Source organism: Imperialibacter sp. (assembly GCF_048007035.1).
Classification (GTDB): domain Bacteria; phylum Bacteroidota; class Bacteroidia; order Cytophagales; family Cyclobacteriaceae; genus Imperialibacter.
This window is the reverse complement of sequence record NZ_CP180355.1, coordinates 4172230-4229900: the sequence shown is the minus strand read 5'-3', so window position 1 is coordinate 4229900 and position 57671 is coordinate 4172230. Positions and strand designations below refer to the sequence as shown.

Genomic DNA, 57671 nt, shown 5'->3' with positions numbered 1-57671 from the left:
TGCGTGTGGGAAGTGCTATTTTTGGTCAAAGGAATTATTCAGCATAAATCGTAGTTTGTCACAACACCACCCAGCAGCAGATCAATCATGTCAGATTCAGTGAACAAGGATGCCAAAAGAACCCTTATCGTAGCTTCGGTCTTCGGCGCACTTGCTGTAGGCATCGGAGCCTTCGGCGCTCATTCGCTCAAAGCTCATTTGTTGGAAATTGGCCGGTTCGACACCTTTGAAACTGCCGTGCGGTATCATTTTTATCACACTTTCGCCCTGCTGGTGGTTGGCTTGCTCCAGTTGCGCTTCAACAACAAGTACCTCAGTTGGTCTGCCACCTGTTTTCTTGCTGGCATCCTTCTCTTCAGTGGCTCTCTTTATACGTTGTGCCTGGCCCCCAGCCTTGCGTATCTGGGCATTATTACTCCCTTTGGAGGCCTATTCTTTATTGCTGGCTGGCTGATCACGGCTTTTGGCGTCAGCCGCCAATAAACCTCTAAATAGCTTTTCGCCCTTTTGTAACAGCTAAGCCTCCGCTTGTCCGACAAAAGAAAATATTTATTCTTAAATATGAATAATTTAATTTTTTTTTATACTTTTCGTATAACATAAATGGATTAACTCCGTTAAAGCCATGTAGGTTGTTACTGAAATTGGAAATAGGTAGGCAATCAAAAAGAGACTAACTGTTAAACAGCATATATGAATCCATTTGTTCACTCATGTGAACGTCCCAGCTATGGAGTATAAAAGTTAAGGTTAGGTTGATTAGTATTAGTTGTCATAAAAAGTCTTCCCCATTGGGGAGGACTTTTTTTTTGATTCAGTCCCGATGGCAAATGGAATTGTAAGGGCAATTTTTGCACTTCTTCAGATCATCGGTCTGGTCGAAGGGTGTTTCCTCGTCAAAAATTTCATCAAGTAATGTTTTCAGTCCGTCCGCAAATTCGGGCATAAAAGGCCTGATGTCCTGCACCAGGGTGCCCCTCCCTCTCGACCCTTCCGCCTTTAGCTCAAGCTCTACCTGAAAATTGTCGTTGAAAAGCTCCCGGCTATTGTACAGACCGGCCAGCACCTTGATGTCTTCGGCAACGGCGTTTCTATTGAGATAAAGCATGCCGTAGTAGAAGGTCTGCATGGCTGCCTTGTTTCGCTTCGGGTGCTCCCGGTCAAAAAGAGTGTCAATGCCGTAAAAAACCTTGTTGTCTGCGCCGCTTTTGTAATCCATTACCCGCACCAGGCCTTCTTTGCAGTCGACCCTGTCGATGATCCCTTTAAGTTTTACTTTTCGCTCGCCCGTTAGCTGAAAATCAAGCGGAAGCTCGTCCAGTTCCAAACCAAGTATTTCAAACGGCGCATAACTTTCGTCGTTCTTCAATATCTCCATTGTCAGCTTTCTGGCGATGGATTGTGCAATGAGGTTTCGCCCTTCTGCTTTGAACTGTTTGCCTGTGCCCAGACTATAGTGCATTTCAAAAGCCTTTTGCAAGGCTTCTGGAACACCTTTTCTTATACCATCGAAGTCGCTCTTTTCAATTTCTGAAGACCCTTTCTTTTCTATAAAGTCGGCATACAAAAACTCTAACGCATGGTGAAGGATGTTCCCAAATACGGCCGGATCTATCTCTGCCTGCACCTCTTCTGGTTCATACAACCTGGCCACGTGACGGAAGTAAAAACGCAAACGACAGTCAAGGTAAGTGTTGAGTGCAGATGGTGACAGTCGTTGGTGAGCCGACGACTCATCATCGGTGACCAAAAACTCACCAAGCCTTGCCAGTACCTCATTCGTCTTTCGTATCAGAATCGGTTGGGGCACGCTGATGGCCACATCACTGCTCAGCGATTTGTATTTGATATGCTCACCGTGCACTGTCTCATACCTGAGCTGGTATAGCAGGCGGCTCTGCTCTCCTTTCAGGTTGGTTTCGTTACTGGTATTGTGCAGGAAGGTAACCTTTTCGGCCCTTTGCAGCAGGCGATAAAACAGGTAGCTGTAGAAAGCGTCCTGCTGATCGAAAGTGGGTAGACCAAAGCCCTTCCTGAGATTGTAGGGCACAAAAGACTGCGTAGCAGCCTCCGCTGGCCAGTAGCCCTCGTTCATGCCCAGCACGAAGACCTGCCTGAAGTCGAGGTTACGGGTTTCGAGCACGCCCATTACCTGCAGGCCTTTGAGTGGTTCGCCGCTGAACGGAATCCGCACCGCCTGCGCCACCTTTCGGAACAGCTTTTGAAAAAGGGTCACGTCAGGAGCCTCGTTACCGACAAGCAGCGTTTTCAACCGCATTAGCTGTTCATGAAACTTGATGATATATTCTACCTCGAGGTCAGCCTGTTCCGGCTGGTTCTCCTGAAGCGAATCGTATAAGAGATTCAGCAGTGCAAGCAAATGGTCAAGCGGCGACGCTTCCGAATAGAACAACGTCTTGATAAAACTTCCGGCATTAGCAAAATCGGCCTTATCCAGTGAGATGATATTGTCTTTTTCGATGGTATAAATAAGGCTGCTTGCTTCTTTCGTAACCGTGGAGAAAACATAAGGGTGTCTCAAAATCGCCAGGACATCCCTGTAGGAATAGGCTTCGAAGGCTTTGTCGCCATCTCTCTTTGTCCTCGTGTTCTTGCGTAGGTCGAGCACCGCATCCAGCAACCCAAAAAGTGGTGTATCCTTCAACGGATAGCCCATGGTGATGTTCACTTGCTTCACGCCTTCCGGCAGAGAATTGAGCACCGGAAACAGGAAATGCTCCATAGGCATGACAACGACCGTTTCTTCAGGTACCCAGGACGGATCTTTTGCCAGCTCTTCTAATCGTTCGCCCACGTATTTGGCTTGCCCTATCTCCAGCGACACGCCAACAGCATCGATGTCCTTCGGCTTTTCGAAGTTGGCGGGGATTTCTGCCGGGAAGGTTTTGCCCAGCAACGTATCTTCTTTGTACTGCCTGAAAAACTGACCCGACTCCTGCTGCCCCGACCGAACGTAATAGTCGTCCATGTCCCAGAAAATGCGGGCGTTGGTTTCTCTCACAAAGTACTTCAGCACAGCCTCCTCGGCAGAAGTCAGCGCATTGAAGCCAGCGAACCAAAACTGTGAATCGCCCTGGACGGGATCGAAAGTATCAGCATTGCAGGCCTCGGCAATGCTGCGATACACCATACCCTTGTAGGCAAGCTTCCTGTCGGTAAGTCGCATGCGGTAATCCTGATAGATAGGCACCAGCAGCCTCCATGTCTTCAAAAAGTGAAGCTGGTCTCCTTTGGCCTGAGGCATAAAGCTTTTCCAGAACGACTGAATCACCAGCCGCTCTTCGTCGCCCAGGTAAGCAAAAGCGTCATCGAGTTCCTTCTGGGTCTGTATGCTTTGAAAGAGGTGATCCGGCTCCACAAGGTATTGGTCAATATCCTCAAAGTCGCCCACCAGCACTTCGCCCCAGAAAAAGAACTTTTCCAGCGATTCCGCCTCAGGGTTGACCTTTCGGTAAGCGCTGTACATCTCGTACACCAGTGTAAGCTTATCGGCAATTTGGACGTCTGTATATTGAAACAAGAAGTCCTCAAGGCTGTATATTTCCGGCGCCCACACTGGGTTCTTGATCTTTCGTGCCAATGCCCGGCGCAGGAACAGGCCCGCCCGGCGGTTGGGGAAAATCAGCTTTACCTTGCCCAGGTCTTCGCCCCCTTCGGCGATGAGTGCATCGGCAATCTCTTCCAGAAATGTTCGCTGCTGGCTCATGCTACCTGATTGATTTTTAGTTCGTCGATATACACCAGGAAGCCAGTCACCTTGGCATAGCCCATACCAGAGAGCAAACTCACATATTCCGTTGCCTGCCGGACATGGTTATTGGAAGGCATCCCGGTCTTGAATTCTATCAGCACCGCCTCGTCCGCTTTCAGCAACACCCTGTCGAAGCGCCTGATGTTGCCGCTCATAGGCAGTACAGGACTTTCAGTTCGCACTTCCCAATCTCCACCGTACCAACCTTTCATTTCAGGCAGGTTGAACAATCTTTCAAGCTGCTGCTGAATGGAATGCTGTTCTTCCTTGTCCATTGGCTCCAATGGCAAGAGGTCGGTCAATACTTTTTGGAGATCGTCCTGATGTCTGATATGAGAAAGCAGCCGGTGATAGACCGTCCCTCGTTGGGTGGAAACGAGGCTTTTCTCCCTGACACCTTCGTCAAGTGTGCCGCCTTGCAAGCGGATGCTGAGCCTGTTTCGCCAGTTGGTGGAAAGGTAGTTTTTGAGGCCGACCGTGGGCTGTCTGTCCCCGATCTGCTCGTCGTCGTACAACGGCAGGCCCCCAATTTGTACTGAGTAGCTGGCTACATCTATTTCCGGCGCAGGTGTGATAGCGAAGTCCTCGGTGCTCTCATCAAGGAAGAGCTTGTAGAGTAAATCCGATACTTTATTGATGCTGAAGCCTCCTGACTTATTGAACTTGGGCAAAGGCGCATAAATGTAAAGCGCTTCCTCTGGCCGGGTGAGGGCCACGTAGAGCAGGTTAATATTGTCGAGGTAGATCTGCATTTTCTCCTGATAGTAAGCCTCGGCAAAGTAAGTGGCGGTCAGTTTACTGGAGTACCGCACAGGGTAGTACGGCAGTCTGTCGAAGGGCGAAATAGCCGGAGCTTCACACCACAGCACCTCTTCGAGCTTGTGGTCAAAGTCCCAGCTACAGAATGGCACCAGCACAGCCTTGAACTCCAGGCCTTTGGCTTTATGGATGGTCATGATACGTATGGCGTCCTGCTCTTCCGGCACCTGCACGCTGCGACGGGCACCAGTATCAGTCCACCACTGCAGGAAGGAACCCACATCACCCCGGTTGTTTTTACTGTACTCCAGCAGGGCATCCTGAAAGCCCTGGAGATAGGGAAACTCTCTTGGGTATTCCGTCAGGCCGAATAAACCAATCAAGCGCTCGGTCAGCTCTAGCAACGGCACCTTCAGCAAGGCAGGCAGTTCTTCAATAAAATCCGCTGGCAGCAACTGCTCAAAATCTGCCTGCTTTTCTTGGTTGCCTGCCCAAATAAATAGTTCCGACAGTCCGGGCACAGACTTTTTGGTAAGAAAATGATGGTATTCGTACACTAGCTGTGCCAGGGCCAGGTTGTTCTTTGGGTTGTACAAATGGCTGAGGGCAGACAAGAGCAACCGCACGACCGGCGACGCACCCAGGTAAAGCGACTCTGGTGAAATGACGTCATAGCGCTTCTTGCCTGTTGCTGTTTCCTTTTTCTCCAGCAGGGCTTTGGCCATCTTGCGACCTTCCTCTGCCCGCCTCACCAAGATGCAGATGTCTCGCAGTGCATAGTTCTTCTGCTGGAGATGTTCTATGGTGGTGATGGCCTCCTGTATGGCTTTGTCATCCCAGCTACCTGCCGCCTCTGAGTCGTCCTCTTCTTCAAGAACTTCACTTTCAAACCATTGTAGCTTAACTAGTCCACCAATATTGCTTTCCTTTCCCTGCCCTTGTGCTGCTTCATGGTACGACAAGCGGAATCGTTCCAGCTCTTTCTCTACCCTTGCCTGCATGGCTGGCTCAGGAATAGAAGAAGCGCCCTCCAACAGCAGATCGGCAAGGAAGTTCGGAGCCAGGTCAAAGAGTTCGTTATTGAAGTTGATGATATTGGTTTTACTCCGCCAGTTGTTTTGCAGCTGCTCGGCCTGGGTATACACCTCGCCAATGTCGGTGGCCACCTGATCAAGCAGTAGCTGGGAGTCGCCACCCCGCCAGCGGTAAATAGACTGCTTTACGTCACCTACCACCAGGTTTTTGTAGCCTTGCGCCAGGCTGTTTTCCACCAAAGGGCGGAAGTTGCGCCACTGGAAGCCGGAGGTGTCCTGAAACTCGTCGATGAGGTAGTGACGGTAAAAGGTACCCGCCTTTTCGTAGATATAGGGCGTTTCGTTATCGCCAATGATGCGGTTGAGAAAGTCGGGCGCATCGGAGATAAGCATCACCTCCTCCTCATCCCGGTAGTCCCCCAGGTTGCGGCTGAGGTCGGAAATGATGCCCAGCGTGTACAGGTAGCGCATGACCTGGATGGCGCTGTTGTAGGCCAGGATATTACGGTCGTTGTAGTCGATCATGCCATTGTAAGCGGCCAGAATACCTCCTTCCAGCGCCTGCTCCAGCTGGGGCCTGATTTTGCTGGTTTTGGTGATCCATGCATCAAGGTTGTCGGTGGCGCCCCGGCGGGTATCGGAGATTTCGTATTCGTTTTTAGCAAACTTGGCAAACAGGCCAGCCGGGCCACTACCTCCACGGCTGAAATCTGCGACGGTAAGCCTGTGCTGTTCCAGCACCTTGTCAAATTTGACAATAAAGCCTTTCACCGTGTTTTCAAAAACGGCCTGCAGCTCCTGCATGCCTTTCATGAAGAGCTGTACCCGGTTGTCGTCTTTGGCGACTTCGGCCAGCATGGGAGCCACTACTTTAAAGCGTTCCTTAAAGAGCTCCCTACCCAGGCTGCGGATGTCTTTGCGAATGTCCCACGACTTGCCCTGCTGCAGTTTGTCCTCGGCAAACTGCGTGAGCCAGCGGGTGAGCTGGGGGTTGTCGCCCACCTCCAGCAGCATCCGGTCGATGATTTCGTCCAGCACCTTTTCCTGGTCCAGCTCCAGCGTCACGCCGCCCTGGATACCCACCTCCCTAGCAAAGGCCCGCAGCACCCGCTGGAAGAACTTGTCGATGGTGCTGACATTGAAATGGCTGTAGTCGTGCAGAATGGCTGTGAGGCTGTCGTCGGCCTTTGTTGAAAGTAGTTTATCAGAAATTCCCAGAATATTCCGAATTTCTACACGTAGCCCCTGGCCTCCACCTTCCTCAAGTTCATGCAATTTTTCCACCACACGCCTTTTCATTTCGGCGGTTGCTTTGTTGGTGAAGGTTACGGCAAGAATATGTCGAAAATAAGTTGGGTACTGGAGTGCCAAAAGAATGTACTCCCTAGCCAGCGTGTAGGTCTTTCCTGAGCCAGCAGAGGAGCGGTAGATGATGAAGGACTTGGTGGCTTCCGGTTTAGGAGTCATTGGGGTAAATATAGGCGTATGAAGGCGAGAAGAAAAAGATTAATTCTAGTCGATTTTTGGCTTGTAGAAGCCAACTGATTTTGATCTTACCAAAATACGTTATATTTAATACTCACACACCAGCACGTCGGTAATGGAAGGTTCTTTAGGAAAAGAATTTGAAGAAATCATCAATAATAGCAATGGTCCGCTGACTTTCACGGTAGAATCGGTACGTCCTGAGAAATCACATTTCGCTCTGCAAATCAAAATCAAGAACATCACCAAAGCTATAAAACAACCCTTGATTAAAAAGGCCTACTTTGTTACAAAAAACAGAAACCAATTCGATGGAAAAGCGGTAGGTCTTTTTGAAAATAAATCTGAATTTCATTCAATGGGAGAGATACTTCCTGGCCTGAGCAAAATGCAAGAATTCCATTTCGAACCAAACTGCGACCATTTTAACCGTTCTGATGTTGTAATTATCCAGTTTGTCGATGAAGGTGAACTCATCGTAGTAGGCAATTGTATTGGTCGACATTTTAAAATAGAAAAAAGTCTAAATCACAAAATATCACAAACCGAAGATGGCAAGTCAGGCTTTTTAAGTGGGTGCTTTAAGTTCTTCATTATGTTTATTGTTATGGTAATTCTTATGATACTGTTATTTTCGTTTTAACTCTCTCTTCCGCAAGCCTGTCTGTAAAATGTGTAATTCATATGTCTTTTAAACCTGAAAAGGTTACATTTTGAAAATTATGATAGCGGAGAGACGCCGAAATTAAGAACCCACAAGCCTGCCCGGCCGGGGAAGACCCTTGCGGGATGGGAGGGTTACGCTCTCGCTAAACTTGCGGTAGGGTACGCCAATCACACTTGCCTGCACCTATTCGGATGCCCCAGCCTTCGGCAAATACACCCTAAACGTAGTCCCCACTCCCTCCTCGCTTTCCACTTCAATGCGGCCTTTGTTCATGTCCACAAACTCCTTGACAAGGTTGAGGCCAAGGCCCACTCCTTTTTCGCCGCCAGTTCCCCAATGGCTGCGGCCTGCGTCAAAGCCAAAAAGCGTCTCCATTTTCTCAGCCGGGATGCCAATGCCGGAGTCCGAAACAGCAATAACACTCTCCTTTCCTTCTAAGCCCAGTGATAGCCCCACCGTGCCTCCTTTTTTGGTAAATTTCAGTGCATTGTTGAGCAGGTTTCGGATGATGGTGGACACGCTGTTTTTGTCGGCAAACACATTGACGGTGCCAGGTAAATCGCTGGTGAGGGTGATTTGCTTGGAGACAGCCATGTTTTCGATCATGCTCAAATTCTCCTGACATAGTCGGGTAAGATCAAGCTCTTCCGGTTTATTGGGGAATTTCCCCTGCTGGCTCATGGCCCAGTGCAGCAGGTTATCGAGCAGGGCGGATAACTCAATGGCAGACTTATCAAGCATTTGGCTGATCTCAACAAGGTCGCTGGTGTCGCCACTTTCGAGGCTGAGCTCAATGAGTCGTACAAAGCCATGAAAATTACCAACGGGCCCCCGGATGTCGTGCGAAATAATCGAGAAGAATTTGTCTTTCGTATTATTCAACTCTTCAAGGCGGTCCCGCTGAGAGGCAATAATTCTCCTTCTTTCCCTTGATATTTTAATGGCCCGGTTCCGAAGCCTGTACAACCTGAACAGTACGTACACCAAAATAACAACCAGCACCAGCACGATGGCAATAGCTATCAGAATGATCCGTTGGTTTCGGGCCTGAGCTTGCAATAGGTCCACCTCAATTTGCTTCTGCCCTACCTCGAACTCGGTCCGAAGATCGGCCATTTCCTGAATCACATCTTCGTTTTTTATACTATCCCGGTAGGTGATGTATTGATGCAAATAAGTATAGGCCTTTTCGTGGTCACTCATCTCACGGTAGAGCTCCGAAAGCCTGAGGCTGGCATCACGAACTCTTTCCTGAAGACCGTCAGCTTCAGCATACTGCAGGGCTTCTTGCAACAATTTCTCTGCACTTTTGAAGTCCTTCTTTTGAAGATAAATGTCAGCCATTTCAGTCTGAAACTCCGTAATGGCATACGAATCACTCAGCTCTATCAGTATTTGAATGGCTTCAGCCAGGTATTGCTCAGCCTTTTCAGCAGCACCTGTCCTTGCATAAACGAGCCCGGAATTGCCCAGATTGTAAGCCTTCCCTACCAGAAAATTCTTTCGTTCATAAATCTGACCAGACTCGTCGAAGAAGAACAGCGCACTGTCGTAGTTGGCTACCCGGTAGTATTCATAGCCGGTATTGAGCAAGGCAGCCGCCAGGGTAAGCGAGTCGCCGGAATCTCTAAGTATGCCAACAGCTTTCCTTTTGTATTTGATCCCTTTTACATGGTCGCCCATATCACCATAAACACCCGCAATAGACAAAAAAGCCCCTCCTATTCCAGTCTGATAATTACCCTTCTGGGCCATTTCGACACTTTTGAAATACTCGGCAATAGCCAGATCAAAGTCGCCCTGAAACTTCAGCGCATTACCCTTTTGTAAATGCCCTCTATGCAACCAAACGTAGCTGGAGTGCTTTGTGGCAAGCTCAATCAGCTGCTCCGCATACTCAAGCATCTCGCCTGGCCTGGTCGATTGGAAGGCAATGCGTCGCAAAATTTCAAATTTGGCCGAGTCGGGCACAGTTGTGGTTTCCAACACCTGTATAAGACTATCGGCTTCGTGTTGATCCTGGGCAGAAGTGTCAGCATAAAAAAAGAGGTGGAGGCCCGCAGCACACAAGCAGGCCCTCCAAATTGCAAACTGTTTCCACATTTTTCAGGAATTCACCTTAATATCCGGATCCAGGGTATAGGTATTTCCATTCGCCTTAAAGCCGATGGTGTAGCTTTCTGATTTTCCTGGCTTATCTCCAACTGTACCTGCCCAATTTGGGCTTGAAGGAAGCGACTCGAATACACCAACAGCGCCCCCCAGGTAGGCAAATGAGCTGATCGCTACTGCTGAAGTGTTGTTTTTCGAAGAAATATGAAATATGACGGTGTCGCCTGGATTTGCATGCACGGTAAAATCGGTACTCGACCCGGTGTCGGCATCAAGGCATGAGTCGTAAAGCAGGCAGGCAGCCGCTGGTGATTGAGATGGATCTGACGGCAGAGCGTCAGTGTCGATCACCAACGTAACATGAATAGTTGACATAAGATTAGCTGTATTGAAATGGTTAGAAATAAAATAACGCTCTTAAATCTCTCAATAAAAAAATAGAAATCAATATTAATTTCCCGGTAATACCCAACTGACCCGATTTACTTTCTGTTTCCAAAAATAAAACCATTGAAGTCCAATTTATTATCTTTCGTTTGTCGTTGACAAAACCAACGCCTATGGCACCACCTAAAGCACAAAGCATTGACGAGTACATTTCAAACGCCCCAGAAGCGCTTCGGGAACGGCTTTTCCAACTGCACGATTGCATTGTTGCCCTAGCTCCTGCCGCCGAGCAAGGCATCAAATGGCGTATGCCAGCATATACCGCCAAGAGGATTCTGGTGACCTGGGCCGCCTTCAAAAATCATATTGGGTTCTACCCCACGCCGTCTGTGGTCGCTGCTTTCACCAACGAACTGAAGCCTTACAAAACAGCTGAAGGGTCGGTACAATTCCCACACAACAAAGAGCTACCCTTTGCTCTTATCGGCGAGATGACCAAGCTAAGACTAAAAGAATGTGAAGAGGACGATGCTAAGTGGAAGGTGTAGCCGTCAGGCTAAAAACGTCATCCCACGCCCAAGTGCTAAAATGACGTGGCAATAGCAGAGTGGAGCTTCAAATCAAAATGCAAAGAAGGGGGCTACAATTTTTTTATGTATGGATGTCCATACATACCGATATTTAATATATTAGAGTGAAAAACTACATGCTATGAAAAAATTTACTCTACTTGCCGGAGCTCTCCTGCTGTTCGCTGCGTCAGGAATGGCTCAGGAAAAAGAACCTACAAAAATCCTGCTGGTGCCCGAAGCCGACGCTGGCAAAACAGTGGCATTCACTCTTGAAGCCATGTCGGTGATTGAAGCAAAATGCCTGGGCTGCCACTCTCCCTCGGGAAAAAGCGACAAAGCCAAAGAGAAACTACAATGGGAGAAGCTGCAAACCCTGAGCGGTGCCGATGCCATGGCTAAGCTTGACGAGCTTTTGGAAGTGCTCGACAAAGGAGAAATGCCTCCTGCGAAAATGGTGGAGAAGTACCCCAATATGAAACTGACCGAGGAAGAGTCAGCCAAGTTGCACAAATGGGCCGAAGCTGCGCTCGCTAAATTAGAATAAACGTTGATCAAGAAAATAGTCTTAGGCATTGGAGTCCTCGTTGTAGGACTCCAGTTTTTCAGAGGTACTCCACCTGAGGTAGCATCCGACAATCCAGATGACCTGATTGCGACTTCTCAGATTTCGTCGGAAGTGAGCGGTTTGTTAAGAGCGGCCTGCTACGATTGTCATTCCAATGAGACCCGGTACCCGTGGTATTCGTATATCACGCCAGTTTCCTGGTTCGTTTTCGACCATATTAATCATGGTAGAGAAGAAGTTAATTTTTCGGAATGGGCGAGCCTCAGAAAGAGTAAAAAAGTGAGAATACTCAAAGACCTTACTGAAGAGGTGGGCGAGGGAAAAATGCCACTGGAATCGTACACGATCATGCATGGCGATGCACAATTGTCCAAAGAGCAAAGGGACTTGCTCGTTAACTGGGCAGAGAGCTTTTCGGCAGAGGTGATGAAAGAATAAATGGTGTCTACCACCTCACCTTCTTAAATTCCCAGTCAGGATTCACCTTTCTCATCTCCACCAGGTCGTCACGTTTGGTTAGACCACATTTCAAATAGTTTTGGTGAAGCTTTTTCAGCGCCTTCTGGTCTATTTCCACGCCAAGACCAGGTCCAGCGGGCACCTGCACAGCTCCCTCTTCGAACTTCATTCGGCCGCCAGCAATTACCTCCTCCGACTGCCACGGATAATGGGTATCCAATGCGTAAGGAATCTCCGGCAAGGCAGCACCCAGATGCACCATGGCTGCCAGCGAAATGCCTAAATGGCTATTGGAATGCATCGACAATTTGCGCCCGAATGTCTGGCAGAGTTTAGCCAGCTCCATCGAGCTGCGCAGTCCACCCCAAAAATGGTGGTCGCTAAGGATTATGTCTTCAGAACCCAGAGCAATGCTACCAGGAATGTCCTCAAAGCTAGTCGTGCACATGTTGGTAGCCAGCGGCATTTTCAACGCCCTTAGGGCTTTGGCCATATTCTCCTGTCCCCTCACGGGGTCTTCGAAATACTCCAGAATACCCTCCATCTTTTTACCATATTCGATGGCCGTCTCGAGCTTCCAAATGGCGTTAGGGTCGAGACGCAGGGGCACATCCGGGCCAAAGTGATCGTAAAGCGCCAACATAGCCGCCACTTCTTCGGCAGGCGGAAAAGCCCCCCCCTTTAGTTTGATTGACTTATTTCCGAATTCCCCGACCATGGCAACAGCCTGCTCAACTATTCCCTGGGGGGTAACCGCCTCGGCCTGCCGGGCGGCATCCCAACCTGTAGCTTTGGGGTCAGTGCCAAACGCTAGTTCGCCACCAGCTCCTTCATATTTATAGAAAAGGTAGGCTGCAAATGGCACCCGATCTCTTCTTTTGCCTCCCAAAAGATCAACAACTGGCCTACCAAGCACCTTGCCTTGAATATCAAGGCAGGCCACCTCAATGGCACTGAATACATGCACAATTTTGCGCTGATCCCACGGAGCGTCGCCACGCTCTGAGGTGGTTTCCTCATCAAAATGGCTTTCTATGGCGTCTCTTATCTGATTGAGTTGATAGGCGTCTTTTCCAATGATAAGCTCTCTTGCCTTTTCCAGCGCCTCGTTGGTGTCGGCCGTGCCGGGGATTTCGCTGATGCCGATAATGTTGTCGTCGGTAACAATCTCCACTATCGTTCTGAGCGCATAAGGAGCGTGCAGCCCAGCGGCGTTAAGTAGCGGTGGGTCGACTGTGGCGATGGGTGTGATGATGATGTCTTTGATGATGGGGCCTTTCATAGGGGGAATTAAGTGACTAGTTATTGGTTATTTGGCCTGGGGCACAACAAATTACTTGAATTTTACACTTCACTGCCGATAACGTCTATCAATGCTTTGATGTAGCCAAATGCAAAGGCGTGCCCTTGCAAGCCACTGGCGGGGTCGTCGTGGTGCGGAATGTGGTCCGGCATCACCATACCGTCATAGTCCACATTTCTCAATTCCCGGATGATTTCAGCAAAGTTCATGTCGCCGTTATCGGGGTATACTTCCTGAAAATTATTCCACCCGCCTTTGATGTTTCGCAGGTGAATGTTGAATATCTGTTTCCGTTCACCTACCCATTTGATGATGGGCAAGATTTCTTTTCTCGGGTCTTTTAAGCCCTCAGCAGTGGAGCCCAGGCAGAGGTTAAAACCGTGTGAAGGACTGTCGTATAGTTGCGCAAATTTCTTGATCCCTTCAAACACATCGGGGCTGTTCCATCTAGTTATCCCTCTGAACCCCACGGGTGCTGGTGGGTCGGCGATGTGATTGGCCAGGCGCACGTTGTATTCCTCGGCTACTGGCAGCACCCGGTCGAGGAAGTAGGTAATCCGCTCATACATGGCATCAATCGAAACATCTCCTGCAACAGTTTTTGGTTTGTCTTGCTTCAGAGCCTCTTCGTAGTTCCATGTGCTGTAAGAGGCATTGCCCCGGGTGGGATCAACTGTTCTGCCTGTTCTGAGTATTTCCAGGATAATTGTGTTGTAGTTGAGGGTGCGAACACCCGTTTTTCCCGCCACCGAAATCATTTGCTGGATCATTTCTATCTCACGGTCTCTTTCGGGACTTTTCCCAAGCATGATGTTAGGTGTTGAAATCTTGTCGATACCAGCTGAGGATAGCGGCAGATGATAGGCGTCGAGACTGATCCCGTATTTTTCGCAGGCTTCCTTTTTAGCCAGAGAGTCGTCCAAATCCCAGCCAACTCCTTCAATCAATTTCGGAGAGCCTCCGTCCAGGTGAAACACACCGTGCCGGGCCAGGTACTCAAGGTTTTCTTTCCCGGTGCCTCCGTGCTGGCAGCCGACGTGCATGCGCATGGGCTTAGCTTTTGGGGTTGATGTAGTTTCCTCTTTGCCATCGGCTGGTTCACATCCGGTCATTACCGAACCCAACGATCCAGCCACAGCTGAAGCTCCAAGAGAGGATTTGATAAGGGAAGAAATGGCTTTTCTTCGATTAATGTTCTGTGTCATGTTTTTCGATGTTTCAGACAGGTCAATCATATAAGAGGGAAAATGCTGGCGGCAATAAGGATGACCACCAATCCCACCAGCCCCATAATGGTAAGTAAAGGCGAGAAAGTTTTGAGTGCCTCCTGCTCGGTAAGGTTACTCATTTTACACACAATCCAGAATCCACTGTCGTTCATCCAGGGAATAAGTTTCGAGCCGCAGGCAATGGCCAGCCCCAGGTACAGTTGGTGGTATTCAAGTGTGCCTGTATTTGCCATTCCTGCCAGTATGCCCGAGGCAGTAATCATCGCTACTGTCGCCGACCCCTGGGCCGTTCTAACAATAGCGGTTATAAAAAAGGCCAGCGGTATCAACGCCATTTGGTAGTCCTTTGTGAGCTCGGCAAGTCGCAGACTAATGCCCGTTTGTTGCAACATACCTCCGAAAGCGCCACCGGCTGAGGTAATAAGGATGATCACGCCAGCACTCATCAAGGCGGTTTGAACTGAGGCAGTTAGTCCTTTTTTGTCCCCTTTTTTCTGCACAGCCAGCAGCCAAATGGAAGAAAGAGCTCCAAGGGACAAAGCAACATTTTTTTCTCCGACAAAGTCCAGCACCCCAGTGAACGATGACGTTTCACTCACCTCAGCAAAAGAGCCGATCAGGGCATTTACGCTTATCAACACAATAGGAATAAATATCGGCAGCAAGGAAAACCACAACGCAGGAAGCTCCCGCTCGTCTTTCTCAGACAGTGTCTTGATCTCATCCAGCGGAGCATCCACAGCATCCCGCAACGGAATTGGCCACTTGCGATTGGCCCAAACGGCATAAAGGTAACCGGCGCTGATGGTCACCAGCCCAACAAGGAAGCCTCCCATCATCATCATGCCAATGGGTATGTTCATTTCGGTGACTAAAAATAGTGGGCCCGGCGTCGGTGGGACTAATGAGTTGGCCATGGCTGCCCCCGCAGCGATGCACAAGATCAGCAGTCCATAATTTTTTCCCACCCGCATCGCCATGGCTTTAGCCAGCGGCACCATTAGATAAAAAACAGTATCAAAGAACACAGGAATACCAATGAAAAAACTGCTTCCCAGAAATGTCATGGGCGCATATTTGTCGCCCGTGATTTTCAGTGTGGATCGCACAATTTTCTCAGCAGCCCCACTTCCCAGCATGGTCTTACCAATGATGGAAGCCATAGCGATCAGAATCCCGATTTTTCCACAGGTATTCCCGAATTCGGTAGCGATGCGAATCCCTTCACCTTGGGTGGCAAGCCTTTGAGCCGAAGCCTCGGAGGCACCTTTGCCCATTTGATAAAGAAGAACTGCTGATTCGGGAGTGATGAGAGCTACAACAAAGGCACCGAGCAGTAGCGCCAGAAACGCATGGAGCCTGAATCCTATAATGCTGATGAAAACAACAAGGATTCCGATAGCTAAAATAAACAGAGGATCTTCTGTAAAATATTGAATGTTCAAAGCAGGTAGTTTAAGCGCTCCATTTAAATGCGTAGCTTAATATCTCCTTTTTATAGGACAGGTTCACAAAAGTCAATACAAAAATTATGTATCTACCCTGATTGTCAGGCTGAACGGTATTCGGTCACTCCCAGCCAAAAAAAGGAAGTTATCTGACGCCGCTGGGAAATTTTCCTGCCGTTTAAGGCAAACTACTGGCTTCCTCGTCTAAAATAATATAAACTTATACTTTCAAATATATACTCCTGTTTAATATGACATTCCTACTGAACACCCGCAGGTTGTGGCCTGCTTTTTTTCTGACCTTGCTACTCGTCGGCTGTACCGAAGAGCTGCCTAAAGAAACTCCACTGACGATAAAAGAAGACCAGGCCACTGCTTATAATCGGGCCAAGGAAGTACGTGAGAATACTTCCCTTGAGCTGTACGATGGCATTACCATGAGCCTTTGGGCGTCCGACTCGCTGGCACCTGACCCCATTGCCATGTCGATAGATGACGAGGGCAATGTGTACCTGACCCGAACCAACCGTCAGAAGCACTCTGAATTCGATATTCGTGGCCACCAGGACTGGATGACCCGCTCCATCGCATTGCAAACCGCAGAGGAACGCCGGGCCTTTTTACATATGGAATTCGCACCAGAAAACAGTGCCAGAAATGAATACCTGCCCGACCTGAACAATGACGGCGTCCATGACTGGAAAGACCTTGCTGTGGAGGAAGAAGAGGTTTGGAAAATTACCGACGAAAATGGTGACGGCATTGCCGATGTATCCAAGCGGATTCTCAGCGATTTTCATGACGAAATAACTGACGTAGCCGGAGCACTACTGGTGAGGAAAAACGACGTTTTTGTGGGTGTTGGCCCAGATATGTGGAGGCTTCAAGACACTAACGGGGATGAAGTGCTAGATAAAAAAGAGTCGATTGCAACAGGGTTTGCTGTGCATATCGGCTTCGGTGGGCACGGAATGTCGGGTGCCATTGAAGGGCCCGATGGTCGTATTTACTGGGGCATTGGTGACATTGGCGCCAACTTGACCGCCAAAGACGAAAGTACTTACAAATATCCTAACCAGGGTGTGATAGTAAGGTCGGATCCTGACGGGACTAACTTTGAGGTATTTGCTGCCGGACTTCGCAACACGCATGAATTTGTTTTCGATGCCTATGGCAACATCATCAGCTCTGACAACGACGGCGACCACCGTGGTGAAAGCGAAAGGCTTGTTCACATAGTAGAGGGACACGACGCTGGTTGGAGAGCCAACTGGCAGTATGGAAAATACACCGACCCCCGCAACAATAAGTACCATGTATGGATGGATGAAAGACTATTCCAACCACGCTGGGAAGGTCAGGCTGCGTATATCATCCCGCCCATCATGAACTATCACAACGGACCAACTGGAATGGTATATAACCCCGGCACGGCACTTGGCTCAGCCTGGAAAAACCATTTCTTCCTTGTGGAGTTTGTTGGCAACCCAAGCAGGTCTCCTATCTGGTCGTTTACCCTGAAGCCTAAAGGAGCAACCTTCGAGCTGGAGCAGGAGAAGAAACTGGCTTTGGGCATCCTTCCTACTGGTATCCGCTTTGGCCCTGATGGTGCGCTCTATGCCGCCGACTGGATCAATGGCTGGGATACAAAGAACTATGGCAGAGTTTGGAAAATAGATGTGACCAGCGACAAGAATGACCTGGCAGCCGCCCGTAAAGAAACCAAAGAACTGATGGTGCTGGATTACGAAAGTCAAAGCGAAGACAAGTTGTACAGCTTGCTTTCTCATGCCGATATGCGCATTCGCCAAAAGGCACAGTTTGAGCTCGTGAACCGTGGTAAAAAAGGCGCACAAATATTTAAAAAGGCCATTGACCAAACCGACAACCAACTTGCCAGAGTTCATGGTATTTGGGGGCTGGGTCAACTGGGAAGACAACGCCTCGACCATGCAGCGCCGATTGTTGGGTTGCTTGGCGACAGCGATCCTGAAATAGTGGCTCAGGCTGCAAAAATGCTTGGAGATGTGAAGTACACCGAAGCTGCGCCTCAGCTTGTAAAACTTTTGAGCAATGACTATCCAAGAGCGAGGTTCTATGCCGCTGAGGCGCTGGGCAGAATCAAGTACGAACAGGCTATTCCCGACCTTATCAAAATGATAGAGGCTAACAACGATGAAGATATTTACATCAGACACGCAGGCGTACTCGCTCTCAGCCGCATTGGCAAACAAGAGCCAGTGGTAGCGTTGGCAAGCAGCTCAAGCAGGTCTTTGCGCATTGCTGCTGTATTGGTGTTGAGAAGACTTGGTAGCGAAAAGGTAGCTGCCTTTCTCAAAGATCAGGATGAGTATATCGTAACAGAAGCAGCACGAGCCATCAACGATGATTGGTCGATAGAACCAGCTTTGCCAGCTTTGGCAAGCGTACTTACTGAAACCAGATTCACCTCAGAGCCTTTGCTTAGAAGGGCTATCAATGCGGCTTTGAGAGTGGGTGGAGATAAAGAGCTTGATATGGTCATTGCCTTTGCACTCAGAGATGGCGTGGCGCCGGAACTAAAAGCAGAAGCACTTGCCACGCTGGGCACCTGGGCCAATCCATCGGTGATGGACAGGGTAGACGGCCGCTACCGTGGTGAAATCAAAAGAGACGCTGCACTTGCTCAGGCAAAAGCGAAAGCGAATGCTGCTAAGTTTCTTCAGAGCTCCAATAGTGCCGTGGTGATGGCCGCTGCCAATATGCTGGCAGAATTACAAGTACCTGACTTTAATGACCAACTAGCCACGATGATGACAAACCACCCACTTCCCGAAGTAAGGGCGGCAATGCTCACCAGCCTGGGCAAGCTTAATTACAGCGACATGGAAGGACTCGTGAAGAAAGGCATGAACGATAAAGAAGGCGAGGTAAGAACTACGGCTCTAAGCCTTTTGAGTGGAATGGAGATTTCCGTTGAAAATCTACCTGGCATTGTCACTCCTATTTTCGCCAAAGGTTCTCTAAAAGAACAACAAGAAATGTTGACAGTGCTTGGTAAAATGTCCCCTGAAAAGAGTGAGGCTATCTTGTCAGGGCTTATCGATCAGCTTACCAGCAAGAAACTGGACAAGAGCCTGACGCTTGATCTCATAGAGGCATCCGAGGCAAATGGTTCAGCGGCGCTGGCCTCCAAGCTTGTCCCACTCAAGTCTGACGATACGAATACCGTTGCTGCCTTTCAGGAAACGCTTTACGGTGGCGATGCTCGCTTGGGTGGTAGAACATTCTACACCCACCCAGCCGCACAATGTACCCGCTGCCACGTGATCAGAGGAGAGGGCACTACCGTGGGCCCTCAACTTGGCGGAATAGGCAGTAAGCTCACAAGAGAGCAGCTACTCCAGGCACTGATCGAGCCTGGTGCAAGACTGGCACCAGGGTTTGGCTCTGTTTCTCTGACGTTGAAAGACGGACAAAAAGTGTCTGGCATTTTGATGGAGGAAACCGACAAAGAATTGGTGCTGAAAACTTCAGAAGCAGAACCACTTCACATTCCCACAGCAAGAATAAGCGAACGCAAAAACTCCCCATCCAGCATGCCTCCCATGGGCGGCATCATGACCAAGAGAGAGATTAGAGATGTGGTGGAGTTTCTGGCGAATTTGAAGTAGGCCTTCTCTAAGTTTTAATTCTAAAAGGCCCCGGCAGAAACTAACTTCTGCTGGGGCTTTTGCTTTAGGAGGCAGCGTTCAATATTTTGCCTTCAGTGTCAAATAAGGTGATGGGTCTTACATCAGGTTCCACCCATCCTACCCTCGCCTCCCTGCTCATCAACAACTTTTTAGTATAAAACCTAAAAGGAAAATCCTTTTGAATGAAGGGCTGTGCTTCCAGGTTCGACAACAAAACATCGAAGTCGTACTCGCCGGTAAGGCTTGACAGATAGCCTATAATGATTTGGATATAGAGTTCGGTGATGGTTTCATGATAGCCGGAGTCCTCGGTGTTTTTGCCGCCAACAGCTTCGTTGTATTTTTTGATGCCTTCCTTGATGAGTTTTCTTGCTTCCGCTATCGGATGGTGGTAAGTATACCACAACGCCATTACAAAATGAGCAAAGTGTGTCCACCCCGATGAAGGCCAGGTGCCTTCTTCAAATCCTTTTACCAGTTGTTCAGCCTCTTTGCTACCCATCTCTATTTTGATCTGATGTTGATGTCTTCTTTATAAGTACTCATCACAATGGTTGTGCTTGTTCTCGTCACAGCCGGGCTCCCTTTGATCCGGTTGGAAAGTAGTTCCTCCAGCTCCCCCGTATCTTTCACCAGCACCTTTAAGAGCAAGTCATAGTCCCCGGCAATATGATGGCACTCCAACACCTGCGGTAAGCTTATTAGGAATTCTTTTGCCGCCGAGGCACCAGCATGCTCCAGCCACACCTGCACAAAAGCAAGCAGCTTGAGGCCCAACCGCTCTCTACTGAACCTGATCGTATACTGTTCGATCACCCCCGACTTATCCAGCTTCCTAAGGCGCTCCGTCACAGCCGGCAGCGACAAGTGAATCTTCCTGGCTATTTCAGCGCCTGTTACCCTGGAATTGGCAGCCAGCTCATCCAGTATTCTTAAATCCGTGTTGTCCATTGCTATAGTTCGTTACAAAGCTACATTTATCTTTACTTTATATGTTCATTTTATACTATTAACAGCTATTCTATATAAAAAATACAAATTATAATTAACTATATTCGTTAGACGATACCCTTACAGCCTCTGTAGACTAACGTTATGTTGCCCGACATTATCCTTGACTGTCTATAAATTCTCCGAGCTACAGTCCAATTTCTACTTGTAAAAGGGCGCTTGAAAACATAGTTTTAGGATTTAACACTTTACCTACTCGTTTATGAAATCCTTACTTCTTGCCAGCCTCGGCATTTTTATCTCGCTGGCTGCTTTCCCACAGATGATTCCGCTTCCAGAGCATCCTAGGCCTGAATTCGAAAGAGCTGATTGGAAAAACCTCAACGGAATTTGGGAATTTAGATTTGATGCTGACGATGAAGGCTTAAGCGCAAACTGGAACGCCGGAAATACCAGCTTCGACAAAGCAATCCTGGTACCGTTTCCGTGGGGTTCCACCCTTTCTGGTGTAAAGGATGAGGCTGACATCGCCTGGTACAAAAGAGAGATCACCGTTGACCCAAGCTGGAAGGGTAAAAAAGCTTTCGTGACCGTAGGCGCCTCCGACTGGGAAACCACTGTTTGGCTAGATGGGCAAAAGCTGGGTAGTCATCAGGGCGGCTACACACCTTTTTCGTTTGATCTTACTCCATTTGTGAAATATGGCCAAACTCAAAAATTGGTCATTCGGGTAGATGACGTTCGCAGAGATTTTACTTTGTATGGCAAGCAAGGTTACGGCAATGCCAGAGGTCTATGGCAAACCGTTTATCTGGAGGCCAGAGGAAATAACTACCTGGAAGCCGTTCATTTCACCCCCGACATCGACAACAACAAAGTGGACGTTACGGCCTATTTGCCAGATGACGCAGCAGAGGACATCAAAGTAAACGTGGTAATTAAAGGTGCACCGACGCCGATCTCACAAGAAGCCACTATCACAAAAGGAAAGAACAAAGTACGTTTCAGTATCAATATTCCAAACGCTCACCTTTGGAGCCTTGAGGATCCCTTCCTTTACACCGCCGAAGCAACGCTGGGCGACGACAAGGTTGGCACCTACTTCGGCATGCGCAAGATCTCCGTAGTGAACCTTCCGGGCACTGACTATCCCTATATCGCACTGAACAACAACCCTATCTACGTTCAGCTTACTTTGGATCAGTCTTATCATCCTGATGGTTTCTACACGTTCCCTTCCGATCAGTTTATGCGGGAAGAAATTGAACGCAGCAAGTCGATAGGACTGAACGGCATCCGTGTTCATATCAAGGCTGAAGTGCCCCGTAAATTGTACTGGGCCGACAAGCTGGGCCTGCTGGTCATGGCTGATTTGCCTAATAGCTGGGGCGAGCCAGAAGAGAAAATGCAAGCCGAAGCAGAGTTTACCCTTCGGGAAATGATCAAGAGAGACTACAACCACCCAGCGATTTTTTCATGGATTGTTTTCAACGAAACATGGGGCTTGAGAACCGCTGTGGAGGTCGATGGCAAAAAGGAGAACAAGTACCTGCCCAGAACACAAAACTGGGTGGCCTCCATGTATTACCTGACCAAGTCGCTGGATGGAAGTCGGTTGGTAGAAGACAACTCCATCTGCTGCGGCGCAGGCCATACAGAAACGGATATCAACTCCTGGCACAGCTATCTTCCCGGATGGGAATGGGAGGCTTTTATGGCCAATCTGGAGAAAAATACCTATCTGGGCAGCACTTACGACTTTGAAGACGGTTTCACGCAAGGCAATCAGCCCAATTTAAACTCGGAGTGCGGCAATGTGTGGGGCTACGATGGTAGCACCGGCGATGTGGACTGGACATGGGACTACCACCGCATGATGAACACCTTCCGCAAATACCCCTTCATGTCGGGCTGGTTGTATACTGAACACCATGATGTGATTAACGAATGGAACGGATATTGGCGTTTCGACAGGACGGAAAAGAAAACGGGGCTGGGCGACATCGTTGAAGGAATGACCACCAACGACTTTCATTCCCTGGTTTATCTTTCTACCGGAAATGAAATAAGCAAAACGGTAAAAGGTGGAGAAACAGTCAGCGTGCCGCTCTACTTATCGTCCATGAGCGCCCAGGAAATGGGTAGCCAGCTAAAAATCGTGTACGAGCTGACCCACACCAACTACCTCGGCGAAACGTCATCCATCAAACAAGGCAGTCAATTGGTAGACTACAAGCCATATATTCAATCCGCACCTGCCCCAATAGAAGTGACAATGCCTTCAACAGCTGGCTTGTCTATCCTCAAGTTGAGACTGGAAGACATGAGTGGCAAAGTGGTGCACCGCAATTTTACAGCCTTCGAAATAACGGGAAGCGACAAGGTGGCAAAAACAGAGGTGATCAGTGTTGCTCCGGCTTCTTTCACCAAAGCTGACTGGAGTAAAAAACAGTGGAATGTACTGGATGGACTAAAGGTGAACGGCGCTGGTAAAGGCAGCTTCGAATATACTTTTGACCTAAGCGGTACGGAGACAGCAAAAGCAAAAGAAGCTTACTTTCTGGTAGAGATTTCTGCCAAGGAGTTGTTTGCCAAAGACCGGGAGCAATTCGACACCAACAAGGACTACATGCTGGGAGCAAGGGCCGAACCAAGCAGCAACCCCAACTCTTACCCAATGACTGACGAAACGATGTTTCCATCTACCGTCTCTATTTGGGTCAACGGCACCAAGGTGCAAACGACGACCCTAGCCGACGACCCAGCCGACCACAAAGGAATCTTGAGCTGGCACCACCAGCTACAAGACAAAAAGCTGCGAGAGGCAGGCTCTTATGGCTACCTGACTAAAGTACCAGTTTCAAAGAGAATGCTAAAAGATGCCGCCACTACCGGAAAAATAACAGTAGAAATAAGAACAGAAGGCGAAGGTGGTGTGGCTGTTTATGGCAAGTCCTTTGGAAGGTGGCCAGTGGATCCGTCAATCGTACTGAAATACTAAACTAATGCGATGCAAAAGGTAGAAGGCCAAATATTCGACATTGAGAACAAAAGAGTCTACCCCGGCAGACTTACCATAGAAGCTGGCGTCATCAAAAGTATTGAAGAAACGGCAGGTGCACCTCTACGCTTCATCCTCCCCGGCTTTGTAGATGCGCATGTGCACATTGAAAGCTCGATGCTGGTGCCGTCTGAATTTGCGAAGCTGGCGGTTACCCATGGCACGGTAGCAACGGTATCGGATCCCCACGAGATTGGCAATGTGCTGGGCGTGGCGGGCGTTGAGTTCATGATCGAAAATGCTAAAACCGTTCCTCTGAAGTTCAACTTCGGAGCTCCCTCCTGCGTGCCAGCTACTCCATTTGAAACAGCAGGAGCCATTATCACCGCTGAGGATATTGATTATCTCCTTTCGAAGCCTGAGATCAAATACCTTGCTGAAATGATGAACTGGCCGGGGGTGATGCAGAGGGATGCACTGGTGATGGACAAAATCAGGGTAGCGCAGAAGCATGGTAAGCCTGTGGATGGGCATGCGCCAGGGCTCAAAGGAGAGCAAGCCGCCAACTACATCACTGCTGGCATCAGCACCGACCATGAGTGCTTCACTATTGAAGAAGCCCTGGACAAGCTGAAGCACGGCATGAAAATCCTCATCAGGGAAGGCAGTGCAGCAAAAAATTTCGAGGCGCTAATCCCACTAATGAAGGATCATGCCGATCAGCTGATGTTCTGCTCCGACGATAAACACCCTGACAACCTGATCGAAGGCCATATCAATCAACTAGTAGTGCGAGCCTTGAAAAAAGGGCATGACCTTTTCGATGTGCTGCAGGCAGCATGCATCAACCCCGTCAGGCATTATGGATTGAATGTTGGTTTGCTGCAAAAGGGCGACATAGCCGATTTTATTGTGGTAGACAGCACCGAAAACTTTGGCGTCATGGAGACCTGGATAGGTGGGCAAAAAGTGGCTGAAAATGGGAAGGCCCTTTTCGACACCCAGCCTTGCACACCCATCAACCAGTTCAATTGCCTGCCCAAGAAACCAAGTGACTTCTACCTCAAAATGGGTGGTTCGCAAGTAAGAGTTATCGATGCTCTCGACGGACAACTAATCACTAAGGAAAGCTGGTTTGATTCAAGCCTACTCGGCACGGACACACAAACTTCCGTCGAACATGATGTTTTGAAATTTGCGGTCATCAACCGCTACAGCGATCAGCCACCAGCCATAGCCTACATCCGTAACTTTGGTTTGAAGCAGGGAGCCATTGCTTCCACCGTCGGGCACGATTCGCACAACATCCTGGCCATCGGCGTTTCCAACGAAGCCATTTGTGAAGCAGTCAACCTCCTGATCGACAACAAAGGCGGTGTAGCTGCCATTGGAAATGGAAAACAAAAGGTGCTACCATTACCGGTTGCCGGATTAATGGCGGCTGAAGATGGTTATACCGTGGGCAAAAAGTACCAGGAGATTGACCTGATGGCCAAAGAGCTGGGATCAAAACTTTTAGCACCATTTATGACCCTATCCTTTATGGCGCTGCTTGTTATCCCTATGTTAAAGTTGAGCGACCAGGGACTTTTTGATGGCGAAAGGTTTACCTTTGTGCCACTTTTCAAAGAGTAAAATGCCCAAGAGAAAGAAAATCCTCTTCATCGTCAATCCCACCGCCGGCACCCGCACCCACAAGTTTGAAGAAACGCTGATTAAGAAGTGGCTCGACCACAATCGCTTCAGTTATGAAATGCATGTGACCCGGCATGCCGGCGACGGCACTGAAACGATCCGGAAACGGCTGGAAGAATTTGACGGCTTCATTGCTGTAGGCGGCGACGGTACTGTCAACGAGGTTTTCAAAGGCGTGCTCGACAGCAAAAAGTGGTTTGGCGTGATTCCTTCTGGCTCTGGCAATGGGCTCGCAAGAACGCTCAACATCCCCATGAACATCGAAGGTGCCTTCCAGGCACTTAACAAGGGAAAGGTAAAAGCCATTGATTACGTAAAAATCAATGATGACAGCTTCGTCAATGTGGCAGGTATTGGTTTCGATGCCAAAGTAGCGCACAAGTTCAAAAACCTGAAGGTTAGAGGACTAAAATCATACGCAAAAGTCACGCTGCAAGAGTTCGGCAAGTCAAAAGATCGGCCAATCAAGATCTCCTTCAAAGGCAAAACAATCAAAGAGAAGGCCATGATGGTGAGCTTTGCCAACAGCACACAATTTGGCAACAACGCATTCATTGCCCCCAAAGCAGAACTCGACGACGGCAAAGTCAACATTGTCGTGTTAAAGAAATTTCAATGGTTAGACGTACCGTTTCTGGTTTGGCAGCTTTTCAGTAAGTCGATCCATCAATCGAGACTTCAAAAAGAGTATGCAGTGAAGAAGGCGACTATTGAGTCAAAAAAAGGCATCTACCTCCACATCGACGGCGAAGCAAGAGCCAAAGTGAACAAGGTTAAACTGAAAGTCGTGCGCAAAGGGGTAAAAGTCATTGCATAAATCATCCGATCCTTCTACCTTCCATTATAAATCTAAATCCTTTCGATATGTCGCAAGAAGAACAAGGCAAAGTGGAGTCCCTGCTTTCCGAACTCGGTAAGAAAATTGACCAGTTGATCGTTGAGGGCAAAAAGAAAAAGGATGGTTTAACTGACGAAATAGAAGAGAAAATAGCAGAGCTCAAAGGCCAGAAAGAGAAGCTGGAGGAAGAGTTTGAGTCGTTCAAAGCTAAGAATGAGCCCAAATGGATCGAAGTAAGGGAGCATCTTGAAAAAGCCATTGGCGAACTACGAGCCGCTGCCGAAGCTGCTTTCAAGAAAATGAAGGGCTAGCACAAAAGTTATTTGTTGGCTGTTATTAGTTAATCGTGGTTTGCAACTGGTACTTTTGCACCCTGAATCAAATTTCAATTAACTGCTGCAGGGTCAATGAACATTATTTCCGTTGAAAATTTAGCTAAGTCATTCACCGACAAGCCTCTATTTACCAACCTTACCTTTGGCCTTAGCCAGGGAGAAAAAGCTGCCATCATTGGAGTAAATGGCTGCGGCAAGTCTACGCTTCTCAAGACCATAGCCGGATGGGAAGCACCAGACGGTGGCAAAGTGTCTACCCGCAAAGACTTCAAGGTATCCTACCTCCCACAGCAGCCCGAGTTTGATCCACAAACCTCCATTTTGGACACTCTCTTCGAAGCCAATTCCCCCATGATTCGAGCCATTCGTGATTACGAAGAGGCCATGTACCAGGCGGAGCACCACGGCAAAGATTTTCCCGAAGGCGTGCTTGAGAAAATGGATGAATTGCAGGCCTGGGATTTTGAGGCCTTTGTTCGCCAGGTAATAGGCCAAATGGGTCTCCTCGATGTAGACATACTGATGGGTACCCTGTCGGGCGGCCAAAAAAAGCGAGTGGCACTGGCTAAAATACTGATCGAACAGCCTGATGTACTGCTGCTCGACGAACCTACCAACCACCTGGATTTAGCCACGGTGGAATGGCTCGAAAAGCACCTTGCTACACAAAACACTACCCTCCTGCTCATCACTCACGACCGTTACTTCCTCGATAATGTCTGCAATCTGATATTCGAACTGGACGGCGGACAGATGAACCGCTACCAGGGCAACTATGCCTACTTTCTGGAAAAGAAATCAGAACGTCAGGCTCTGGAATCGACCGTGGTCGACAAGGCACGCAACCTCATGAAAAAGGAGCTGGACTGGATCAGAAAACAGCCAAGAGCCAGGGGCACCAAAGCCAAGTACAGAGTGGAAGCCTTCGAAGGGATCAAAGAAACAGCTTCCAAAAAACTTGGTCAGGAAAAGGTAGAGCTTCATGCAGAAGGCCGCCGACTGGGTGGAAAGATTATGGAGCTAAAGGATGTGTCGCATGCCTATGACGATCTCACCATCCTCAACAAGTTCAACTACACCTTCAAGAAAAACGACAGGATTGGCATTGTCGGTAAAAACGGTGCTGGTAAAACAACTTTTCTAAACATCCTCACAGGCAAGCAAAAGCCTGACGCAGGCACAACCGACAAGGGTGTCAATACCATGTTTGGGTACTACACCCAGGAAGATTTCACCTTCAACGACAGCCAGAAAGTAATTGAGGCCGTTAAGGAAGTTGCTGAAGTGCACCCAGGGCCGGACGGCACCATTATTACTGCCTCGCAATTGCTTACAAGGTTCCTTTTCCCACCTGAAAAGCAATATCAAATCATTGGAAAACTAAGTGGTGGTGAAAAGCGAAGATTGCAGCTCCTGCTCATCCTTGCCAAAAATCCGAACTTCTTAATCCTCGATGAGCCTACGAATGACCTGGACATCACAACGCTGAATGTGTTGGAAGACTTTCTCGAAGGCTTTCCAGGCTGCCTCATGGTGGTGTCTCACGACCGTTACTTCCTCGATCGCACCACCGACCACCTGTTTGTATTTGAAGGAGGCGGGGTGATCCACGACTTCCCAGGCAACTACACCGACTTCCGAGAGCAGCAGGCAGAGAAAGCGGCCAAGCTGGAAAAACCTGCTCCTAAAGAAAAACCGAAAGAGGTAGCCAAACCAACCGAAAAAAAAGCGCTTTCATATAAAGAGAAAAGAGAACTGGAAGGCATTGAAGCCGAGCTGAAGGAGTTAGAAGAAAAGAAGAAAGGGTTCATCCTTCAACTAAACAGTGGAAATGGATCACACGAGGAGCTTACTGAATGGGCGTCAAAAATAGAAGAAATTGATACCTTGCTGGAAGAAAAAGAGCTCCGGTGGCTTGAGCTCTCTGAGCTAAACGCATAAAGCATGCTGCAAACTGGCAAGAAAGAGGCTGAAATAATCAAAAAAGCTATTGCTCATTGGAAGGATTCCGGCCTTATCGATGAAAAAACTTTTGACAAGCTAGCTAACGATGTGCAGCCCGTTGGCTTCGACTGGCAAAAACTAGCCTTCTACGCCTTCCTGTTTGCGATTGGCTCCATCATTGTCAGTGTTTTTCTTTTGCTTGCCGACGAATGGATTCTCAAATTCATAGAGGATTTAATTGATGCCCCTCACTGGGTGAAAAGTCTCCTTTTTGCTGTTCTTGCTTTTGCATTGTATGCCTTTGGCTATCGACGCAAAACTCAGAAACCAGATCAGATTTACAGCAACGAAGCGCTTTTTATCCTGGGCGTTATTAGCACAGCTGTCTCCGCCACCTTCCTCGGCTTGCAGTTTGATACGGGGTCTGGGCATTTTTCCCTGCTTATACTTTTGCTTACGGCAGTGTATGCCGTGGTAGCTTATAGTTTGCGTTCTCAGGTTATCTGGCTTTTCTTTCTGATAGCCTTTGGTGCGTGGTTTGGCACCGAAACCGGTTATGTAACCAATTGGGAGGGTCTGTTCTGGGGCATGAACTACCCGCTCCGGTACACGGTATTCAGCTTCCTTATCGTTGGAGGCTCCTTTTTGATTGGCCACACAAAAATTTCTTTGTTTCAACCTGTTACGTACGGATTTGGCCTGTTTCAGCTATTCACCTCTCTTTGGTTTCTATCCATTTTTGGCAACCATACTGATTTCAATATCTGGAGCCAGGTTAGCCAGGTAGAGCTGTGGGGGTGGGCCGTGCTCATGGCGGCCGTCAGTGTGGGGGCCATCATTTATGGGCTGAAGAACGATGATTTTCTTAGCCGTGACTTTGGTATTGTTTTTTTGCTCATCAACCTGCTTTCCCGCTATGTGGAGTACGGGTGGGACACGCTGCACAAAGCCGTCTTTTTCATGATTCTTGCTGTGGCTTTCTGGCTATTGGGAAAAAAAGCAGAGACTATCTGGAACCTCGGCAAGAAAAAGAAATAGCCGCCCGGTAAGTTTGATCCTACCAGACGGCTACAATATTTCCAGGCCTTATGTCTTACTTCAAAAGGACTCCAATTGTGAATCCGGCAGAGACTGCCACCGGAAAGTCTCGTCCGCCGGCAGCATGGCTGTAGCTGTACCTTCCCTCACCGCCACTGTTGAACCCATAGCCCAGGCCGACATGATAGTCGAGGCTCATGATGTCTGCCAGCACATATTGGCGGCCATAATTCAGCAAAATGGCCACAGCAGAGTAATCCTCTCTGTTTCTGGACTCGTTGCCACTGAATTCATCATACACAATATTGTCTTGTGTAAAAAAGCTCATGGCTATCTCTGGCCTGATGTATTTTCCACTTAGTAAGTGTGATCCTTTCATGCCGTCAGCCACAAAATCAGGATTGAGCTTAAACTTTGGGCCCACCCTGAAAAGCACGCCACTTGGATCAATTTCGTCGGGATCGAGGCCCAAGCCGATAATACCCACTTTGGCTTCCCACGACACCCAGTCTTTGATATACCTTTCATACCCAAAGGTGGTGTTGCCTGTTAACGGAGAGAAAAACTCCATTTTCACGATACTCTTCTTCTGCGACTCGAAATCTGTTACAATTTGTTGAGCGCTGGCTGCCCCGGAAATCAGGAGGAAGGCCGAGATTAAAAAATTCTTCATGGTCATTCTATTTGTCGATTAAATAATCCGTTTTCTAAAAAGTAATCTACCGAATACAAAGTGCGTGCCAAAACAAAAAAAGCCGATCCAGTTTCCCGAATCGGCTTAGCTACTTGTTTACTGGGTTTACTTACTTGGCCGCAACAAGCGTTACGTCAAGTACAAATTCATCGTAAATCACTTTGTCGCCAATTTCTGCAAAGAAGCTCTTGGAACCATACTTCACATTAAATTTCGACCTGTCAACTGTGATTTTAGAGGTAGCTGTTACTTTGCTCCCGTTAACAGCCAGTTCGGCCGGAAAAGTGATTTTCTCAGTGGTGCCTTTGATTGTGATGTCGCCAGTTACGTCGTACTTGTTCTTTCCGGTCGACTTCACACTGGTGATCTTAAAAGTTGCAGTGGGGTAAGTGGCTACTCCAAAGAAGTCGTCAGACTTAAGGTGCCCTTCCAATTTACTTTTGTACTCACCTTCAAGGTCAAGATCAACAATTGAATTCATGTCGATGGTAAATGAGCCACCTGTTAGCTTATCGCCGTCGAACTGAAGGTCGCCCTGAGAAAGGTTAATCGTGCCTGTGTGCTTTCCACCCAGCTTCTCACCTGTCCAGATTACCTTGCTTTCTAACGTACTTACTTTATAAACAGCTTTTGTGTCATCAGCAAAAGGATTGCTGATAAGAAGTACTAATGATGTGAAAATTGTGCTTAACATAAGTTTTTAGTTATTTGATATTGTAAATGTATGTACATACATGTATATACATGATTAAGCTTCTAAATGTTTCACCAATTATGAAAATATTTTTAAAAGTGAGCTTTTAGCCGACCTGGGGCTATATTCTGGATAGAACTTTTTTTATCAAACCATCTACAACTTTCAGTGGGTTCTTTGAGAAGGTGCCTTTCGCCCTGTTTACAACAATGGCATTCAGGCTGAGCATGCTATGTCCCATCATCCGAGACAATCCATAATAGCCGGCAGTTTCCATTTCAAAGTTGGTGATCCAAAAATTATCCTCGTGAAAGTACATTAGCTGATCCACCAGATTAGGGTGTTTGATGGGCAGACGAAGTGCCCGCCCCTGCGGTGCATAAAACCCAGGCGCAGTAACCGTATTTCCCTTGACCATATCAAAGGCGTATTTCTCCATCAATTTTTCGGATCCACTGATAATGTACGGCATGAACTCCAACGAGATGGCCTCTTTCAGCTTGCTGGCTATCATTGTTTCCCCGGCCGACTGAGGGTAAGGATAAAAAAAGCCAAGTGTGTCAAAGCCGATGGCGTTCTCTGAGACAACATAACTTCCCAGTTTGATATCCTCCTGCATAGCGCCGGACGTTCCAATACGAATGATATTTAGGCTCTTGAGTTTCTTCTTTGGCTCCCGTTTAGCCAGATCAATATTAACAAGGGCATCCAGCTCGGTTAGCAGTATCTCTACGTTATCGGTGCCGATGCCAGAGCTGATAACAGTTACCCTCTTTTTATTGAGATAGCCCGTGTGTGTAATGAACTCCCGCTTGTTCATTTCAAACTCTATGGAGTCGAAGTACTGACTTACCTGATGCACCCTGCCGGGATCTCCTACGGCAATGATTGTATCAGCAATGTGCTCAGGCTTCAGGCTGAGATGGTAAACACTACCATCGGGATTAAGAATAAGCTCTGACTCGGGGATTCTTGCCATCAGAGCTTATTGGTTGCACCTTGCGGTTCTTCTTTTTTCCTGTACAGCCCTCTGTAAGGATTATAACCATTCATTTCTTTCTGGTAGTAACCAGTACCATCGTAAGGCCTTTTGTCGGGATGGGACTTACATGTTTCGGAACAAGCCCCGTCCATTTCCCATCCACACTTCTCACAAATTGGTACATGGCGATTGCATTCTGCATTGGCGCAGTTCACCATGCGGTCGCTGTTTGTGCCGCATACGTAGCAGGTTGACACTACCTTCGGATTGACCTTGTTCACCTCAACAGCCACCCTGTTATCGAACACGTAACACTTGCCTTCGAAGTCTTCGCCTTGCGTAGTTTCCTCCATCCCATACTTGATAATACCGCCATGGAGTTGGTACACATTCTCAAACCCTTGCTCCAGCAAAAAGGCGCTGGCCTTTTCACACTTAATACCACCGGTGCAATAGGTGACAATTTTTTTATCTTTCAAAGCCTTCAACTCTTCCACTTTTTCAGGGAAGTCACGGAAGTTTTCGATATCAAGCGTGATGGCATCTTTGAACTTACCCAGGGAGTGCTCATAGTTGGACCTGACATCCAAAATGACGACATCATCTGTCTTATTCTTCAGAATTTCCTTGAACTCAGCAGGCTCCACATAAGTGCCTGTGCGCTGGTTGGGGTCTATATGGCTGAGGCTTGAGTGAACAATCTCCGGCTTCACACGCACATGCAGCTTTGCAAATGCATTGGCATCGTTGTGATCCACCTTGAAGTCTGTGTGAGCGAATCTGGGGTCGGCTTTCAGATCGTCCATGTAGCGCTGACAATCCTCTCTGCCCCCACTAATGGTTCCGTTGATCCCTTCGTGGGCTATGATGATTCTGCCTTTCAGGTTGTTTTCGATGCAGTAAAGGTGATGCTGCTCTCTGAATGCCTCCGGATCCTCGATCCTGGCATAGCAGTAATAAAGAAGTATGCTGTAATTTTTCATTGTTATAACTCTGCCTTGCTTCAACAAGGTGTTACTTTCTTGCTATCGGCTTTTGGCTTTTAGCTGTTGACTTTAACTTATTTAACGGCTTGCGCCGGATTTCCAAATACTGTTTCTCCATCTTTCACACTGGCGATAACAACCGAACCAGCACCAATCCTGGCTTTCTTGCCAATCTTCACTCCGGCTACTATTGTTACCCCACTTCCGATAAACGCCTCATCCGCTATCTCCACATTGGAATTGATAATGCTGCCAATGCCTATCTGCACATAGTCGCCCAGTTTAGTCATAGACCCAACCACAGCGTTTGAATGAATCACGCAGTGTTGCCCAATGGTTGCCCCACCTTCCACAATAGCACCTGAATTGATCATGTTGCCATGACCAAGGGAGACAGACACACCCAACACCGCTCTTTTGTGCACAGCATTCACTGGCTGCACGTGCCGTCTTTCGTTGAGCATTTTCACCATCGACTTCCTGTAGGCGTTGTCATCGCTGGCAATAAAGGCATCGCATTTCTTTCCTATCAATTTAAGAAAACCGTCGTCATCGGGCCTGCCCAGAATAGAAATGCTGTTAAGCTCCGTTCCATGGCGAGAAGCATCCTCCTCCAAAAACCCATATATCGTTACTCCATTGCTTTCGAAAATCTCCATCGCATGGTGCCCCATGGGGCCAGTTCCGAATATGATTACCGGGTTGATCATTTTTATCTATTTGTTGCTGTGAGTTTTGAGAGTGCAAAGGTAGGGCTATTGGCCTTATCATCAAACACCTGAGTTGCCTTCCAAAAGCTTCAATTTACTAATTTTTGACAGCCAGGGGTGTTGGAAAGAAGCAAGAAAAATAAGCATGGGGTAAAAAGCCAGTCGATACCTCGAAAGAGAGCCGTAGTTAGGCGTTGAGAGTGTGATCATGCTGGAGGTGAAGAGGATGTAAGCCAACAACGGCATCCAAATAAAGACCGGAAGTCTTTTGCGAAGCCCCGAATTCGTAAAAAAGAGCGCCAGCAGCAACACCGGCTCAAGCAGAAGAAGAATTTCCGAAGTAGCATTGACCTCCCAGAGAAATGGGCCAAACATCCCTGCGACAGCACCCCACATAGCCTGCAATACAATCTGTGGCCACTCCCACAGCGTACCAAGGCCTAAAACAACATGCTCCGGCATCGACTGAGCCACAATCGCCGCATGGTTGTCGGTGAATGCCTTCACCACATATCCAGGATTGAAACTTGTGTCGGCATAGCTAAAAGCAACGACAAGTGATACAATTGAGATGACACCGGCAATGCCAAGTGCCCAGCGCAATGCAGGCTTTTGCATATACCTTTGAAGAATCTTGAAAAGCATGGTGCCGAACAAGAATGGAAGCAGGCTGAGCAAAACGAAAATACGCAGCTTTGCCAGCACCACCATGGCCACCACCAGCAAAGCCACATGCAAAAGCCAGTTGGAACGATTTCCACTAAAAAAAGGCACAACTGCACCAAACAATATGCTGATCCCAGCCAGCATGAGCGTTTCTTTTGACAGCCCACTGCCCCATATCGCTATGCTTGGCCAAAGGAAGAAAATGAGAATTACCGGCCACCGGATATCAACACCAATCAGGTGTACTCTTTTGACCAGGTAAACGACTGATGAAAAGCTGATGAAAGTAAGAAATACACTACTGAGCCAAATACTACTACCGAGCACCATGTATAAAACCACAATGATCTTCACAAAGAAAAAAGTGCGGTTTTGGGGAGTTGCCTTAGCAGCCGGATCGGCTTCCTGCGCCAGAAAATCCCAAATCGGGTAGCCCGACTGAATATCCGTCAGGTATTCAGAGGCCTTTTCATCATAATAAAAAAGATCACCTTCATGTCGGATTTGCAAATAGTAAACCATCGCAATCGTGCCGGCGGCTACTTTAACCGACATAAGGATCAGAGTGGCCCTGGTTCCGAAAACTGGTCTGGCAAATTGCAGACAGGCCCAGCCGATGATCACAAGGAGAAAAGAGCCGACGATCATATTAGTGGTTTTGCCTGATAAGGTGAGTACCTATTTGGCATGAAAGGCATCGTCTGGGCTGACAGTAGTGCTGATAAAGTTCAAGAAATGCTTGAGACTCATAGGCCGTGGGTTTTTCGACAGGCAAGAAAGAAAGCTTTCTGGTAATCGTGTTTTCCTCGAACTGCAGCTGGTTCAGCAGCAGCAATGCCTTTTCCTCTAGCTCAGTACTCCCCTGCTCCTTTGCATAGGCGAATAACAATGGCACCACGCAGTTAATAAGCAAGATGTCTATGCTCTTGCTGCCGACAAAAGCACTTGACCTGTTTGTTTTCGCTTTCTCCACTCCGGGTCCTTCCTTAGCAAATTGAAAATGCGTTGACCAATAGTCGGACACCTTTGATTTAAAAACGCCTCTGAGCCCGGCCAGATCTGACTCAACGAACACTGCAAAAAGCCGGGGCGACTGATGGATGATGGCTGCTAACTGTGCCAGCCTGATCGTTGGGAAGTTGGCAGGCCGCATGCGCATAAACTTCCAGGGAATAGGAAGCAACGATGTGGCTATAAGCTGAAATTTGTGGTTGATATAGTCGAATCGCTCTTTGAGGGCTTTCGAGTAAAAGTCACTTGAGTCGACATCAAGCAGCCCAGCCAGCCCCAGCAGGTAGGCTTCCAGGTCCTTCTTGTCGAAAGCCAGTTTCTTCATCACCTTATAAGAGACCCGCTTACTCAATTGCTGAAAGCCTTCCTCGTTTTTTTTGAAGCCAAAATACCGGATGAGGAAATGAACCGCAGTGGCATCCCAATCGCCACCGTACTTTTTCAAGAGTAACTCAACTTCCTTTGTCTTTCTCTGCAAGCGCTCCACGAGCACCCGATCAATCATCGACTGCCTTTTTAGTGCATCGATGTTCTTGATTTGTGTTTGGCAGGGCACCTCAACTCGTTGCTGAATCAGGCCCTGGTATCTGGTGAGCAATTGAAGCGACACCCTGTCTTTTAGCTCCAGCTGAGGAATATAGGTACCATCGGTTCTCAGAATCTCACGGTCTGCCTCCCACACGATGTGAAGTATAACACTGTCATATGCCTTATCAAACTGGTGTTTGTGGCTGTGCCAGTCGCTACTTTTGAGATGGATTTCTACCTGCCCGTTCCACTCCATGTCCCCAATTCTCACCCTGGCCTCCTTGAAATCTGGTCCGGCATCGGTATTCAAAAAACCTTGCTTACTTATCAAGATGGTTTGCCCGTCGGTGGTTTGAAGGTTTGAGCTATCGAAATATTGAAATTGCCAGATAAAATGGAGGAACTCTTCAGGAAACATCTTGTCATTGAAAAAGTAAATAGATTGGGCTGTCTAAAGCTTCACAGTCATCCAATTTATAAATACTTCTCCAACATTTCATCCATTTGTTGCTGAAGATCCGTGGCAGCTAGCTTGGCTTTGTCAGCGAAATCGGCGCCATTACCTGCGTAGATAATACCTCTTGCTGAGTTAACCAGCAGTCCGCATTGGCTGTTCATGCCATACTTACAGGTGGCTTCCAGGTCACCTCCCTGCGCACCAATGCCTGGCACAAGCAGAAAATGCTCCGGAGCGAGGACTCTCACTTCTTTGAACATTTCGCCTCTGGTAGCGCCCACCACATACATCATGTTGTCGGCACTCCCCCACTGCTGACTGGTGGCAATTACCTTTTCAAAAAGCTTTTGACCATTTGCCATAGGCTCATTCTGGAAGTCGGCAAAACCTTCGTTGCTGGTGAGCCCCAGCAGAATCACCCATTTGCCGTCGAACTGCAGAAAGGGCTTCACCGAGTCCCTACCCATATACGGAGCCACTGTAATGCTATCAAAGCTCATGGCCTCAAAGAACGCCCTGGCATACAAAGCAGATGTGTTGCCAATGTCGCCTCTTTTGGCATCGGCTATTGTGAAAATATCGTTGGGGATATAGTCCAGCGTTTTTTGCAGCGACTCCCAGCCTTTTGGCCCCATGGCTTCATAGAAAGCTATATTAGGTTTGTAGGCAACCGTTACATCTGCTGTCGCATCAATGATTTGCTTGTTGAATTCAAAGATGGGATCCTTCTCTTTGTGAAGATGTGAGGGAATCTTCGTGATGTCTGTATCGAGGCCAACACACAAAAAAGAACGCTTCTTCTTAATATTGGCAAATAGTTCCTGGCGAGTCATGCGGCAAAGATAAACATAAGCTGCATTTGACATTGCAGGAATTTACTTTCAATATAAAAGCCCTTTAGTCTCGGTTTTACTTGCCTTACGCATTGTCAGGTATCATATTGCGGATATTCTTTATTCATTCAAAGGCTGGCTTGTTTTGGCTGGCCAAATCAAAAAAAGCATGTTCCCAAATTCCAGCTCTTCCATTGAGCTCAGCCGGTTGGCATTAGAAAACAACATTGATTTTCTTAGAAAATTAGTAGGCCCTGATGTGACAATTTCTTCGGTGCTGAAAGGAAATGCCTATGGACATGGCATCAAACACATGGTGCCTGAGTTGGAAAGACTGGGTATTCGTCATTTTTCTGTGTTCGGCTCGTTTGAAGCGTTGGATGTAGCCAGTTTCAGCACAGAGTCGTCCACCATTCTAATCATGGGTGACATTCTGGATGACCACATGCCGTGGATGATTGAAAATGATGTGGAATGCTTTGTGTTCAATAAAATCAGATTGAACGCCCTCTGTAAGCAAGCCCGGCTAATGAAGAAAAAAGCCCGCATTCATCTTGAGCTGGAAACGGGCATGAACCGCACGGGTATTAACCCCAGTGAGTGGAAAGAGATGGCTGCGCTTTTGCAGGATTATAGCGACTGCATCGAAGTGATTGGCATGTGTACTCATTTTGCCGGGGCAGAGAGCGTTTCTAACTATAAACGTATCCTCAACCAAAAGGAGATATTCAGCAACGGAGTGGCTTATTTTAAAGGCAAAGGAATAAACCCAACCATCCTCCACACTTCGTGCAGTGCCGGGGCCATTATGTATCCGGAAAACAATCTGAACATGGTGAGAATTGGGATACTACAATACGGGCTTTGGCCAAGCCAGGAAACACAGGTGAGCTACATGAGGGAGCACAAACTTACTGAAGATCCTTTGAGCAGGGTGATTTCGTGGAGAAGCCATGTGATGGACATCAAAACAGTGAAGATGGGCGAGTTCATTGGCTATGGCACATCGTTCCTTGCTGAATACGACATGAGGGTGGCAAGTGTGCCAGTCGGCTATAGCTATGGCTTCAGCCGGGGCCTGAGCAACCACGGAAGGGTGCTGATCAATGGCCACCGGCTGAGTGTGGTGGGCGTGGTGAACATGAACATGTTTTTAGTGGAAATCACCCATGCCGAAGTGAATATTGGCGACAAAGTAACGCTAATAGGCAATGATGGAGACCTGTCGATATCCGTTTCCCACTTCAGCAACTTGAGCGAGCAGCTAAACTACGAGCTACTGACGAGGTTGGACAAGGATATTCCGAGGGTGGTGGTGTGAGATAGCAAAAAGCGAAGTCTCTAAACTTTCGGAGCCAGCCACAATCCCCCAAACCCGACCAGCAGCAGCAGATAGAAAATAACTGCAGAGATCGGCTTTTTGATGGCCTGCATGTATTGCCTGGAGATTCCTGGCTCCTTACCGGCATGCAACGCAGTATTAGCTATTTGCTGAGTAACAGCTACAGAATGCCAGTCTGACTGTTCATGCACGAAAAAATGCATTGATTGCCCGGCAGCATCCACAAAAAGCGAGTCCCACCCAGATGCATCCGGCCAAATAGTGCCGCTCCAAACATTGTCAAGCTGCCAGCTTTCTAGCAGCGGAACTGTTTCACCTTTGTACCTCACCAGCGGCGGCTCTTCTAAAGAACTTATAACGGTAAATCGAACGGGTTCATCTATAAAATATGGTTCTTTGGTCTCTACCTGAATATCGCAGCACATAGCTGCCCTCCTGGCCAGCGACTCAATCACTTCCATCCACAGAGCCGCATAAGTGAGCTCCTGCCCTTTCAAAACCAACCTGTAAGTGTCCTGCCACAGCGACGTTCCTATTTTCCCCAAACCCTGGTAAGCATAAGCGGCGAGCAGACTACCACTTCCATCCTCCCAAACCGGGATTACTTCCGGCGACTTGTCAATCGCAAGCCCTACCCCACTCAAGCTAACTTGCCTGCCCAAGTCAACAGCAACCGACAAAGTATCCCCATCATGCCGAGTCAACTGAAAAGGTAGCCAACGACTGGGCCTCCGGCTGGCAGACACTTCGTTGACTGTGATAAAGACACCCAACCCCTGATCTACGGCTGCGTTCAGGGCATTTGCCTCCGCTCTGCTCAATGCATCCAACGATGCCTCATCTATCCATAGCAAATCGGCATCGTCCAAAAGAGTCGTTGTTAATCTCCTGAACGGCACCTCGGCTTGATTGGCAAACTCGTAGCGAAACTTGTCCTTCGATAGCTGATACCTCAGCGCCAGGGAATGTCCTTGCTTTGCCATCAGATTTTTCAAATACCTCGATTCAAAAGTTGGGAATTGGCTAATGAAAACCATTTTCAGCTTTCTTTCTTCGGCTACCTGCACCGGAACTTTGTAAGTGGCGATTGAGGAGCCTGCACTATCCAACGACTCCAATTCGTAGATAAACTTACCAGCCAGTTTAGGGGTAAAGCCAAAGGAAAATTCCTTCGTGCTTGAAGAAAGGCGTAGTGAGTCGATCTTTCCCTCGGGGCCACTCCACCTGATCATGCCTCCTGATGCTACGTGGTTCACATTCCCGCTGACGGCACTTCTCCTGTTCGTACTCACTTTCTCGGGGACATTGATTGCCTGAATGCCCTCAGGATACGACGACGGAAAATAGGCAAATCGAAGGGGAGCTGCATCGTTAAAAACATAGTCGGGCAGTCCGTCTCCCAGCACATAGCGAACCCTTTCCTTGATTCCTGCCAGCTCATTAAATGATTTGAGTTCAGCAGCTGCTTTAAAGTCAGCTGCGCCAGGTGCCTTATACACGCTCAACCCCCGGTTCGATTGAAGGAGGCTATCCACCTCTTCCACATTGTACCCTTGGGTAAGCAGCATGATGTCCGACAGAACACTCTCGGTTTGATAATGAGGTTTTAGCAGGATGCCAGCCAGGCCAATAAAGGCCAGCAACAGTGCTGAGAGCCGAAGCAGCTTCCGACCCATTTTTCTCCTCCACTCTGGGATAGCAATAATGGCAAAGAGCAAAATAAGGCCCCATAAGGTCAGGTGGATATTCAGCAAAGGCTCAAATGACAGTATCCAGCTACTCATTCGCCTCCATTCTTTTTAAGAACTGCTGATCGATGGCACTGGCAGCAGTTGGATGCAAAGCAGGCGCAGCAGGCTGTTCAGGTACTATTTCCCACAACGCCTTCCTAATCTTCAGCAGCGATGTTTGGTTTTGAACTATTTCTCCATCAATCAGGCCTTTCAAATGACTCATACTTTCCAGGTATCTTCCAGGGAACTCTATCGCCTGCTGCGCCATTTCATTGCCAGCCAGCTGCAGGACTTCCTTTTCTTCAGCAGTTAACGCAAGGGCAGACTGTAGCATGTACTTTTCCAGCAGAACCAATGCTTTTCTGGAATTCGGAAACGACCTGTTGGGCTCTAACACATATCTCCTCCGGGCAGGATTGATTTCTGCCAAATCACCTGTCAGCCGCTTTTCTTCTTTGATTGGCGGTGGATCGAATCCCGTGCGGTGTACGTAAATGCGGGAGTCGTTACTGATATCTTTTAACAGCTTTAGAATCTTGTATTGATAAGGAAGAGATTGCTCCGGACTGTTCATCCGAAGGTGAAGCTCAGCATCCCACATCATCGACAAAGCCGCTCTCAGCTTCGTTTTAACCGACTGGATATAGAAGGTAGCTTCCTCCTCGCTGTCGTGCATATGAGCGAATGCCTCCAAAGGGTTCTCCTCTTCTTCTCCTGCATGTTCGTGATCTTTTTGCGGCACTAGATTGTGTTCATTTTCGGTGTCATGCGCATGCCCGAATTGTTTCATCGCTTCGTCCGTGTTGGTCGGGGCAGCCACTTCTTCCGGTTCATGCGCTTCGGTTTCGGTGATACCAGACTCAAACTCTTCGCCAAGGAACTGCCCATACCTGAGTCGCAGCACCTTTTGATCATGCCCCAAACCATTGCTGGTGTTATCGAACACTTCCTTCTTTATTTTGCTCCTTTCCGCCACAAGCTTTTCGGAGTCGATGATAATTTGGCGCTGGCTGCGGAAGTACTCAGGCATGAGATCAACCCCGAGCCCTCCATCGTTGGAGACGATGTAAGAGGCCGTGTCCTTTAGCTGTAGAAAGTAGGTCTCTGTTCTTTCCGTTTGCTGTTTGGGCACCTTGTTATCCCAGGCCTCCACATAAAAATAGAGCTCATCGCCAGGTTCCAGGCCCATTTTCTTCAAGTCGATGACTCTTTCTGCCAACACCTTTCTGCCTGAGATGGTCTGTGGCCTTTCAAAAAGCAACTTCTCTTCCCTAAACTTGACCGACTCCCCGCTTCCTTTGGTGACTGTAGCGATCAGGTAGGCGTCCTTTAGGCCATAGTCGTCCGACAAATCTGTTTTTATATTTATTTTCTGAACGTCATTCCACTCGAACTGCTGAAACTGAGGCAAATCCCTTATCGCCAGTTGGGGAGGTAAATCTGCTACCACTTCAAGCTTGTAAAAATCAGAGGCCTTCCATTCACCATCTTGCTGCCAGGCAACCTGATAAAATCCTGTGTTAAAGACTTTGGCCGAACCACCGAGCATCGCCTGCCTTTTTTTTAAGGCCAAAGTATCGGAGCCAGAGAAGATGATCAGTGCTTGCTGTGGCGCTGACGAAAAGCTCAATTCCCAACTGACAACACTGCCTTCAACGGCTTTAACGTTGGGATCGGTAAATGAAACGGTTCTCAGACCTGTATAAGCTGCGGCGCTAATCGTGCCTTCAATACTTTCCAGCACAACCGGCTGAAAAGCACTTTCAGCAGAGGCTGTAGTAGCGGAATTTTCCGCAGCAGTTTGACCAGAACCAACACCGACCGGAATTCCCGGGAAGAAAATGATAAGTAAAATTCCTGCTAATAAAACCACGCTCGCCACCCATAACTGGTGAGGAAAGCGCAGCTTGCTCAACTCCATAATCTTCACCAAAGCCCTCTCTCGTTGTAGCTGCTGTAGACCTGACAAAGGCTGATCAGTCGCCAAAAGGTCAGCACTCCAGTCCAGGTCTGGATATTGCCGATTAATAAAAGACGCCAGTCGTGCAGGGCTTAGCTGGTGCAAGCCAAGCCCGTAGATTCGCTGGAGGAGCACAAGTAAGCCAACGGTTCCGGCAAGTACCAGCGCATCAATTTGGTCAAGACCAGCAATCTCACCAACCACTATCAAAATCAGTCCAACCCCAACTGCAAGACACAGAACTTCAATCAGTCGAAGCGTCAGGTATCTCCGCTGTAACGCTATGAGTTGATGGTTTTGTGTCTGCTTCATTGGCCTCTCCTCCATGCCACAAGGCGTTCAATTACAAGCGTCAAAACCAGGAGTGCCACCAGCCACTGATTGATGTCAGCATAGTTAGCAGAGTTGCTATCGACGTCAACCTCCTCTGGCACTGCCTTGCTCCAACGCCAATCCTCCGGCATCGTTCGACGGTCGCTCTCAGCCATTGCAGGCAGATCAGTCTCGAAAAACTCAGATAGCTCAACAATCAACTGATCTTCCAATGCCACCCTTTTATTGAGCCGTTTGGTGAGTTGCCATTGTCCTGGTGATAGTTGTATCAAAAGATCGTCGGAAGTTGTTTCCTCAAGAAAAACAAAGTCGTTATCCAGCTCAGGAGCAGGTACCGACGCCAGCCAAAAAACTACGGCTTCTTCGTTGGCACTAAAAAACGTAGCACTTTCCGATTGAATATCCATCCTGAAACCAGGCAAATCATTCAAAACCAACAAAGCCGTTTCGAGTACTTTTGCGTCGTAAGCATGTGTTTCGTCTGATACGATAACTACCTTTTTTGCTTGAACCTCAGTAGAGACAGCGCTTTTTATAGCTGCCTTAATCGAGGTGAATTTCGTAAACTTATCATCCGTTTGCTCCGAAACTTCCCAAACGGTATCGCCTTCAATAATGGAGATCACAGGCAGCTTTTCAGCCTCAACTGGCATATCAAACCAGGTAACATGCTCTGGCTTTAGCGGCCTTTTTCCACGAAAGCCGGACATGTAAGCCTTTCTAAAAACAACAGCTTCGCTAATCTTTGCTTCCCCAAGCTGCTCCGCAAGAACCCAATGGTTCGGCGTTTGCTCTTCTGACATCGTGTCTTTGGGGAGAGGGAACCCTTGTTCCAGGTACCTTAGCTCATAGTCGTTGCTCGTCAAGCTGTCTATTATCCGGCTGATATCTTTGTGTTGCTCTGCTCCCCTATCCACCACTACCCATTTTGGAAGGCTCGTCGAAGACTGCAAGAGCAATCCAGCAAGCAAAGCCACCAATGTGAGTAGAAGCAGACTTCTCAATGCCAGTAGCAAAGGCTCATTGAGCTTGACACTTTTGAATTGCCTGGTGGTGGAATCAGTCAGGTGTCGAAGGCTACCCACTTTAATCACTTTGCCTTCTTTCCTGCTCAGCAAATGAATAGCGAGTGGCACAACAAGCCCGAGCAATCCCCAAAGCCATATCGGATTCGTCAACTGCATCATCTTATCATCGATTTACGGGCCTTCAAAAAAGTCCGAAGCACCTCAGGTGCAGGGTCATCAAGGTAGGTCGGTTGGTAGATCACCTGTTTTTGCAACATCCAGTCCCTGGTGGCATCTATCCAATCACTCATCTTTTTGCGATAAATGCTTTGCTGAGCAGGCGAGTCTACTTTTAGCCGTTCACCTGTTTCCAGGTCTTCGAAGGTAAGCTGGGTACTGTAGTTCAATTCCAATTCTTCCCTTCCTATTAAATGGAAGACAATGACTTCATTGCGGGGAGTCTTCAGCTTTCGAATAAAATCGTGGAGGTTCCCTTCGTTGTCATACATATCGGTGAAAAACAGGATCATCTCTTTGCCCTGGTGGCTGTAGATATGCTCCAGCCCATTGCCGATCTTCCAGGTGCTTTCAGCCTTTATCTTTATTAGCTCATTCAAAAACCTGATGTACTGCTGCTGGTCGAAGCGAGGTTGCACAGCGGTAATATCAAGGTCGTTCACAGAAAACAGGCCAAATGTATCACTCTGCTTTCTCGCCAGAAAAGCCAATGCCGCAATCAGCACTTTGGCCATTTGTATTTTACTGACGCCACCCTCGGCATGCTCCATCGACCGGCTGGCGTCCAGCATAAACTTCACCGTGATATTGGTTTCGATCTCTGACTGTTTGATGTAGTAGCGCTCGGAGCGGGCAAACATCTTCCAGTCGAGCTGACGAAGGTCGTCGCCGGGCTCGTAGCTTCTGTACTGGCTGAACTCCTGCCCGGCCCCTACAGACTGACTTGGGTTGCCTCCGCTCATGTAGCCTTCCACTATCACACGGGCTACCAGCTCCAACCCGTTAACGGTGGAGAGGATCTCTGGTGTGAGTAACTGGCGAATCTGTGGGTTCACAATAGAAGCCTTTTTAGTTTGCCTTTGAAGGACAAATAATGCCCTGGTTGTTGCCTAAACGCCGCCTGGAAGTTTGATCTTGTCCAAAAGCTCGGCTGTTACTCTGTCAGAAGTGACGCCGTCGGCCTCAGCTTTGAAGTTCATGAGAATTCGATGGCGAAGGACAGGAAATGCGACGCTTTTGATGTCTTCCATGGTCACGGCAAAACGGCCTTTGAGCAAAGCCCTAGCCTTCGCAGTTAAAATCATCGCCTGTCCCGCTCTTGGCCCGGCGCCCCAGCGCACCCATTCGTTCACAAAGCTCACCTCACTTTCGCCAGCTCTGGTAGCTCGCACTGCCCGGCTCACAAAGCCAATAAGGTCTTTACTGATATGCACCTCCCTGACCAGCTTCTGTGCTTCCAGAATTTCTCCGCCTTTGATAACGCTTTTCACCGCTTCTTTCTTCTTACCAGTAGTGCTTTCCAAAATATTAAGCTCTTCCTCGGCTGTTGGGTAGCCTATGCGGATGTACAAAAGAAAACGGTCAAGCTGGGCTTCCGGCAGTGGAAAAGTACCCGCCTGCTCAATCGGGTTTTGCGTGGCCAAAATAAAGAAAGGCCTCTCCAGCGGATAGGTTGTTCCGGCATAAGTAACCTCAAACTCCTGCATAGCCTCAAGCAATGCCGACTGCGTTTTGGGCGACGTTCGGTTAATTTCATCTGCCAGAATGATATTGGCGAAAATGGGGCCTTTATTGAACTTGAATATCCTTTTGCCTGTGGTATGGTCTTCTTCCAGTATTTCCGTACCAATGATATCGGTCGGCATCAAATCGGGAGTGAATTGAATCCGCCTGAACTTGAGGTCGATGGCTTCCGATAGCGTTCTGATCATCAGCGTCTTCGCCAAGCCCGGCACGCCTTCGAGCAGGCCATGGCCTCCCGCCAGAAACGTGATCAGCAGTTGATCAATTGTTTCTCCCTGGCCCACTATCACCTTCCCAATTTCCTTCTTCAGGTCACCCAGGCTGGTTACCAGCTTTTCAGCCGTCTTTTCTATCTCTTTTAATTCTGCATTCATGCTATCAATGTCTCAAACCCAACCAGCTAAAAGGTCAGGCCATCATGGCGTACATCACTATATTAATACTAAACCTGGTGTTGTCGATCTTATAGAACCGTTTGTTGCGGAAGTCATAATCCCACTCACAACCGTAATCTTTGTTGCTGTAAAGCACCCCTATCCTTCCGTCCACTTCTATCGCTTTCAGGTAGTCATGCACAATATCGTCGCCCCAACCGTTCAGCTCCTGCGAGGTGGTAGGCGGGCCATCGAATTCGAAAAAAGAAGAATAGATAGGGTGATTATTAGGTATTTTCTTCAGCTGGTCCGCTCCAAAAAGCTCTTCCATTTGCGTTTCAAATGACTTGGCAAACAGACCATCGATATCATGGTTGCAGTCGTCCACAAAAACAAAGCCTCCATTTTCCACATACTTCTTGAAGTTGTCCCGTTCGGTAGCGGTAAACTCAACCAGCTTGTGGCCGCTCAGGTAACAAAAAGGACTGTTGAAAATCTCATCAGAGCTCAGCGAAACAATGTTCTCTCTGGTATTCACCGGCAATGTGGTATACTCCACCAGAGAATTGAGCAAATTGGACGGCATGCGCTGATCTACATCCCAGTCACCTGATTCATACTGAAGCCGTGTAAAGAAAAACTCCTCAAAACGCTTTTTGCTCATACCTGTTTACTACTAAACGTCTTCCCGACAACACCAAGGTGCCGGGAAGACGTTCCCTTCAGAGTTTTAAACAGCGTCAGATAAACTGGAGAAGGTAAAGTCCCTGATTTTCATGTAAGGAATCAGGTTACCATCAGTCCGCACCTGCTTGCCCAGCGTTTCCAGATTGTTGAGCATGATCACAGGGCTTTCGTTGAAACGGAAGTTCTTCACAGGATAGGCGATCTTGCCATTTTCGATGTAGAAAGTACCGTCACGGGTAAGGCCTGTATAAAGCAACGTTTGAGGATCAACCGTTCTGATATACCAGAAACGAGTCACCAAAATGCCTTTTTTTGTATCCTTGATCATGTCCTCAAGACTAGCTGTGCCACCTTCCATGATCGCATTGCCGGGGAATGGCACTGGCGCTACACCTTGTTTCTCAGCCCAGTATCGGTCGTAGAACATGTTGCTTACCACACCGTTCTTAAGGATGTCCATTTTCTTCCTGGCCTGGCCATCCTGTGTCCAGGGAGAAGCAGGCACTTCAGTATTGAAAGGATCGGTATAGATATTTACTCTCTCATCAACTATCTTTTCTCCCAGCTTCGTTCCTCCGCCTTTTTTAGCGAGAAAGCTTCTTCCTTCGTCGGCCTGGCGTGCCCCCATACTCCGTAGCATATTCTGCAAAAGATCAGAAGCCGCAGCGGGCTCAAGAATCACAGTATATTTGCCGGGCTCAATGGCTTTGGCAGTGCTTGATTTCACAGCTTTCTCAATCGCAATTTTCGATGCTTCTGCCGTATCAAGTTTGCTTACGTCGTTGTAGTCTCTCGTGGCCCAGCCTGAACCCAGTCCGTCGTTGGTACGCATGGTCACGGTAAAGTTGACGTTAGTAGACCTGTTGTAGGCAAAAAGACCCTTGGTGTTCATCATGGAGGCAAAGCCGTAGCTATCTTCCAGGAACCCAGCTGCAGTTACATCTTTAGCTGCCGCAGGATTGATGCTATTGGCGGCTGCCTGCGCCCTGTATTCTGGGGTTATCTTGGCTGTTGCTTCGGCGTAAGATTTTGATTCACCATAGGTCTGTTGCTCAAGAGGCCCCATAAATTCAGGGTTTTCTGGCGCCAGCTGTGCCAGTTCTTCCGACCTTCTCACTGCTTTTTCTAGCGACGCATCGTCGAATTCATTCACAGTTGCAGTGCCCGACTTCTTCCCGAAGTTCGATTGCACCACCAGCGTCACATCGCTGTTTTCCCCAGCAGTAGAAACGGTGTTCCTTGCATAGCGGATATTGCCCCCATTGGAGCCGTTGAGGTTAGCCTCGCAAGCATCCGCCTTCGAGAATTTCATCACCTTCTCCAGGATCGCCCTTGCTTCGTCTTTTGAAAATATTGCCATTTTGAATTCTGATTTCGAGTTAGTTAATAGGTTAAATGCTTCTCGCAGTATTGATCACGTTGATACCGTTGAACCTTGTGGTGGCGCTCCCATGAGATACTGCACTGGATTGTCCCGGCTGGCCTTTGCCATCAAAGAAAGAGCCATTGAGTCGGTAGTCTCTGCTGTCGCAAACCTGCACACAGGAATTCCAAAACTCCTGAGTGTTCGACTGGTAAGCCACGTCTTTCAGCATACCAGCTATCTTTCCGTTCTTGATTTCGAAGAACAGCTGTCCTCCAAACTGGAAGTTGTAGCGCTGCTGGTCGATGGAGAATGAGCCGTCCTTTACAATGTAAACGCCTTTGTCAATGCCCCCGATAAGCTGTTCGGGCGTAAGCTGCTCTTTGCCGGCCTTAAACGACACATTGGCCATGCGCTGGAATTGAACGCTGCTCCAGCTGTCAGCATAGCAGCAGCCATGCGACTCAGTTTCTCCTATGATCTTGGCCTGGTCTCTGATGGCCTGGTAGTTCACCAGCGTACCGTCCTTTACCAGATCCCACTCTTTTGTCTTCACACCTTCATCGTCCCAGCCCACGGCACCTAGCGAACCTACCTGCGTTTTATCAGCCACAAAGTTGACTTGCTTGCTACCATAGTTGAACTTCTTGGTCTCCCATTTGTCCAAAGTAGCGAAGCTGGTGCCTGCGTAGTTGGCCTCATAGCCGAGCACCCTGTCCAGTTCGAGCGGGTGCCCCACCGACTCATGAATGGTCAACCACAGATGCGAAGGTTCCAGTGCCAAATCATATTTACCAGGCTCCACCGATTTTGCTGAAAGTATCTCTTTCACTTGTTGCGCCGCCATGGTAGCATCTTCCACCATGTCATACGACTTATCGTAAAGCGTTACGCCTGCGGGGCCAACGATCTTGTCTTCAGCACGGCCGTCGAGGTACTCGTAGCCCATGCCCACTGGAGCGCTGAAAGAGCCACGCTGCTTGTACTGCCCTGAATCTTTATCAATAGCAGTCACGGTAAAGAAAGGCCAGGTTCTGTGCACATCCTGATCGATGTATGATCCTTCAGATGAAGCAAAATACTTTTGCTCATTCACCAGAAACAGAATGTTGTTAATGTAGCTTGCTCCGTTCTCCATTGCCCTTGCATTCGCATTCAGCAGAAGGTCAGCTTTGTCTTTTATGGTTACTTCGAATCCGTTTTTCTTGATCGGTGTTTTATAACTCACCTCGCCATAACCTTTCACCGGCACCAGTTCTACGGGCGATGTCTGGAATTTGGAATTGGCTTTGGCAATGGCCACCGCTTGCCTTGCTGCTTTCGCAATTCCCTCCTCGGTCACATCGTTGGTAGATGCAAACCCCCAGGTGCCGTTGGCAATCACACGGATGCCCGTACCGAACGACTCGGTATTGACCATGTTCTGCACCTTGTCTTCACGAGTGATCACGAACTGATTAAGGTATCTACCGATACGAACATCAGTGTAAGTTGCTCCCGCCGAACGGGACGCATTGAGTGCCACATCGGCCAGTCTTTTCTTCTGGATCACGTCCAGGGCAGGCTCCAGCAGTCGGCTGGGGTCTACCGATTTGGCGAAAGCGGAAACAGGCAACATCATTGCTCCAGCTCCCAAACCCGCCAGTTGAACAAAATCTCTTCTTCTCATGGGTTAATGTAAATTAGTCCTTGTATTATTTTAGTTTGAGTTCCTTGCTTGTTCAAAGACTATTAAATAGTCCTTCCAGTATTAATCACATTCACTCCATCAAACCTTGTGGTGGAGCTTCCGTGCGATACAGCACTTACCTGCGAGGGCTGACCTTTGCCGTCGAAGAAAGAGCCGAACATTCTATAATCATTTTCATCACATATTTTCACACAGCTATTCCAGAATTCCTGGGTATTGCTTTGGTAGGCCACATCGTTGAGCATGCCAACAATCTCTCCGTTCTTGATTTCATAGAAGACAGTGCCGCCAAACTGGAAGTTGTAGCGTTGCTGGTCGATAGAGTACGAACCTCTGCCTGCAATGTAAATGCCTTTTTCTACGTCTTTGATCATATCAGCCGAGGAGTATTTCTCCTTGCCAGGCGCTAGTGAAACATTTGGCATGCGCTGGAACTGCACGTCCTGCCATGTCTGGGCATAGCAGCAGCCATGCGACTCATTCTGACCGAGAATATGAACCTGGTCACGAATGGCTTCATAGTTCACCAGAATACCGTCTTTGATCAGGTCCCAACGCTTGGTCTTCACTCCTTCATCGTCGTAACCCACAGCACCCAGGGAGCCGGGCTGTAGCTTGTCAGCAAAAATATTCACCTCCTTGCTGCCATAGTTGAAGTCGCCTGACTTCCATTTATCCAATGTAGCAAAGCTTGTCCCGGCATAATTGGCCTCATAGCCAAGCACCCTGTCCAGCTCTAGTGGATGCCCCACCGACTCGTGGATTGTTAAACCAAGGTGGTTCGGTTCCAGCACCATCGTATATTTACCCGGATCCACCGACTTGGCATCAAGCATTTCCTTCGCCTGAAGTGCCGCCGTTTTGGCATCCTCTACTATATCGTAGCTGTTTTTGTACAGCTTCATGCCACCGGGGCCTTCCAGCTTGTCCGATTCCTTTGGAAGCATGTACTCCCATCCCATTCCCATTGGAGCACTCATGGCAGAGCGGGACTTGAATTTTCCTTCGGCACGGTTCACGGCATTCACGTTGAATGTTGGCCATATCCTGTGCACATCCTGGTCGATATATGACCCTTCCGTAGAAGCAAAGTACTTCTGCTCATTCACCATGAACAGGTTAGAGTTCACAAAGCTAGCACCAGCGTCCATGGCTGCTGCGTTGGCGGCTAGTAGCAAATCAACTTTTTCGGATACAGGCACTTCGAAAGCACTCTTTTCTATTGGGCTTTTCCAGCTTACTTCCCCGTATGACTGAACAGGAGCCAGCTTCACAGGGTCAGTCTGAAATTTTGAATTGGCTTTGGCTATGGACACCGCCTGCATAGTAGCTTTTTGAATACCTGCCGGATTGACCTCGTTGGTGGAGGCAAAGCCCCAGGTACCATTGGCGATAACTCTAATGCCTACACCAAACGACTCAGTGTTGACTATGTTTTGCACCCTCGTTTCTCTGGTAAACACATATTGGTTGAGGTACCTTCCTATCCTCACGTCGGCGTAGGTAGCTCCGTTCGCCTTTGCCGCATTCAGTGCCACGTCAGCAAACTGCTTCTTTTGGGCCACATCCAGTGGCGACTCCAAAAAGCGCTGTACCGGCACCGCATTCCCTATCATTGGAATCGACAAAGCAGCCCCTGCCATTCCTAAACCTGCTATCTGTACAAAGTCTCTGCGTCTCAAAGTATTATCGCTTTTGTAGTAATAAGAAATTTTTCTTGCGTCCCTTCAAACAAAAGGAGCTGATCGTTAAATAAGTTGTAAAATACACAGCTTCAGTTACACAACGATAGTAAAAAATGGTCAGCGGTTAGAAATGGGTTTGGAGGATAAGAATCATCAAGCTAATGCGCTGTAAATTAAGTGTGGCAATCATTTATATACCAGGAAAGACAAAAGGTGCCGATAGATCAGAGAATCTAAGCCGGGTCGCCCGGCGCTGCCTTAGCGAAAAACTGTCTTGGTGTTTAAGAATAGTACAATATATATTTCCAAGGAAAATTGGAGTCAGCAAGCATCGGCTGACAGTTACCAAGTTCCGTTCTCCGCTGAGCACCAGCGACATAGCGTTCGGATTACGGCATAGAATTTTATATTGACAATACCTGATCGACCCGGAGACAGGCCGAAAGCCCTCCTTCCGTCATATTTTTACATGTTATTTTCCTAATTAAAGTAAAGTCTTATACATTAAGAGGGTCTATTTTAGCGGAATTACTTCTTGACGCCTGTTGATAGGCAAACCAGCAAAAGATAAAATGAGAACAAGCAAGGACAGTTCATTTGTTACTTACACAAGTCTGGCCGTCAACTTTATTGCCGTCCTGGTAATTACTGGGTGGATTATTGGATTCGACAGTCTGCTAGCGGTAGCTCCTGGCCTGCCAACGATGAAATTCAATACTGCTCTGGGCTTTTTGTTCGCCGGCCTGGCTTTGACTTTCCTTGACACTTTCAGGAACGGATTCAACCTGCCTGTCCAGCTATTTTCTGCCTTAACCATGCTGATTGGCCTCCTTACGCTTTCGCAATATGCGTTTGGCTACTCGTTGGGGGTTGATGAATTCTTCTTTGTCGACAATATTTCGAGAGTGGCAAATGCGCCCTACCCGGGTCGTATGTCGGCCGCTACTGCTACGTGTTTTCTATTGCTGGGGGCCTCCCTGCTGATTTTTTCGTCATCCAGGGTGCGGCTTTTGCCGCTTGCACAGTATGTTCTTCATCTGGTGAGCCTGCTCTCATTTATTTCACTAATGGGCTTTTTCTATCAGGTTCCCTCAAGTGCTAAACTGCCGTTTTTTAGCACAATGGCCATTCACACTTCAATCACTTTTTTATTGATTTCATTAGCGGCGAGTCTCAGTCGGCCGCACCTCGGGTTGGTTGGCTTTTTTAAGGGACGGAACCTTGGCACCTGGCTGGCGAAGCGGCTCCTGCCGCAAATCGGCGTTCTCGTTATAGCGCTGGGCTTTTTAATGATTCTTTCCAAGAGATTTGGCATAGTATCAGTGGAATTCGGCATTTCGCTACAAACAATCTCCTTTCTGGCAATTTGCCTTGTCCTCATCCTGAGAGTGGCCTTCATACTCAATAGAGTGGATACCGAACGACAAGAAGCCGAAAATCAACTTTCAGACCTCAACCAGTCGCTGGAAGAAAAAATTGCAGAGCGAACGGAAGAACTAAATTTGCTTAATGAAAGGCTACAACTGGCTACCAGTAGTGGAAACGTTGGTTTGTGGACCATCGATGTCAAGGATAACTTCCTTGATGTAAATGAGGCATTGAGAAAAATTTGGGGTTTTGACCCCTACGAGCCAATATCTCTGGACTCATTAAGCAAAAGGACTCACCCGGAAGACCTGGCACGGGCCGACAAAGCATTTGATCTCGCCATAAAAAATAAGCTGGTCATCGATTTTGAGCATCGGATTGTCTTACCCAACAAATCTGTTAGATATATCAAGGTCAATGGTGTAGTCCATTATGACGAACAGGGCAACCCTTTCCGAATTGCGGGCACTCATTGGGACATTACCGAACAAAAGCTTTTTGAAATAAGTCTGGAGGAAAGCGATAGGCGGAACAGAGTTTTTGTCGCACAAGCTCCATCAGCCATTGCCATGTTCGATACCGAAATGAGGTACCTGGCTGCATCGGAAAAATGGAAAGAAGACTATGGCATAATAGACAAAGAAATTATTGGAGTCTCACACTATGAGATTTTTCCTGAAATAGGCGACGACTGGAGGGAAATTCATAAGGAGTGTCTCAACGGTGCGGTGAACAAAGTAGATGAGGCATCCTTCAGCCGGGCAAACGGCTCTGTGCAATGGCTAACCTGGGAGGTGCGACCATGGTATAAAAATGAAGGCGTTGTAGGAGGGCTTATTATGTACACCGCTGACATAACTTCACTAAAGCAGAAAGAAGAGGAAAAAAAACGTCTGGAGTCCATTCTAAAGCAAGCCAGTGAAACTGCAAGTATCGGTGCCTGGGAGGTGGATTTGGTTAACAACACCGTGTATTGGGACAAAATAACGAAGGAACTACATAAAGTGGCTGCCGATTATGAACCCAAACTTGACGGCGCAATCCAGTTCTTCAAAGAAGGCGAAAGCAGACAGAAAATAGAAGCCGCAGTTCAGAACGCAATATTAGACGGAACTCCATACGACTTAGAAGTGGAACTCGTTGCAGCCGATGGATCGCTCGTATGGACCAGGGCCGTAGGGCAGGCAGAGTTTAGCGACGGCACTTGCCGCAGGCTTTTTGGCGTTTTTCAAGATATAGACCAAATAAAAAAGGCTGAGCTCAACCTAAAGGTAAGCGAAGAACAATTCAGGGGTGCATTCCAGTATTCGGCCATTGGAATGGCGTTGGTGTCGCCTGACGGCAAATGGAAACAGGTAAATAGCCGTGTTTGCGAAATGCTTGGATTTGAGGAGAAAGAGCTTCTGCAAACCACCTTTCAGGAGATAACTCACCCCGAAGACCTGGAGAGTGACCTTCAACACGTACAAAAGGTGCTGGCCGGAGAGATTGATTCATACAAAATGGAAAAACGGTATTTTCATAAAAATGGAAATATCGTCTGGGTGCTACTGAGCGTTTCACTGGTGCGAGATGCCAACAACCAGCCTCTCCATTTCATTTCTCAAATAGAAGATGTCACAGAAAGGAAAGCAACAGAGAATGCCCTGAAAGAAGAAAGAAAGCTTCTTAAATCGTTGATCGACAATATTCCGGTCAATATTTACATCAAAGATTTGGAGTCGAGAAAAACACTTGTCAATAGGCTGGAAATGGAATATTCGGGCTTCAAAAAAGAATCAGAGGTGATTGGCAAAACCGACTTCGATCTGTACCCGGAGGAGTCAGCCAAAGTATCAAGAGAAGAAGATCTTGAAGTATTCAATACTGGCAAACCAATTCTTAACAAAGAGACTATCAACACCCGGCATGATGGCAGTACGAATTGGTTTCTGTCATCGAAGATTCCCATGCAAAATGACAGAGGAGAAATAGTTGGACTGATAGGGATTAGCTACAATATCACAGCCAGGAAACTTGCCGAGCGGGCGCTGCAAGAAAGTGAACAGCGCTGGCATTTCGCCCTTGAAGGAGCCAACGATGGCGTGTGGGATTGGAACCTGGCAACCGGAGAAGTCTTTTACTCTAAAAGGTCTCTTAGCATAATTGGGATCGACAATAAAGCCTCCTCCGGTAAATCCGAATTCTGGGATCGGCGGGTACATCCAGATGACAAGGAAGCCTATTTTGAGGAAATGCAAAAACACCTGAGGGGTGAAATTGAAATTTATATCAATGAGCATCGTGTGCAACATGAAGATGGGCACTATGTTTGGGTACTTGATCGGGGCAAAGTCACGGAATTTGACGAAAAGGGCCAGCCTTTGCGAGTCATCGGCACTCATTCGGACATTACCTGGCGCAAGGAAAAAGAGGCGCAGGTCAGGCACTCGTTTGATATTATCAGCGAGCAGAACAAGCGGCTGCTCAACTTTGCCCACATAGTTTCGCACAACCTCCGCTCCCATTCGGGCAACCTTGAGATGATGATCAATCTCATCAACATGACTTCAACTCCGGAGGAGAAAGAAGAACTTATTCAGCACCTGGCGCAAATATCAGGATCACTGAGCGAAACTATCACCAATTTGAATGAGGTGGTCAAAATACAGGTGGATATTAACACTCAAACAGAGGAACTCAACCTGAAGGAGTACTTCGTCAAAACAATGCACATACTGACGGGCGACATAAAGGAGAAAAGAGCAAAAATAAATTTAAACATAAGCGACGACGTCACAATTACTTACAACAGAGCCTATCTGGAAAGCATCTTGCTCAACTTCCTGAGCAATGCTATCAAGTACCGTCACCCCGAGAGAAATCCAGTAGTTAATATCGATTTTATTACCACTAATAATTCAAAATTTTTGCAAATTGCCGACAACGGCATGGGAATAGATCTCAAGCTCCACAAGGAAAAGCTATTCGGAATGTATAAGACATTTCATGGTAACGCCGATGCGAAAGGGATTGGCCTTTTCATTACAAAGAATCAGGTGGAGAGTATGGGAGGTAGGATTGAGGTAGAAAGCGAAGTGCGTGTAGGAACGACATTTAAAATATATTTTGCATGAGTATGGTAGATTTGGCGTGTATTATAGACGATGATCAGATATATGTGTTTGGCCTTAGAAAGCTGATTGATTTTCATAAGTACAGTAAAAATCTATTGGTTTTCAAAAATGGTGCAGAGGCAATTAAGTACATGAAGCCCTTGATTACTTCCAGTGACGAATTGCCTGATGTTATACTACTCGATATTAACATGCCAGTGATGGATGGGTGGCAGTTTCTTGACGAATTTGTGAAGATTAAGCCCTTGATAAAAAAGAAGATCACCATTTACATGGTAAGCTCGTCGATTGACGAAGCAGACCTGGAAAGGGCCAAGAGCTACGAGGAAGTAAGTGATTTCATTGTTAAGCCAGTCAAAGAGCACGACTTAGCCAAAATTCTCGGTTGATAGCTTAACTCATGTTTCTGTCCTTCTTTTTGCTTCCAGCACGCTTTACTTCGCCCGGCAAAGCCTAATGCTTTAAAGCGGCAAAGAGGGGATGCCCGCTCCTTGGCAGGATGCCTGGCAGCGGCTTCTTTAGGGATCAAGCGGAAAATCTGGGGGGATTGCCCTTTAAACCCAATATCCCAAGTGGTCATAAAAAGCAAAAGGTCCAAGCGAGACGCATTGAACCAGTTTTGCTTTTTTATTTAACCACAAACGAAACATTCGATCCCCCCAGAAATACATATTGATCCTTCTTTAGCCGACTGCATCCCCGAAAAGCTCATCAAACATCCCCGCCTGGTATATAATTTACAAAACTGAGGAAAACAAATCCATTTTGTTTACGTTTGTGAGGATAATCAACCACAAACCTAAAAAAATGAAAGGTAACAACCTTGGTGAACTTGAAGAGCTTGTGTTACTCATGGTGGCGTCGCTTGACGAAGAAGCCTATGCGGTGGCTGTTCGGGAAGAGTTGGAAAAATCTGCCAGCAGGGTGGTCAACATAAGTGCCGTTCATTCTTCACTCTACAGGCTTGAGGACAAGGGTTTTCTTACCTCCGAATTCGGCGGCGCTACATCCAAAAGAGGGGGAAAAAAGAAGCGCCTATTTAAAGTCACTTCAGCCGGTTATGCCATCCTGAAAGAAGCGAAAGAAACAAAAGAGCAGATTTGGTCGAACATCCCCCAACTGTCATTTTCGACTATTTAAGCACTTCGGTTTTCAATTATGGAGCCCCTTCGCAAGCCACCAAATCGACCACCCGCCTTCGGCACTTTCCTACTGAGGAAGATCTACAGTGAGGACCTGTTTGAGGAGATCCACGGCGACCTGCTTGAGTTGTACGAGGAACGAATAGCAACGAAAGGCAGGTGGAATGCTTCGGCCCATTATATAAAGGATGCTGTGCTTTCAGCACGCAACTATGACCTCAGGCGGACACGACATTACAAAACTCAAAATAACTCAGGCGCTATGATTCGAAATTACATTAAGATTACGCTACGCACCATTTCCAAGAACAAAGTATACACCGCACTAAATGTGCTGGGCTTGGCACTAGGCATGGCTGCATGCATGTTTATTATGCAGTATGTGGCATTCGAAAGAAGCTATGACAAGTTTCATGAAAATGCCAACAACCTTTACCGTATCCAATACAACAACTTCAAAGACGGGCAGCTTCAGTATGAGTGTGCCGCTGCAGTTCCCAGAGTGGGGCCTTTCATGAAAGAGCAAATGCCAGAAGTGGTAGACTTTGCCAGGGCTTATCCATTATCGATGGTGGTCTCCTACCAAAATATCAACTTCAGAGAAAACAGAATCCACATCGTCGACCCTGCGTTTCTCAAAATCTTCACTTTCCCGTTGGTTACAGGAGATGTTGAAACATGCTTGAATGAGCCCAACACGGTAGTGATATCGGAGACGGCCGCCAAAAAGTATTTTGGAGACGAAGACCCGATTGGAAAAATGATCAGAGCGGATGGGCAGTATAGCATGGCAGTAACGGGTGTTGCCAAAGATGTCCCTGACAACTCACACATCAAGTTCGATTTCCTTATTTCCTATCAGACCCTAAATAACCAAACAGACAACGAGTCGGAGACGGCTTGGGGCTGGTACGATTTTAATTCTTATGTGCTACTGAGACCTGGCACTGATCCAAAAGAATTTGACAAAAAGTTTGAAGAGGTGCTGCTCGCAGAAAGACAGGAAGATTTTGATAAGTACAACTTTCGTCAGGAATTCCCTCTGCAACCTATCACAGACATTCACCTGTACTCAAACCTTTTGCAGGAGTCGGAGCCAGACGAGCAAGGCGATGGGCAGGCCGTGTTTTTCCTTGTCATTATCGCCGGTTTTATCTTGCTTATTGCCTGGATCAATTATATCAACCTGAGCACTGCAAGATCTATCGAAAGAGCCAAAGAAGTAGGGGTAAGAAAAGTGATGGGGGCCGTCAAAAGTCAGCTAATTGGCCAATTTCTCAC

At 47.8% G+C, this 57671-nt stretch carries 44 protein-coding genes (2 of these 44 only partly in view); 18 read left to right on the top strand and 26 right to left on the bottom strand.

From position 1 onward, the window contains the following. Together ACMVP2_RS18220 and ACMVP2_RS18215 are read left to right on the top strand one after the other, a co-directional pair. Nucleotides 1-47, top strand: the 3' end of a protein-coding gene (locus ACMVP2_RS18220; protein ID WP_416864524.1) for a YggS family pyridoxal phosphate-dependent enzyme. 637 nt of this gene lie to the left of the window's left edge; the window shows 47 of its 684 coding nt (coding positions 638-684); the start codon falls outside the window, past its left edge; the stop codon is at nt 45-47. Between the two features lie 40 nt (nt 48-87). After that, entirely contained in the window at nt 88-483 is a 396-nt protein-coding gene (locus ACMVP2_RS18215) for a DUF423 domain-containing protein (RefSeq protein ID WP_416864523.1), read from the top strand. Nucleotides 484-814: 331 nt separating this feature from the next. On the opposite strand, the gene ACMVP2_RS18210 is transcribed toward ACMVP2_RS18215, so the two are convergent. Both ACMVP2_RS18210 and ACMVP2_RS18205 read right to left on the bottom strand, forming a co-directional pair. After that, nucleotides 815-3727, bottom strand: coding sequence for a PD-(D/E)XK nuclease family protein (locus ACMVP2_RS18210; protein WP_416864522.1), 2913 nt, complete (start codon nt 3725-3727; stop codon nt 815-817). Then, nucleotides 3724-7032 carry a UvrD-helicase domain-containing protein gene (locus ACMVP2_RS18205; RefSeq protein WP_416864521.1) on the bottom strand — a complete coding sequence of 1103 codons (3309 nt, stop codon included), beginning with the start codon at nt 7030-7032 and terminating at the stop codon, nt 3724-3726. The genes ACMVP2_RS18210 and ACMVP2_RS18205 overlap by 4 nt, the downstream gene beginning before the upstream one ends. 133 nt (nt 7033-7165) lie before the next feature. Between ACMVP2_RS18205 and ACMVP2_RS18200 the strand changes: the two genes are divergently transcribed. Beyond that, a complete protein-coding gene (locus ACMVP2_RS18200) occupies nt 7166-7693 on the top strand; it encodes a hypothetical protein (RefSeq protein WP_416864520.1) in 528 nt (175 codons plus the stop codon). A gap of 207 nt (nt 7694-7900) precedes the next feature. On the opposite strand, the gene ACMVP2_RS18195 is transcribed toward ACMVP2_RS18200, so the two are convergent. Both ACMVP2_RS18195 and ACMVP2_RS18190 read right to left on the bottom strand, forming a co-directional pair. Further along, nucleotides 7901-9820: an ATP-binding protein gene (locus ACMVP2_RS18195; protein ID WP_416864519.1), complete on the bottom strand. Its 1920-nt coding sequence runs from the start codon at nt 9818-9820 to the stop codon at nt 7901-7903. A gap of 3 nt (nt 9821-9823) precedes the next feature. After that, a complete protein-coding gene (locus tag ACMVP2_RS18190; protein ID WP_317490304.1) occupies nt 9824-10204 on the bottom strand; it encodes a hypothetical protein in 381 nt (126 codons plus the stop codon). A gap of 185 nt (nt 10205-10389) precedes the next feature. Between ACMVP2_RS18190 and ACMVP2_RS18185 the strand changes: the two genes are divergently transcribed. The 3 genes from ACMVP2_RS18185 (at nt 10390) to ACMVP2_RS18175 (ending at nt 11791) form a co-directional block, all read left to right on the top strand. Further along, nucleotides 10390-10764 carry an iron chaperone gene (locus ACMVP2_RS18185; RefSeq protein WP_416864518.1) on the top strand — a complete coding sequence of 125 codons (375 nt, stop codon included), beginning with the start codon at nt 10390-10392 and terminating at the stop codon, nt 10762-10764. A gap of 163 nt (nt 10765-10927) precedes the next feature. Beyond that, nucleotides 10928-11332, top strand: coding sequence for a heme-binding domain-containing protein (locus ACMVP2_RS18180; protein WP_416864517.1), 405 nt, complete (start codon nt 10928-10930; stop codon nt 11330-11332). Between the two features lie 3 nt (nt 11333-11335). Then, nucleotides 11336-11791 carry a heme-binding domain-containing protein gene (locus ACMVP2_RS18175; RefSeq protein WP_339793642.1) on the top strand — a complete coding sequence of 152 codons (456 nt, stop codon included), beginning with the start codon at nt 11336-11338 and terminating at the stop codon, nt 11789-11791. Nucleotides 11792-11798: 7 nt separating this feature from the next. Here the strand turns inward: ACMVP2_RS18175 and ACMVP2_RS18170 are convergent, their stop codons facing one another. From ACMVP2_RS18170 to ACMVP2_RS18160, 3 genes are all read right to left on the bottom strand, one after another. Next, the gene (locus tag ACMVP2_RS18170) at nt 11799-13094 is read right to left on the bottom strand and encodes an enolase C-terminal domain-like protein (protein ID WP_416864516.1); all 1296 of its coding nucleotides are present in this window, start codon (nt 13092-13094) and stop codon (nt 11799-11801) included. Between the two features lie 62 nt (nt 13095-13156). Continuing rightward, complete coding sequence (locus tag ACMVP2_RS18165; RefSeq protein ID WP_416864515.1) at nt 13157-14320, bottom strand: mannonate dehydratase; 1164 nt, start codon at nt 14318-14320, stop codon at nt 13157-13159. 26 nt (nt 14321-14346) lie between these two features. Next, the gene (locus ACMVP2_RS18160; RefSeq protein ID WP_416868207.1) at nt 14347-15783 is read right to left on the bottom strand and encodes a GntP family permease; all 1437 of its coding nucleotides are present in this window, start codon (nt 15781-15783) and stop codon (nt 14347-14349) included. 260 nt (nt 15784-16043) lie between these two features. On the opposite strand from ACMVP2_RS18160, the gene ACMVP2_RS18155 reads away from it, so the two are divergent. Then, nucleotides 16044-19445 carry a HEAT repeat domain-containing protein gene (locus tag ACMVP2_RS18155; RefSeq protein WP_416864514.1) on the top strand — a complete coding sequence of 1134 codons (3402 nt, stop codon included), beginning with the start codon at nt 16044-16046 and terminating at the stop codon, nt 19443-19445. Nucleotides 19446-19509: 64 nt separating this feature from the next. Here ACMVP2_RS18155 and ACMVP2_RS18150 read toward each other — a convergent pair whose 3' ends face one another. Then, complete coding sequence (locus ACMVP2_RS18150) at nt 19510-19968, bottom strand: hypothetical protein (protein WP_416864513.1); 459 nt, start codon at nt 19966-19968, stop codon at nt 19510-19512. A 2-nt stretch (nt 19969-19970) separates the two neighbouring features. Beyond that, nucleotides 19971-20417 carry an Lrp/AsnC family transcriptional regulator gene (locus ACMVP2_RS18145; RefSeq protein ID WP_416864512.1) on the bottom strand — a complete coding sequence of 149 codons (447 nt, stop codon included), beginning with the start codon at nt 20415-20417 and terminating at the stop codon, nt 19971-19973. 262 nt (nt 20418-20679) lie between these two features. Between ACMVP2_RS18145 and ACMVP2_RS18140 the strand changes: the two genes are divergently transcribed. The 6 genes from ACMVP2_RS18140 (at nt 20680) to ACMVP2_RS18115 (ending at nt 29268) form a co-directional block, all read left to right on the top strand. Further along, the gene (locus tag ACMVP2_RS18140) at nt 20680-23418 is read left to right on the top strand and encodes a glycoside hydrolase family 2 protein (protein WP_416864511.1); all 2739 of its coding nucleotides are present in this window, start codon (nt 20680-20682) and stop codon (nt 23416-23418) included. Between the two features lie 9 nt (nt 23419-23427). Further along, on the top strand, nt 23428-25053 hold the full coding sequence (gene ade, locus ACMVP2_RS18135; RefSeq protein ID WP_416864510.1) for an adenine deaminase: 1626 nt from the start codon (nt 23428-23430) through the stop codon (nt 25051-25053). A gap of 1 nt (nt 25054) precedes the next feature. Continuing rightward, the gene (locus ACMVP2_RS18130; RefSeq protein WP_339793657.1) at nt 25055-25930 is read left to right on the top strand and encodes a diacylglycerol/lipid kinase family protein; all 876 of its coding nucleotides are present in this window, start codon (nt 25055-25057) and stop codon (nt 25928-25930) included. 47 nt (nt 25931-25977) lie between these two features. Further along, complete coding sequence (locus ACMVP2_RS18125; RefSeq protein WP_416864509.1) at nt 25978-26262, top strand: hypothetical protein; 285 nt, start codon at nt 25978-25980, stop codon at nt 26260-26262. A gap of 96 nt (nt 26263-26358) precedes the next feature. Next, the gene (locus ACMVP2_RS18120; protein WP_416864508.1) at nt 26359-28227 is read left to right on the top strand and encodes an ABC-F family ATP-binding cassette domain-containing protein; all 1869 of its coding nucleotides are present in this window, start codon (nt 26359-26361) and stop codon (nt 28225-28227) included. A gap of 3 nt (nt 28228-28230) precedes the next feature. After that, nucleotides 28231-29268 (top strand): hypothetical protein, encoded by a 1038-nt coding sequence (locus tag ACMVP2_RS18115; protein ID WP_416864507.1) that lies wholly within the window; start codon nt 28231-28233, stop codon nt 29266-29268. A gap of 55 nt (nt 29269-29323) precedes the next feature. Here the strand turns inward: ACMVP2_RS18115 and ACMVP2_RS18110 are convergent, their stop codons facing one another. The 8 genes from ACMVP2_RS18110 to pyrF form a co-directional block, all read right to left on the bottom strand. Continuing rightward, nucleotides 29324-29941 carry a hypothetical protein gene (locus tag ACMVP2_RS18110; RefSeq protein ID WP_416864506.1) on the bottom strand — a complete coding sequence of 206 codons (618 nt, stop codon included), beginning with the start codon at nt 29939-29941 and terminating at the stop codon, nt 29324-29326. Between the two features lie 130 nt (nt 29942-30071). Next, nucleotides 30072-30656 (bottom strand): YceI family protein, encoded by a 585-nt coding sequence (locus ACMVP2_RS18105; protein ID WP_416864505.1) that lies wholly within the window; start codon nt 30654-30656, stop codon nt 30072-30074. 121 nt (nt 30657-30777) lie between these two features. Next, nucleotides 30778-31635: a nucleoside phosphorylase gene (locus ACMVP2_RS18100; RefSeq protein ID WP_416864504.1), complete on the bottom strand. Its 858-nt coding sequence runs from the start codon at nt 31633-31635 to the stop codon at nt 30778-30780. Next, a complete protein-coding gene (locus ACMVP2_RS18095) occupies nt 31635-32621 on the bottom strand; it encodes a rhodanese-related sulfurtransferase (RefSeq protein ID WP_416864503.1) in 987 nt (328 codons plus the stop codon). Before ACMVP2_RS18095 ends, ACMVP2_RS18100 begins: the two co-directional genes overlap by 1 nt. 77 nt (nt 32622-32698) lie before the next feature. After that, nucleotides 32699-33334 (bottom strand): NeuD/PglB/VioB family sugar acetyltransferase, encoded by a 636-nt coding sequence (locus ACMVP2_RS18090; RefSeq protein ID WP_416864502.1) that lies wholly within the window; start codon nt 33332-33334, stop codon nt 32699-32701. 60 nt (nt 33335-33394) lie between these two features. Then, nucleotides 33395-34648, bottom strand: a complete 1254-nt coding sequence (locus tag ACMVP2_RS18085) for a hypothetical protein (RefSeq protein ID WP_416864501.1) — start codon at nt 34646-34648, stop codon at nt 33395-33397. A 1-nt stretch (nt 34649) separates the two neighbouring features. Next, nucleotides 34650-35957, bottom strand: a complete 1308-nt coding sequence (locus tag ACMVP2_RS18080) for a DUF2851 family protein (RefSeq protein ID WP_416864500.1) — start codon at nt 35955-35957, stop codon at nt 34650-34652. A gap of 56 nt (nt 35958-36013) precedes the next feature. Then, nucleotides 36014-36829 carry an orotidine-5'-phosphate decarboxylase gene (gene pyrF / locus ACMVP2_RS18075; RefSeq protein WP_416868206.1) on the bottom strand — a complete coding sequence of 272 codons (816 nt, stop codon included), beginning with the start codon at nt 36827-36829 and terminating at the stop codon, nt 36014-36016. Nucleotides 36830-36998: 169 nt separating this feature from the next. Here pyrF and alr point away from each other — a divergent pair, with 169 nt between their 5' ends. Continuing rightward, the gene (gene alr, locus ACMVP2_RS18070) at nt 36999-38150 is read left to right on the top strand and encodes an alanine racemase (protein WP_339793413.1); all 1152 of its coding nucleotides are present in this window, start codon (nt 36999-37001) and stop codon (nt 38148-38150) included. A 20-nt stretch (nt 38151-38170) separates the two neighbouring features. On the opposite strand, the gene ACMVP2_RS18065 is transcribed toward alr, so the two are convergent. From ACMVP2_RS18065 to ACMVP2_RS18025, 9 genes are all read right to left on the bottom strand, one after another. Next, nucleotides 38171-39955: a hypothetical protein gene (locus tag ACMVP2_RS18065; protein WP_416864499.1), complete on the bottom strand. Its 1785-nt coding sequence runs from the start codon at nt 39953-39955 to the stop codon at nt 38171-38173. Further along, the gene (locus ACMVP2_RS18060; protein WP_416864498.1) at nt 39948-42191 is read right to left on the bottom strand and encodes a hypothetical protein; all 2244 of its coding nucleotides are present in this window, start codon (nt 42189-42191) and stop codon (nt 39948-39950) included. Before ACMVP2_RS18060 ends, ACMVP2_RS18065 begins: the two co-directional genes overlap by 8 nt. Beyond that, entirely contained in the window at nt 42173-43384 is a 1212-nt protein-coding gene (locus ACMVP2_RS18055; protein WP_416864497.1) for a BatA domain-containing protein, read from the bottom strand. The genes ACMVP2_RS18060 and ACMVP2_RS18055 overlap by 19 nt, the downstream gene beginning before the upstream one ends. Beyond that, complete coding sequence (locus ACMVP2_RS18050; protein ID WP_339793418.1) at nt 43381-44277, bottom strand: DUF58 domain-containing protein; 897 nt, start codon at nt 44275-44277, stop codon at nt 43381-43383. The genes ACMVP2_RS18055 and ACMVP2_RS18050 overlap by 4 nt, the downstream gene beginning before the upstream one ends. 54 nt (nt 44278-44331) lie before the next feature. Beyond that, on the bottom strand, nt 44332-45339 hold the full coding sequence (locus ACMVP2_RS18045; RefSeq protein WP_416864496.1) for an AAA family ATPase: 1008 nt from the start codon (nt 45337-45339) through the stop codon (nt 44332-44334). Nucleotides 45340-45373: 34 nt separating this feature from the next. After that, nucleotides 45374-46003 (bottom strand): DUF4159 domain-containing protein, encoded by a 630-nt coding sequence (locus tag ACMVP2_RS18040; RefSeq protein WP_416864495.1) that lies wholly within the window; start codon nt 46001-46003, stop codon nt 45374-45376. A 66-nt stretch (nt 46004-46069) separates the two neighbouring features. Further along, the gene (locus ACMVP2_RS18035; RefSeq protein WP_416864494.1) at nt 46070-47386 is read right to left on the bottom strand and encodes a TldD/PmbA family protein; all 1317 of its coding nucleotides are present in this window, start codon (nt 47384-47386) and stop codon (nt 46070-46072) included. Between the two features lie 31 nt (nt 47387-47417). Further along, entirely contained in the window at nt 47418-49058 is a 1641-nt protein-coding gene (locus ACMVP2_RS18030) for a TldD/PmbA family protein (protein ID WP_416864493.1), read from the bottom strand. Between the two features lie 62 nt (nt 49059-49120). After that, nucleotides 49121-50761 (bottom strand): TldD/PmbA family protein, encoded by a 1641-nt coding sequence (locus tag ACMVP2_RS18025; protein ID WP_416864492.1) that lies wholly within the window; start codon nt 50759-50761, stop codon nt 49121-49123. A gap of 575 nt (nt 50762-51336) precedes the next feature. Between ACMVP2_RS18025 and ACMVP2_RS18020 the strand changes: the two genes are divergently transcribed. The 4 genes from ACMVP2_RS18020 to ACMVP2_RS18005 all read left to right on the top strand — a co-directional run. Continuing rightward, nucleotides 51337-55248, top strand: a complete 3912-nt coding sequence (locus ACMVP2_RS18020) for a PAS domain S-box protein (protein WP_416864491.1) — start codon at nt 51337-51339, stop codon at nt 55246-55248. Next, the gene (locus ACMVP2_RS18015; protein WP_416864490.1) at nt 55245-55637 is read left to right on the top strand and encodes a response regulator; all 393 of its coding nucleotides are present in this window, start codon (nt 55245-55247) and stop codon (nt 55635-55637) included. Before ACMVP2_RS18020 ends, ACMVP2_RS18015 begins: the two co-directional genes overlap by 4 nt. Before the next feature lie 418 nt (nt 55638-56055). Then, entirely contained in the window at nt 56056-56388 is a 333-nt protein-coding gene (locus ACMVP2_RS18010) for a PadR family transcriptional regulator (RefSeq protein WP_416864489.1), read from the top strand. 18 nt (nt 56389-56406) lie between these two features. After that, nucleotides 56407-57671, top strand: partial view of an ABC transporter permease gene (locus tag ACMVP2_RS18005; protein ID WP_416864488.1) — the 5' portion only. Its footprint extends 1405 nt past the window's final position; only the first 1265 of its 2670 coding nucleotides appear in the window; the start codon lies at nt 56407-56409; the stop codon falls past the right edge of the window.

What these genes read in the sequence shown, in the direction of transcription:
- ACMVP2_RS18045 (WP_416864496.1), bottom strand. Translation starts at nt 45,339, where the DNA reads ATGAATGCAGAATTAAAAGAGATAGAAAAGACGGCTGAAAAGCTGGTA.
- ACMVP2_RS18205 (WP_416864521.1), bottom strand. Translation starts at nt 7,032, where the DNA reads ATGACTCCTAAACCGGAAGCCACCAAGTCCTTCATCATCTACCGCTCC.
- ACMVP2_RS18060 (WP_416864498.1), bottom strand. Translation starts at nt 42,191, where the DNA reads ATGGAGGAGAGGCCAATGAAGCAGACACAAAACCATCAACTCATAGCG.
- ACMVP2_RS18090 (WP_416864502.1), bottom strand. Translation starts at nt 33,334, where the DNA reads ATGATCAACCCGGTAATCATATTCGGAACTGGCCCCATGGGGCACCAT.
- ACMVP2_RS18115 (WP_416864507.1), top strand. Translation starts at nt 28,231, where the DNA reads ATGCTGCAAACTGGCAAGAAAGAGGCTGAAATAATCAAAAAAGCTATT.
- ACMVP2_RS18130 (WP_339793657.1), top strand. Translation starts at nt 25,055, where the DNA reads ATGCCCAAGAGAAAGAAAATCCTCTTCATCGTCAATCCCACCGCCGGC.
- ACMVP2_RS18085 (WP_416864501.1), bottom strand. Translation starts at nt 34,648, where the DNA reads ATGATCGTCGGCTCTTTTCTCCTTGTGATCATCGGCTGGGCCTGTCTG.
- ACMVP2_RS18010 (WP_416864489.1), top strand. Translation starts at nt 56,056, where the DNA reads ATGAAAGGTAACAACCTTGGTGAACTTGAAGAGCTTGTGTTACTCATG.
- alr (WP_339793413.1), top strand. Translation starts at nt 36,999, where the DNA reads ATGTTCCCAAATTCCAGCTCTTCCATTGAGCTCAGCCGGTTGGCATTA.
- ACMVP2_RS18140 (WP_416864511.1), top strand. Translation starts at nt 20,680, where the DNA reads ATGAAATCCTTACTTCTTGCCAGCCTCGGCATTTTTATCTCGCTGGCT.
- ACMVP2_RS18040 (WP_416864495.1), bottom strand. Translation starts at nt 46,003, where the DNA reads ATGAGCAAAAAGCGTTTTGAGGAGTTTTTCTTTACACGGCTTCAGTAT.
- ACMVP2_RS18080 (WP_416864500.1), bottom strand. Translation starts at nt 35,957, where the DNA reads ATGTTTCCTGAAGAGTTCCTCCATTTTATCTGGCAATTTCAATATTTC.
- pyrF (WP_416868206.1), bottom strand. Translation starts at nt 36,829, where the DNA reads ATGACTCGCCAGGAACTATTTGCCAATATTAAGAAGAAGCGTTCTTTT.
- ACMVP2_RS18125 (WP_416864509.1), top strand. Translation starts at nt 25,978, where the DNA reads ATGTCGCAAGAAGAACAAGGCAAAGTGGAGTCCCTGCTTTCCGAACTC.
- ACMVP2_RS18105 (WP_416864505.1), bottom strand. Translation starts at nt 30,656, where the DNA reads ATGTTAAGCACAATTTTCACATCATTAGTACTTCTTATCAGCAATCCT.
- ade (WP_416864510.1), top strand. Translation starts at nt 23,428, where the DNA reads ATGCAAAAGGTAGAAGGCCAAATATTCGACATTGAGAACAAAAGAGTC.
- ACMVP2_RS18180 (WP_416864517.1), top strand. Translation starts at nt 10,928, where the DNA reads ATGAAAAAATTTACTCTACTTGCCGGAGCTCTCCTGCTGTTCGCTGCG.
- ACMVP2_RS18120 (WP_416864508.1), top strand. Translation starts at nt 26,359, where the DNA reads ATGAACATTATTTCCGTTGAAAATTTAGCTAAGTCATTCACCGACAAG.
- ACMVP2_RS18190 (WP_317490304.1), bottom strand. Translation starts at nt 10,204, where the DNA reads ATGTCAACTATTCATGTTACGTTGGTGATCGACACTGACGCTCTGCCG.
- ACMVP2_RS18055 (WP_416864497.1), bottom strand. Translation starts at nt 43,384, where the DNA reads ATGATGCAGTTGACGAATCCGATATGGCTTTGGGGATTGCTCGGGCTT.
- ACMVP2_RS18110 (WP_416864506.1), bottom strand. Translation starts at nt 29,941, where the DNA reads ATGAAGAATTTTTTAATCTCGGCCTTCCTCCTGATTTCCGGGGCAGCC.
- ACMVP2_RS18170 (WP_416864516.1), bottom strand. Translation starts at nt 13,094, where the DNA reads ATGAAAGGCCCCATCATCAAAGACATCATCATCACACCCATCGCCACA.
- ACMVP2_RS18095 (WP_416864503.1), bottom strand. Translation starts at nt 32,621, where the DNA reads ATGAAAAATTACAGCATACTTCTTTATTACTGCTATGCCAGGATCGAG.
- ACMVP2_RS18065 (WP_416864499.1), bottom strand. Translation starts at nt 39,955, where the DNA reads ATGAGTAGCTGGATACTGTCATTTGAGCCTTTGCTGAATATCCACCTG.
- ACMVP2_RS18155 (WP_416864514.1), top strand. Translation starts at nt 16,044, where the DNA reads ATGACATTCCTACTGAACACCCGCAGGTTGTGGCCTGCTTTTTTTCTG.
- ACMVP2_RS18165 (WP_416864515.1), bottom strand. Translation starts at nt 14,320, where the DNA reads ATGACACAGAACATTAATCGAAGAAAAGCCATTTCTTCCCTTATCAAA.
- ACMVP2_RS18215 (WP_416864523.1), top strand. Translation starts at nt 88, where the DNA reads ATGTCAGATTCAGTGAACAAGGATGCCAAAAGAACCCTTATCGTAGCT.
- ACMVP2_RS18195 (WP_416864519.1), bottom strand. Translation starts at nt 9,820, where the DNA reads ATGTGGAAACAGTTTGCAATTTGGAGGGCCTGCTTGTGTGCTGCGGGC.
- ACMVP2_RS18145 (WP_416864512.1), bottom strand. Translation starts at nt 20,417, where the DNA reads ATGGACAACACGGATTTAAGAATACTGGATGAGCTGGCTGCCAATTCC.
- ACMVP2_RS18100 (WP_416864504.1), bottom strand. Translation starts at nt 31,635, where the DNA reads ATGGCAAGAATCCCCGAGTCAGAGCTTATTCTTAATCCCGATGGTAGT.
- ACMVP2_RS18200 (WP_416864520.1), top strand. Translation starts at nt 7,166, where the DNA reads ATGGAAGGTTCTTTAGGAAAAGAATTTGAAGAAATCATCAATAATAGC.
- ACMVP2_RS18185 (WP_416864518.1), top strand. Translation starts at nt 10,390, where the DNA reads ATGGCACCACCTAAAGCACAAAGCATTGACGAGTACATTTCAAACGCC.
- ACMVP2_RS18020 (WP_416864491.1), top strand. Translation starts at nt 51,337, where the DNA reads ATGAGAACAAGCAAGGACAGTTCATTTGTTACTTACACAAGTCTGGCC.
- ACMVP2_RS18210 (WP_416864522.1), bottom strand. Translation starts at nt 3,727, where the DNA reads ATGAGCCAGCAGCGAACATTTCTGGAAGAGATTGCCGATGCACTCATC.
- ACMVP2_RS18035 (WP_416864494.1), bottom strand. Translation starts at nt 47,386, where the DNA reads ATGGCAATATTTTCAAAAGACGAAGCAAGGGCGATCCTGGAGAAGGTG.
- ACMVP2_RS18015 (WP_416864490.1), top strand. Translation starts at nt 55,245, where the DNA reads ATGAGTATGGTAGATTTGGCGTGTATTATAGACGATGATCAGATATAT.
- ACMVP2_RS18150 (WP_416864513.1), bottom strand. Translation starts at nt 19,968, where the DNA reads ATGGGTAGCAAAGAGGCTGAACAACTGGTAAAAGGATTTGAAGAAGGC.
- ACMVP2_RS18030 (WP_416864493.1), bottom strand. Translation starts at nt 49,058, where the DNA reads ATGAGAAGAAGAGATTTTGTTCAACTGGCGGGTTTGGGAGCTGGAGCA.